General features: G+C 61.4%; 49 protein-coding genes (2 of these 49 only partly in view). 24 read left to right on the forward strand and 25 right to left on the reverse strand.

Going from position 1 to position 57,671, the window contains the following annotated elements; genetic code table 11:
* Together BUA38_RS08360 and BUA38_RS08365 are read right to left on the reverse strand one after the other, a co-directional pair.
* Window positions 1–424 carry the 5' portion of a DUF1465 family protein gene (locus tag BUA38_RS08360; RefSeq protein ID WP_072817515.1) on the reverse strand. It extends 89 nt beyond the left edge of the window, so the window shows 424 of its 513 coding nt (coding positions 1–424); it begins with the start codon at window positions 422–424; the stop codon falls past the left edge of the window.
* Window positions 425–884: 460 nt separating this feature from the next.
* Window positions 885–1,076: a DUF1192 domain-containing protein gene (locus tag BUA38_RS08365; protein ID WP_072817516.1), complete on the reverse strand. Its 192-nt coding sequence runs from the start codon at window positions 1,074–1,076 to the stop codon at window positions 885–887.
* Window positions 1,077–1,170: 94 nt separating this feature from the next.
* On the opposite strand from BUA38_RS08365, the gene BUA38_RS08370 reads away from it, so the two are divergent.
* Both BUA38_RS08370 and BUA38_RS08375 read left to right on the forward strand, forming a co-directional pair.
* A complete protein-coding gene (locus BUA38_RS08370) occupies window positions 1,171–2,169 on the forward strand; it encodes an NAD(P)H-quinone oxidoreductase (RefSeq protein ID WP_072817517.1) in 999 nt (332 codons plus the stop codon).
* 118 nt (window positions 2,170–2,287) lie between these two features.
* Window positions 2,288–5,161, forward strand: a complete 2,874-nt coding sequence (locus BUA38_RS08375; RefSeq protein WP_072817518.1) for an EAL domain-containing protein — start codon at window positions 2,288–2,290, stop codon at window positions 5,159–5,161.
* A gap of 19 nt (window positions 5,162–5,180) precedes the next feature.
* On the opposite strand, the gene BUA38_RS08380 is transcribed toward BUA38_RS08375, so the two are convergent.
* On the reverse strand, window positions 5,181–5,471 hold the full coding sequence (locus BUA38_RS08380) for a DUF7662 domain-containing protein (RefSeq protein WP_072817519.1): 291 nt from the start codon (window positions 5,469–5,471) through the stop codon (window positions 5,181–5,183).
* A 107-nt stretch (window positions 5,472–5,578) separates the two neighbouring features.
* Between BUA38_RS08380 and BUA38_RS08385 the strand changes: the two genes are divergently transcribed.
* Complete coding sequence (locus BUA38_RS08385) at window positions 5,579–7,075, forward strand: sensor domain-containing diguanylate cyclase (protein ID WP_072825943.1); 1,497 nt, start codon at window positions 5,579–5,581, stop codon at window positions 7,073–7,075.
* A gap of 12 nt (window positions 7,076–7,087) precedes the next feature.
* Here BUA38_RS08385 and galU read toward each other — a convergent pair whose 3' ends face one another.
* On the reverse strand, window positions 7,088–7,963 hold the full coding sequence (gene galU / locus BUA38_RS08390) for a UTP--glucose-1-phosphate uridylyltransferase GalU (protein WP_072817520.1): 876 nt from the start codon (window positions 7,961–7,963) through the stop codon (window positions 7,088–7,090).
* A 235-nt stretch (window positions 7,964–8,198) separates the two neighbouring features.
* Between galU and BUA38_RS08395 the strand changes: the two genes are divergently transcribed.
* The 3 genes from BUA38_RS08395 to BUA38_RS08405 all read left to right on the forward strand — a co-directional run bounded on the left by BUA38_RS08395 (window position 8,199) and on the right by BUA38_RS08405 (window position 12,472).
* Complete coding sequence (locus tag BUA38_RS08395; protein ID WP_156898441.1) at window positions 8,199–9,560, forward strand: lytic murein transglycosylase; 1,362 nt, start codon at window positions 8,199–8,201, stop codon at window positions 9,558–9,560.
* Window positions 9,561–9,755: 195 nt separating this feature from the next.
* Entirely contained in the window at window positions 9,756–11,468 is a 1,713-nt protein-coding gene (locus BUA38_RS08400) for an SGNH/GDSL hydrolase family protein (protein WP_072817522.1), read from the forward strand.
* A gap of 116 nt (window positions 11,469–11,584) precedes the next feature.
* Window positions 11,585–12,472, forward strand: a complete 888-nt coding sequence (locus tag BUA38_RS08405; RefSeq protein ID WP_072817523.1) for a TauD/TfdA dioxygenase family protein — start codon at window positions 11,585–11,587, stop codon at window positions 12,470–12,472.
* A gap of 45 nt (window positions 12,473–12,517) precedes the next feature.
* On the opposite strand, the gene BUA38_RS08410 is transcribed toward BUA38_RS08405, so the two are convergent.
* Entirely contained in the window at window positions 12,518–13,177 is a 660-nt protein-coding gene (locus tag BUA38_RS08410) for a YqgE/AlgH family protein (RefSeq protein WP_083587507.1), read from the reverse strand.
* Window positions 13,178–13,317: 140 nt separating this feature from the next.
* Here BUA38_RS08410 and BUA38_RS08415 point away from each other — a divergent pair, with 140 nt between their 5' ends.
* Together BUA38_RS08415 and BUA38_RS08420 are read left to right on the forward strand one after the other, a co-directional pair.
* The gene (locus tag BUA38_RS08415) at window positions 13,318–14,157 is read left to right on the forward strand and encodes a protein-disulfide reductase DsbD domain-containing protein (protein ID WP_156898935.1); all 840 of its coding nucleotides are present in this window, start codon (window positions 13,318–13,320) and stop codon (window positions 14,155–14,157) included.
* Window positions 14,158–14,251: 94 nt separating this feature from the next.
* On the forward strand, window positions 14,252–15,640 hold the full coding sequence (locus BUA38_RS08420) for a lipopolysaccharide biosynthesis protein (RefSeq protein ID WP_156898442.1): 1,389 nt from the start codon (window positions 14,252–14,254) through the stop codon (window positions 15,638–15,640).
* A gap of 57 nt (window positions 15,641–15,697) precedes the next feature.
* On the opposite strand, the gene BUA38_RS08425 is transcribed toward BUA38_RS08420, so the two are convergent.
* From BUA38_RS08425 to cysG, 8 genes are all read right to left on the reverse strand, one after another.
* Window positions 15,698–16,489, reverse strand: coding sequence for a 3-hydroxybutyrate dehydrogenase (locus BUA38_RS08425; RefSeq protein ID WP_072817525.1), 792 nt, complete (start codon window positions 16,487–16,489; stop codon window positions 15,698–15,700).
* A 1-nt stretch (window position 16,490) separates the two neighbouring features.
* Entirely contained in the window at window positions 16,491–17,651 is a 1,161-nt protein-coding gene (locus BUA38_RS08430) for a DUF3734 domain-containing protein (protein ID WP_072817526.1), read from the reverse strand.
* 91 nt (window positions 17,652–17,742) lie between these two features.
* A complete protein-coding gene (locus BUA38_RS08435) occupies window positions 17,743–18,282 on the reverse strand; it encodes a CAP domain-containing protein (protein ID WP_172806001.1) in 540 nt (179 codons plus the stop codon).
* A 106-nt stretch (window positions 18,283–18,388) separates the two neighbouring features.
* Entirely contained in the window at window positions 18,389–19,102 is a 714-nt protein-coding gene (locus tag BUA38_RS08440) for a phosphoadenylyl-sulfate reductase (protein WP_425304972.1), read from the reverse strand.
* A gap of 5 nt (window positions 19,103–19,107) precedes the next feature.
* Window positions 19,108–19,620: a DUF934 domain-containing protein gene (locus BUA38_RS08445; protein ID WP_072817529.1), complete on the reverse strand. Its 513-nt coding sequence runs from the start codon at window positions 19,618–19,620 to the stop codon at window positions 19,108–19,110.
* Window positions 19,607–21,262, reverse strand: coding sequence for a nitrite/sulfite reductase (locus BUA38_RS08450; protein WP_072817530.1), 1,656 nt, complete (start codon window positions 21,260–21,262; stop codon window positions 19,607–19,609). The genes BUA38_RS08445 and BUA38_RS08450 overlap by 14 nt, the downstream gene beginning before the upstream one ends.
* A gap of 9 nt (window positions 21,263–21,271) precedes the next feature.
* Window positions 21,272–21,589 (reverse strand): DUF2849 domain-containing protein, encoded by a 318-nt coding sequence (locus BUA38_RS08455; protein WP_072817531.1) that lies wholly within the window; start codon window positions 21,587–21,589, stop codon window positions 21,272–21,274.
* Complete coding sequence (cysG, locus tag BUA38_RS08460) at window positions 21,586–23,022, reverse strand: siroheme synthase CysG (protein WP_072817532.1); 1,437 nt, start codon at window positions 23,020–23,022, stop codon at window positions 21,586–21,588. The genes BUA38_RS08455 and cysG overlap by 4 nt, the downstream gene beginning before the upstream one ends.
* Before the next feature lie 255 nt (window positions 23,023–23,277).
* On the opposite strand from cysG, the gene cysD reads away from it, so the two are divergent.
* The 4 genes from cysD (at window position 23,278) to BUA38_RS08480 (ending at window position 28,590) form a co-directional block, all read left to right on the forward strand.
* Entirely contained in the window at window positions 23,278–24,072 is a 795-nt protein-coding gene (gene cysD / locus BUA38_RS08465; RefSeq protein WP_072825947.1) for a sulfate adenylyltransferase subunit CysD, read from the forward strand.
* A 5-nt stretch (window positions 24,073–24,077) separates the two neighbouring features.
* Window positions 24,078–25,994, forward strand: coding sequence for an adenylyl-sulfate kinase (gene cysC / locus BUA38_RS08470; protein WP_072825946.1), 1,917 nt, complete (start codon window positions 24,078–24,080; stop codon window positions 25,992–25,994).
* Window positions 25,995–26,156: 162 nt separating this feature from the next.
* A complete protein-coding gene (locus BUA38_RS08475) occupies window positions 26,157–28,319 on the forward strand; it encodes a malate synthase G (RefSeq protein ID WP_072817533.1) in 2,163 nt (720 codons plus the stop codon).
* A gap of 70 nt (window positions 28,320–28,389) precedes the next feature.
* Entirely contained in the window at window positions 28,390–28,590 is a 201-nt protein-coding gene (locus BUA38_RS08480) for a CsbD family protein (RefSeq protein ID WP_072817534.1), read from the forward strand.
* A 119-nt stretch (window positions 28,591–28,709) separates the two neighbouring features.
* Here the strand turns inward: BUA38_RS08480 and BUA38_RS08485 are convergent, their stop codons facing one another.
* Window positions 28,710–30,122 carry an IS1182 family transposase gene (locus BUA38_RS08485; RefSeq protein ID WP_072816060.1) on the reverse strand — a complete coding sequence of 471 codons (1,413 nt, stop codon included), beginning with the start codon at window positions 30,120–30,122 and terminating at the stop codon, window positions 28,710–28,712.
* Window positions 30,123–30,231: 109 nt separating this feature from the next.
* Window positions 30,232–30,387, reverse strand: coding sequence for a Thivi_2564 family membrane protein (locus BUA38_RS36575; RefSeq protein WP_156898443.1), 156 nt, complete (start codon window positions 30,385–30,387; stop codon window positions 30,232–30,234).
* A 193-nt stretch (window positions 30,388–30,580) separates the two neighbouring features.
* Between BUA38_RS36575 and BUA38_RS08490 the strand changes: the two genes are divergently transcribed.
* On the forward strand, window positions 30,581–32,674 hold the full coding sequence (locus BUA38_RS08490) for a methyl-accepting chemotaxis protein (protein WP_072817535.1): 2,094 nt from the start codon (window positions 30,581–30,583) through the stop codon (window positions 32,672–32,674).
* A gap of 12 nt (window positions 32,675–32,686) precedes the next feature.
* Here BUA38_RS08490 and BUA38_RS08495 read toward each other — a convergent pair whose 3' ends face one another.
* Both BUA38_RS08495 and BUA38_RS08500 read right to left on the reverse strand, forming a co-directional pair.
* Window positions 32,687–33,379: a DUF2865 domain-containing protein gene (locus tag BUA38_RS08495; protein ID WP_072817536.1), complete on the reverse strand. Its 693-nt coding sequence runs from the start codon at window positions 33,377–33,379 to the stop codon at window positions 32,687–32,689.
* A gap of 25 nt (window positions 33,380–33,404) precedes the next feature.
* The gene (locus BUA38_RS08500; RefSeq protein WP_072825948.1) at window positions 33,405–34,211 is read right to left on the reverse strand and encodes a L,D-transpeptidase; all 807 of its coding nucleotides are present in this window, start codon (window positions 34,209–34,211) and stop codon (window positions 33,405–33,407) included.
* 197 nt (window positions 34,212–34,408) lie between these two features.
* Between BUA38_RS08500 and BUA38_RS08505 the strand changes: the two genes are divergently transcribed.
* The 3 genes from BUA38_RS08505 to BUA38_RS08515 all read left to right on the forward strand — a co-directional run bounded on the left by BUA38_RS08505 (window position 34,409) and on the right by BUA38_RS08515 (window position 36,437).
* On the forward strand, window positions 34,409–35,524 hold the full coding sequence (locus tag BUA38_RS08505; protein WP_072817537.1) for an AI-2E family transporter: 1,116 nt from the start codon (window positions 34,409–34,411) through the stop codon (window positions 35,522–35,524).
* A gap of 77 nt (window positions 35,525–35,601) precedes the next feature.
* The gene (locus tag BUA38_RS08510; protein WP_072825949.1) at window positions 35,602–35,970 is read left to right on the forward strand and encodes a DUF883 family protein; all 369 of its coding nucleotides are present in this window, start codon (window positions 35,602–35,604) and stop codon (window positions 35,968–35,970) included.
* Window positions 35,971–36,014: 44 nt separating this feature from the next.
* Window positions 36,015–36,437, forward strand: a complete 423-nt coding sequence (locus tag BUA38_RS08515) for a hypothetical protein (protein WP_072825950.1) — start codon at window positions 36,015–36,017, stop codon at window positions 36,435–36,437.
* Window positions 36,438–36,462: 25 nt separating this feature from the next.
* Here the strand turns inward: BUA38_RS08515 and BUA38_RS08520 are convergent, their stop codons facing one another.
* On the reverse strand, window positions 36,463–36,903 hold the full coding sequence (locus tag BUA38_RS08520) for a hypothetical protein (RefSeq protein WP_072817538.1): 441 nt from the start codon (window positions 36,901–36,903) through the stop codon (window positions 36,463–36,465).
* Between the two features lie 710 nt (window positions 36,904–37,613).
* On the opposite strand from BUA38_RS08520, the gene BUA38_RS08525 reads away from it, so the two are divergent.
* The gene (locus tag BUA38_RS08525) at window positions 37,614–37,817 is read left to right on the forward strand and encodes a hypothetical protein (RefSeq protein ID WP_072817539.1); all 204 of its coding nucleotides are present in this window, start codon (window positions 37,614–37,616) and stop codon (window positions 37,815–37,817) included.
* 1,025 nt (window positions 37,818–38,842) lie between these two features.
* Window positions 38,843–40,195, forward strand: a complete 1,353-nt coding sequence (locus BUA38_RS08535; RefSeq protein ID WP_072817541.1) for an IS5/IS1182 family transposase — start codon at window positions 38,843–38,845, stop codon at window positions 40,193–40,195.
* A 196-nt stretch (window positions 40,196–40,391) separates the two neighbouring features.
* On the opposite strand, the gene BUA38_RS08540 is transcribed toward BUA38_RS08535, so the two are convergent.
* From BUA38_RS08540 to BUA38_RS08550, 4 genes are all read right to left on the reverse strand, one after another.
* Window positions 40,392–42,464 (reverse strand): 3-hydroxybutyrate oligomer hydrolase family protein, encoded by a 2,073-nt coding sequence (locus tag BUA38_RS08540; RefSeq protein ID WP_072825951.1) that lies wholly within the window; start codon window positions 42,462–42,464, stop codon window positions 40,392–40,394.
* 160 nt (window positions 42,465–42,624) lie between these two features.
* Window positions 42,625–43,650: a hypothetical protein gene (locus tag BUA38_RS08545; protein WP_072817542.1), complete on the reverse strand. Its 1,026-nt coding sequence runs from the start codon at window positions 43,648–43,650 to the stop codon at window positions 42,625–42,627.
* A gap of 506 nt (window positions 43,651–44,156) precedes the next feature.
* On the reverse strand, window positions 44,157–44,510 hold the full coding sequence (locus BUA38_RS36580) for a hypothetical protein (protein WP_156898444.1): 354 nt from the start codon (window positions 44,508–44,510) through the stop codon (window positions 44,157–44,159).
* A 21-nt stretch (window positions 44,511–44,531) separates the two neighbouring features.
* Window positions 44,532–45,935, reverse strand: coding sequence for a hypothetical protein (locus BUA38_RS08550; protein ID WP_156898445.1), 1,404 nt, complete (start codon window positions 45,933–45,935; stop codon window positions 44,532–44,534).
* A 135-nt stretch (window positions 45,936–46,070) separates the two neighbouring features.
* On the opposite strand from BUA38_RS08550, the gene BUA38_RS08555 reads away from it, so the two are divergent.
* Window positions 46,071–47,093 carry a LysR family transcriptional regulator gene (locus BUA38_RS08555; protein WP_083587951.1) on the forward strand — a complete coding sequence of 341 codons (1,023 nt, stop codon included), beginning with the start codon at window positions 46,071–46,073 and terminating at the stop codon, window positions 47,091–47,093.
* Window positions 47,094–47,109: 16 nt separating this feature from the next.
* On the opposite strand, the gene dcuC is transcribed toward BUA38_RS08555, so the two are convergent.
* Both dcuC and BUA38_RS08565 read right to left on the reverse strand, forming a co-directional pair.
* Window positions 47,110–48,486, reverse strand: a complete 1,377-nt coding sequence (gene dcuC / locus BUA38_RS08560) for a C4-dicarboxylate transporter DcuC (protein ID WP_156898446.1) — start codon at window positions 48,484–48,486, stop codon at window positions 47,110–47,112.
* 10 nt (window positions 48,487–48,496) lie between these two features.
* Entirely contained in the window at window positions 48,497–49,330 is an 834-nt protein-coding gene (locus BUA38_RS08565; RefSeq protein WP_072817546.1) for an alpha/beta fold hydrolase, read from the reverse strand.
* A gap of 671 nt (window positions 49,331–50,001) precedes the next feature.
* On the opposite strand from BUA38_RS08565, the gene BUA38_RS08570 reads away from it, so the two are divergent.
* From BUA38_RS08570 to BUA38_RS08580, 3 genes are all read left to right on the forward strand, one after another.
* Entirely contained in the window at window positions 50,002–50,436 is a 435-nt protein-coding gene (locus BUA38_RS08570; RefSeq protein ID WP_072817547.1) for a tetratricopeptide repeat protein, read from the forward strand.
* Between the two features lie 388 nt (window positions 50,437–50,824).
* A complete protein-coding gene (locus BUA38_RS37505) occupies window positions 50,825–51,268 on the forward strand; it encodes an ankyrin repeat domain-containing protein (RefSeq protein WP_072817548.1) in 444 nt (147 codons plus the stop codon).
* Window positions 51,269–51,879: 611 nt separating this feature from the next.
* The gene (locus BUA38_RS08580) at window positions 51,880–52,887 is read left to right on the forward strand and encodes a purine-nucleoside phosphorylase (protein ID WP_197685921.1); all 1,008 of its coding nucleotides are present in this window, start codon (window positions 51,880–51,882) and stop codon (window positions 52,885–52,887) included.
* Window positions 52,888–53,406: 519 nt separating this feature from the next.
* Here the strand turns inward: BUA38_RS08580 and BUA38_RS08585 are convergent.
* Window positions 53,407–55,164, reverse strand: a complete 1,758-nt coding sequence (locus BUA38_RS08585) for a tannase/feruloyl esterase family alpha/beta hydrolase (RefSeq protein WP_083587509.1) — start codon at window positions 55,162–55,164, stop codon at window positions 53,407–53,409.
* Window positions 55,165–55,822: 658 nt separating this feature from the next.
* Between BUA38_RS08585 and BUA38_RS08590 the strand changes: the two genes are divergently transcribed.
* Together BUA38_RS08590 and BUA38_RS08595 are read left to right on the forward strand one after the other, a co-directional pair.
* Complete coding sequence (locus BUA38_RS08590; RefSeq protein WP_072817551.1) at window positions 55,823–56,746, forward strand: helix-turn-helix transcriptional regulator; 924 nt, start codon at window positions 55,823–55,825, stop codon at window positions 56,744–56,746.
* A gap of 460 nt (window positions 56,747–57,206) precedes the next feature.
* Window positions 57,207–57,671, forward strand: the 5' portion of a protein-coding gene (locus BUA38_RS08595) for an IS110 family transposase (RefSeq protein ID WP_072817552.1). The gene runs 690 nt beyond the window's last position; only the first 465 of its 1,155 coding nucleotides appear in the window; it begins with the start codon at window positions 57,207–57,209; its stop codon lies off the right edge, out of view.

Below are 57,671 nucleotides of genomic sequence, written 5' to 3' on the forward strand. Positions count from 1 at the left end.
TCGAGTCGAGACGGCGCACCTTGCCTTGCAGCGCCATCGAGCGGACGATCAGGTCCTGCAAATGCTGCGGCAGCTTTTCGATCATCTCGTTCGGGCCGGGATCGGCGGCCGAAAGCTTGACCTTGGTCTTTTCGCGGTTGGCCTGGGTCAGGGTCATTTCGCCTTCCTTGACCGCGCGGTGCAGCAGCAGCCAGGACGCCAGTTGCATCAGGCGGGTGGTGAGCCGCATGCTTTCGGTGGCGTAGGTCAGGCTGACAGAACGTTCCAGCACCTTGGCCTCGGTACGGCCGGCGCCATCGAGATAGGCGGCGGTTTCCTCGACGAGGTCCATGCCTTCCCGGAACAAGGTGCCGAACGCCGCCGAATTGGTCAGCCGCTCGCTGAACTGGACAAGCGGGGTTTCGTTCTGCGACCGATCCGACATCTAAAACGCCTCACGCAACAGTTCACGGCCGGCACCAGCGCCAGTTTGGCACTTCGAAAGCCGGAAAATTATGATGAACAAATCATTGCGCACGCGGGTACGAGTGTCCAGCCGCAATCCAAATTATGGTTTCCGGCGCCCTCCGCAAAGCTGGTGTTCAGGGCTTTCCCGGTCTGCGGAAGAGCGCGCTGAGGTACAGCATGAAAAGGGGGCGCTAACGCACTACTGCAATTTCTCGGAAATCAGGCCTATGCGATGGAAAAGGCACAAAAAAAGAGCCGCCGTTGCCGGCGGCTTTGAAGTTGATAACAGGGAGGCGTCAAACAGAGTGGACAGGAGCCACTCGGTGTCCAAAGAGGACGCTGATAGTCATACCTGGGAAAGCTTAATCGACCGTAAACGAGCGATTTTTTTTAGGCTTTGTTTGCCATATCGGCCATTGGCCGAGTGGCCACTCCAGCTAGGACTTGAAGAAATTGTTCGCCGCCTCCTTCGAGGCGCGCTTCTTCGTCATTGCCGCCTGCAGCCGTTCGGCCTCGGATGTCAGCAACGCAATGCGCTCGGTGAGTTCTTCCACCGAGAGCAACGAGAGGTCCTGCCCGATCTCGTGGGTGACTTTCTTTCGCGGCCGGTCGTCATCTTCGATGGGCATGGATTGCTCCCTCGCTGGCTCGAGCCGGTTGCAAGGCCGGACGCCGCTGGCTAATCAGGTCCCGCAAATTCTAGCGTTTGGCCAAGGACAAATCATGGAAAAAATCCCCGCGCAGATGACCGTCGTCGCGATCAGCAAACCGGGCGGTCCGGAGGTGCTTGTGCCCGAGACCCGGCCGGTGCCGGCGCCCGGACCAAACGAAATCCTGGTCAAGGTGATGGCCGCCGGCGTCAACCGGCCCGACGTGGCGCAACGCGCAGGTGTCTATCCGCCACCGGCCGGCGCCAGTGATTTGCCGGGTCTGGAAATCGCGGGCGAAGTCGTCGCGCTCGGCGAAGGCGCCCATAAACACAAGCTCGGCGACAGGGTGATGTCGCTGGTCGCGGGCGGCGGTTACGCCCAATATTGCATCGCGCAAGACGCGCAGGCGATGGCGATCCCCGCGTCGCTGTCGATCCTCGAAGCCGGCGCCACGCCCGAGACGCTGATGACGGTGTGGCACAACGTGTTCGAGCGCGGCGGGCTCAAGGCCAGCGAAAGTCTCCTGATCCATGGCGGCTCGTCCGGCATCGGCACCATGGCGATCCAGCTCGCCAAGGCCTTCGGCGCCAAGGTGATCGTCACCGTCGGATCGAAGGACAAGGCCGACGCCTGCCTCAAGCTCGGCGCCGACCACGCCATTAACTACAAGACCGAAGACTTCGTCGTCGCCGCCAAATCGATGACGGCGGGCGCAGGTCCCAACGTCATTCTCGACATGGTCGGCGGCGACTATGTCGAACGCAACTACGATGCCGCTGCAACCGACGGTCGCATCGTGCAGATCGCGACCCTGGGCGGCGCCAAGATCACCACCAATGTCGCAAAACTCATGGTGAAGCGGCTACATCACACCGGCTCGACGCTGCGTCCCCGTAGTAATGCGGACAAGGCGGCGATGGTAGCCGCGATCGAGGCCAAGGTGATGCCGCTACTGCGAGAAGGCCGCATCAAGCCCCTGATGGACAGCACTTTCCCGCTGGAAAAGGCGGCCGATGCGCACCGTCGCATGGAGACCAGCGCACATATTGGCAAAATTGTGTTGGAGCTTTAACGCTCGCGAACGATCACAGGGTGGAAACCCTTTGATTCCCTTCGCATTCGTGTCATCTATCCGGGCGCGCTGGGCAGCGATTTGACGCCCCGAATACGATTGACCGCGGAGAACCGAATTGCGTCTGGTCAGGTGCCTGGCAGCCTTCGTGCTGGGCCTCATGATTGTTGCGGCCGCGCCGGCGTGGGCGATCGACGCAGTGAGCGTCCGCGGTGACGTGTCCGCGATCGACCTGACCGCGGTACTCGAGCATCAGCACAGCGACACCGACCGCATCCAGGTCTCCACCGCGCCCGGCACCGATGGCATCGTTCGCCGCATCGAAGTGCGCGCACGCGAGGGCGGCCAGAACTGGGTTGTGTTCGCGCTCGCCAACAATACCGACGATCAGCTCGATCGTCTGATCGTCGCGCCCCACTATCGCATCGTTTCGTCCGGTTTGCTGTGGCCCGATCTTGGGCTGTCGCGCATCGCGACTATCACGCCCTCGACCGGCGACCGGCCCGACCGGCAGGAGAGCGCGACCGCTGACATCTTCCGTATCACGCTCGATCCGGGTTCGGTCGTGACCTACGTTGCGGAATTGCGCACCGACAAGCTGCCGCAGCTCTATCTGTGGGAGCCCGACGCCTACAAGGACAAGGTCAACTCGTTCACGCTCTACCAGGGCATCGTGATCGGCATCTCGGGCCTCCTGGCGCTGGTGTTGACGATTCTGTTCGTCGTCAAGGGCAGCATCATGTTTCCGGCCGCCGCCGCGCTCGCCTGGGCCGTGCTGGTCTATATCGGCGTCGACTTCGGCTTCTGGGGCAAGGTGCTCGATATGTCGAACAACGCCGAGCGCGTCTGGCGCGCCGGCGGTGAAGCGATCCTTGCCGCCACGCTTCTGGTGTTCCTGTTCGCCTATCTCAACCTGTCGCGCTGGCATGTGCGCTACTCGCACATCACCGTCGGCTGGCTCGCGTTCCTGGGCTCGCTCGTTGCACTCGCTCTGTTCGATCCGGCGGTCGCTTCCGGAATCGCGCGCATGTCGCTGGTGTTGATTGCGATCGCGGGCTTTGCGCTGATCGTCTATCTCTCGACGCACGGCTTCGATCGCGCGGTGCTGCTGATCCCGACCTGGTTCCTGCTGGTGGTCTGGGTGATTGCGGCCGGCATGACCATTGGGGGCAGCGTCACCAACGACATTGTCGGCCCTGCGCTGCTCGGCGGCCTTGTCCTGATCGTGATGCTGATCGGCTTCACCGTGATGCAGCACGCTTTCGCTGGCGGCGGCGCCACCACCGGCATCGTTTCCGACGTCGAGCGGCGGGCGCTGGCGCTTGCAGGCTCCGGCGACCTGATCTGGGACTGGGACGTCTCCTCCGACAAGGTCTTCACCAGCCCCGAAACCGAAGCGCTGCTCGGCCTCAAGCGCGGCACGCTGGAAGGCCCGGCTGCCAAATGGCTAGAGGTGCTGCACCCGCTCGACCAGGATCGCTTCCGCGCCGCGCTCGACAGCGTGCTCGACCAGCGCCGCGGGCGGCTGGTGCAGGATTTCCGTCTGCGCACGCCGGACGGCCACTTCATGTGGTTCGCGCTCAAGGCCCGTCCCGTCGTCGGCTCCGACGGCGAGGTCTCGCGCGTGATCGGCACGCTGACCGACGTGACCGAAGCCAAGAACGCCGAAGAGCGCATGCTGCACGATTCGGTGCATGACAACCTCACCGGTCTGCCGAACCGCAAGCTCTTCATCGACCGCCTCAACGCCGTCGCCAATTTCGCCAAGTCGATGCCGACCTTGCGGCCGACGCTGATGGTGATCGACCTCGACCGCTTCAAGCAGGTCAACGATTCCGTCGGCATTGCGGTCGGCGATTCCATCCTGCTGACGCTGGCGCGACGGCTGACACGCATTCTCAAACCGCAGGACACGCTGGCGCGGCTCGCCGGCGACCAGTTCGGCCTGATCCTGATGTCGGAACAGGATCCGGCAAGAATCACGGCGTTCGCCGAAACCATCCGCAAGACCATCCGCGCGCCGATCGCCTTCAACGATCGGGAAATTTTCCTGACCGCCTCCATCGGGCTTGCGCTCTCCGATCCGCAAACGCAGCTCACCGACGAGATCATCAAGGACGCCGAGCTTGCGATGTATCACTCCAAGCGGATCGGCGGCGACCGCATCGACGTCTACAAGCCGGCGATGCGCGCGCGAAAGACCGACCGCCTGACGCTGGAGAGCGAGTTGCGCCGCGCCATCGAGCGCGAGGAGATCACAATCCTTTATCAACCGATCGTGCGGCTGGAAGACCGCTCGGTGGCCGGCTTCGAAGCGCTGGCGCGCTGGGATCATCCGAAGCTCGGGCGGATGTCGCCGATCGAATTCATCACCATCGCCGAGGAAATCGGCCTCATCGTCGACCTCGGCACCTTCGTGCTCGACCGCACGGCACGGCAATTGTCCATCTGGCAGCGCGCGATGCGCTCGCGCGAGCCGATCTTTGCCAGCGTCAACGTCTCCTCACGCCAGCTTCTGCGGCACGATCTCATTCACGACATCCGCACGGTGTTGTCGCGCTCGTCGGTTGCACGCGGCACGCTGAAGCTGGAACTGACGGAATCGCTGGTGATGGAAAATCCGGAGCACGCCGCCCAAATGCTGGCGCGGATCCGTGAACTCGGCACCGGTCTTTCGCTCGATGATTTCGGCACCGGCCATTCGTCGCTGTCCTACCTGCAACGCTTCCCGTTCGACACTATCAAGATCGACCAGTCTTTCGTGCGCACCACGAGCCGAGGCACCCGCCCGGTGATCCTGAAATCGATCATCGCGCTCGCCCACGACCTCGGCATGGACGTGGTGGCCGAAGGCGCCGAGACCGATTCCGACGCGGTCGAGCTCTATCAATTGGGCTGCGAATACGCGCAAGGGTTTGCGTTCGGGGAGCCGATGGACGCCGACGCCGCGATGCGGCTTCTGACCGAAGTCAGGCTGGAAGCCGCGAGCTGATCTTCGGATTTCCAAGTCCTCAGATTTCCAGGTCCTCGTCGTCACGCGGGCGACGACGGTCACGCGGCGCCTTCTTGAACTTCACGCTTTTGCCGTCCGGCTGCCGCGTGGCGATGAAGCCGGCCTCGATGCAGGCCTCGCGCTGCGGCATCTTTTCCTGCGGACTGCGCAGCGTCTCCCACCACGAAGCGCGGTGCGCCGCACGCGGCAAGGCCGCATCGATGATCTCCTCGATCTGGTCGAAGCTCAGCACGAATTCCGCCTGCTTGTGCGCTTTCAGGTAATCGCGTAGCGCGTCGTAGTTGGTCACAAGTTACCCTCAGCAACGAAACGTTAACGGTTTACAGTTCTATCCCACCCCACTTAAGCCGGCAGCAACCATTCACGGCGCATTCCCGTCATTCTGGGAGCGAAATGATGGGATTTGGACGGCGCAAGGATAAGGAGAGCCGGCCCTGGCGGCTATCGGCAAAGTTGCTGATAGCCTGTTCCTTTATCACCGTCATCGGCTTCTCGGCGATCTGCGTCAACGTGATGCTCGACATGCGGCGCAGCGAAGAAGAGCTGGCGCGCCAGACGCTTGAAAATCTCGCTTCCGGCATCGACTCCGACATCGGCCGCAACGTCGAACTGTACGACCTTTCGCTGCGTTCGGTCGCCAACAACATGATGGCGCCGGAGATCAACGAAGTCGGCAAGCCTTTGCGGCAATTGATCCTGTTCGATCGCGTGGCGACCGCGCGGCATTTCGGCGCGATCCAGGTCTTCGATTCCACGGGCAAGCTGATCGTCGATGCCTCGACCCTCGATCCACTGCCGGAAAACCGCAGCAGCGAGGAATATTTCACGGTTCATCGCGACCAGCCGAATGCCGGCCTGTTCATCAGCCGCCCGATGCTCCATCGCGGCGCCTACGCCATTGTGCTCAGCCGCCGCATCACGGGCGACGACGGCAGTTTTCTCGGCGTCGTCGCCGGATCGATCCGCTTTTCCTATTTCCACGACCTGTTCGGCCGGCTGCGGCTCGATCCCAACGACGTCATCACGGTGTTCCGGCGCGACGGCACCGTGATCATGCGCACGCCCTTCGACCTCGACATGATCGGCAAGAATCTCGGCGACCTGCCGGGGGTAAAGCGCGCGCTTTCAGAACCGAGCGGCTCTTACTCCGGCATCGCATCCGCCAACCATTCGCCGCGCCTCTATGTCTGGCGCGACGGTACGCGGCCGCTCGTCGTACTGGTCGGCAAGCCGTGGGCCGACATCTACAAGCTCTGGCGTATCGAAGCGACGCGGATCGGCTCGATCATGGGCGCGCTCGCGGTATTCGTGCTTGGCGCCACGCTGTTTCTGGCGCACGAAATCAGCCGCCGCGCGGCAGCCGAAGAAAAACTCGAGGAGCTTGCCACCACCGACGCCCTCACCGGCCTGCGCAATCGCCGCAAGTTCGATGCCGCGATCGAGATCGAATGGCGGCGCGCGGCGCGGCAGAAGCGGCCGCTGGCGCTTCTGATGATCGACGCCGACCATTTCAAGAATTTCAACGACACCTACGGCCATCAGGCCGGCGACGAGGTGCTGATCGGCATTGCGATCTGCATTTCGGATTCCGTGCACCGCGCCGGCGATTGCGCCGCGCGCTACGGCGGCGAGGAATTCGCGGTGCTGTTGCCGGACCTGTCGCCGGCGCAGGCGCTCGTGGTGGCCGAGACGATCCGCCTGAAGGTCGAGCAATGGTGCGGAGAGGCCGCGACCACGACCGTGAGCATCGGCCTTGCAAGCGTGGTGCCGGACGCGAAGAGCGAATGGACCACCATGGTCAGAGCGGCTGACGAGGCGCTCTACGCGGCCAAGGCGAGCGGCCGCAATCGCACCGTGCTCGCCAGCGGGCCGAAGCTGTCGCTGGTCGCGTAGACGGTCGCGCCGTCACTTACCCGAATATTTCTTCATTTCCGCAAGCAGGCCGTCGCGCAGTTCGGGCCGCGCCAAGCCGAAGGCGATATTGGCGCGCAGAAAGCCCTGCTTTGAACCGCAATCGTGCCGCTCGCCGGCAAACTCGACGCCGTAGAATTTCTGCGTCTTCGCCAGGCCGATCATGGCGTCGGTGAGCTGAATCTCGCCCCCGGCGCCGCGCTCCTGGGTTTCCAGGATTTTGAAGATCTCCGGCTGAAGGATGTAGCGCCCGGTGATCGACAGATTCGACGGCGCGGTACCCTTCGCCGGCTTCTCGACCATGCCGTCGACCTCGAACACCTTGCCGTTCCGCTTGCCGACGCCGCAAATGCCATATTGATGGGTGAGATGGTCCGGTACGGCTTCGACTGCGATCAGATTCGACTTCTCGCCGAGCTTGCCTGCGGCCTCGATCATCTGCGCCAGACAGCCGGGCGTATGCAGCACAAGTTCATCGGGCAGCACGACGGCGAAAGGCTCATCGCCGACGATGTCCCGTGCGCACCACACCGCATGGCCAAGTCCGAGCGGCGCCTGCTGGCGTGTAAAGCTCATCGCGCCTGCCGGCGGCTGGTCGCGCGCCAGGATATCCATCTCGGCCTTCTTGCCGCGCGCCGAAAGCGTCGCATCCAGCTCATACATGCGGTCGAAGTGGTCTTCGATCACGCCCTTGTTGCGGCCGGTGACGAAGACAAAATGTTCGATGCCGGCTTCCTTGGCCTCGTCGACCACGTACTGGATCAGCGGCTTGTCGACGATGGTCAGCATTTCCTTCGGCATCGCCTTGGTGGCGGGCAGCACGCGGGTGCCAAGACCGGCGACGGGGAAGACGGCTTTGCGGATTTTCATGGGAGGTACTGCCTTGCGGATCGTCTCGATAAATAATGCTTGGTAGCTGGTTTGCGGCCGAGAACAAAGGCCGATATCGGGACGCAGTTCCAACCGGACCGCTCTTTTTCGGCAAATCCCTAACGGCAAAAGGCCACTTTTGTTAAGCTATTGGAAACGACATCAAGGCCTCTTGAACGCCAGGCTTGGTGGCGGATTTCATGGGTGAACGATGGGACGGCAAATCGAACGGCCGATGCGACAAACAGGCGCGGTCATTCTCGCGGCCGCGCTGCTTTGGTCGGTGCCGGCGCTCGCCCAGTCGGCCAATGGCCCACTCGATTTTCTCGGCAATATCTTCAAGTCGAAATCCGATCAGACCGGCTCGACGGCGCCGACCCAGCCCGCATCGACCGGCGGCGCGGCGCAATGGAGCGGCGAAGACGGCGCCTCCGGCCATCCGCTGATGACGGCAAGCGCGATCCGTGAAGCAGCCTCGAATTTCGACAGCTGCGTTGCCTCGATGTGGCCCGACGCCGCCCGGCGCAACATCTCGCAGGAGAGCTTTCAGCGCTTCACGGCGGGGCTGACGCCCGACCTGCGCATCATGGACCTGCTCGACTCGCAGCCGGAATTCACCAAGTCGATCTGGGATTATCTCGACATCCTGGTCAACGATGTCAGACTCGCGAAGGGCAAGGAAATTCTCGCCAAGTACAAGCCGCAGTTCGATGCGACCGAAAAGGCCTATGGCGTCGACCGCTACGTCATTGCGGCGATCTGGGGCATTGAATCCAATTATTCGACGCAGATGGGCGACCGCAGCGTGCTGCAATCAACCGCAACGCTTGCCTGCATCGGTCGCCGCCAGAACTATTTCCGCGACGAGTTTCTCTCGGCGCTGGAAATCCTGCATCACGGCGACCTCAGCCCCGAGCAAATGCGTGGCTCATGGGCCGGCGCATTCGGGCCGACGCAATTCATGCCGACCGCCTTCAAGCGCTATGCGGTCGATGCCGATGGCGACGGCCGGAGCAACGTCGTCGATGACCCGGCCGACCTGATCGCCTCGACCGCCAACAATCTGAAAAAGGACGGCTGGCAGAGCGGCCAGACCTGGGGCTTCGAGGTCGTGGTGCCGAAGGGCTTCAATTACATGCTGGCCGATCGCGCCAAGGCGATGACGCTTCCGCAATGGGAGCATCTCGGGCTCAAGCGCGCCAACGGTCAGGCTTTCCCGGCGACGAGCGACAAGGCCTATCTGCTCGCGCCGGCCGGCGCCGAAGGACCCGGCTTCCTGATGCTGCAAAACTTCCGCGTCATCATGAAGTACAATCCGGCCGAGGCCTATGCGCTTGCGATCGGTCACTTCGCCGATCGTCTGCGCGGCGGCCAGCCCTTCGTGCAGGCCTGGCCGCGGCAGGAGCGCGAGTTGTCGCGGGCCGAGCGGCTGGAACTACAGCAATTGCTGGCGCAGCGCGGCTTCTATCGCGGCACGCCGGACGGCCAGTTCGGCGGCGAAACCCGCGAGGCGCTGCGCGGCTTCCAGGCCTCGATCGGCGCGCCGGCCGACGGCTTTGCCTCCTCGGCCATGCTGGACCGGCTCCGTGCGCAGTAACCCTGTTTGGCCTGATCGGCGGACGGCAGCAAAACCGGTTCCCATCGGAACCGGATCGTGCTCTACGAACTTGCCTTCGAATCAAGGCGGTAGCGCGGGGCGGAGCAGCCCACTTTCCCACCGGGAAATCTGCCCGCTTGCAGCCCGATTTTGCTAGTATGTTCGTCTGTCGAGTCCCCATTTGCGACCGAGCGAATGCCAGAGAAACGATTCTTTTTGCGGCTGTTTACGGAGCGTGGCCCGCTGGTCGCGTTTGCGGTCGCCTTCCTGATCGGGGTCGCGGCGCCGGCGTCTGCGCAATTCTTCAATTTCGGCGGGCCGCCGCCGCGCCCGCAACCCCAGCAGGGGGGACGCGGGCCCGGCGGCTGGTTCGGCGGCGACCTGTTCGCACCCTTCCAGCAGCAGGCGCCAAGGCCGGTCGAGAACTACTCCAAGGCGCCGCCGCCGCAAAAGCGCGACACCGTCGCCGAGCACAATGTGCTGGTACTGGGCGACGCGATGGCCGACTGGCTCGCTTCCGGCCTTGAGGACGCCTACACCGAGCAACCGGACATGGGCGTGATCCGACGGCACAAGACCGTCTCCGGCCTCATCCACTATCAACCCAAGGGCGACCCGGCCGACTGGGCCGCTGCCGCGAAAGGCCTGCTGGCGTCCGAGAAGCCGGATGTGATCGTCGTGATGCTCGGTCTCAACGACCGCGTTTCGATCCGCGAGCCGGCCGCCGAAAAATCCGAGGCCAAGGGCGGAGAAAAGACCGGCGACAAGAAGGGCGACAAGAAAGAAGCCCGCAAGCCCGGCGAAACCAAACCCGACGCCAAGAGTGACAAGAGCGACAACGCGGCGGATGCCGGCAAGGTGGAAGAGAAGGCGCAGGACGCCGAGTCCGACGACGCCGACAATGGCGACGCGCCGCAAGTCATCGCGCCGGAGAAGGGCGCGCGTGCGCCGAACGGCCTCGTCGAATTTCACGACGAGCGCTGGGTCGAACTCTACAACAAGAAAATCGACGAGATGATCGCCGTCCTGAAATCGAAGGGCGTGCCGGTCGTGTGGGTCGGCCTGCCCGCCGTGCGCGGCGCCAAGGCGACCGCCGACACGCTGTTTCTGGATTCGCTGTATCGCGAAGCCTCGAACAAAGCCGGCATCACCTATGTCGATATCTGGGACGGCTTCGTCGACGAAGCCGGACGCTTCCTGCAACAGGGGCCCGACTTCGAAGGCCAGATCCGGCGCCTTCGCTCCTATGACGGCGTCTATTTCACCAAGGCCGGCGCGCGCAAGATGGCGCATTATGTCGAACGCGAGATCACACGCCTGTTGGCGTCCCGCTCTGCGCCGATCATCTTGCCGAGCGAACCGGCGACGCCCGACGCCAATGCGCAGCCGGGTCAACCGGCGCCGCGGCCGCTCGCCGGACCGATCGTGCCGCTGGTCGCATCGTCTGTCGGCACCGATCAGCTGCTCGGCGGGCCCGGCTCGCGTCCCGCCGCGGTCGATGCACTGGTTGCCCGCACGCTGGTGAAGGGCGAACCGCTGACGGCGCCAGCCGGGCGCGCCGACGATTTCGCCTGGCCGCGCCGCGAAGTCGGACGCGAGCAGGCCAAGGGCGATACGCCGGTGGCATCGGCATCTCCGGACGCGGCAACGGCCGCGCCTCAGGCTCAGGGGCTGCCGAAATCCAAGAAGCCTGCGAACGCGCAGCCCGGCCCGGCACCTCTGGGTACCCCGCCCGCGCTCCGCAATTTCTTCGGCCTGGGCGGCGCGCCGCCTGCGCCGCAGACCGCGCCGCGGCAAGTCCAGCCACAACAGCCGCGCACCACGCCGCCGGGGCCAGGAGCACCGCCGCGGCCACCGGCCAGCGTCGGACGATCGGCGTCTGTGCCGCCGGGTAACGTCGCGCAATAGACCTGCGCTCGTTTCACAACTGACGCGCGGCTGCGCTCCGTTGACTTCACGGCGACCGGGAGTAGCCTCACCTGAAAAGACGGCGGAGAAGCCGCATCTCATCAGGGAGACACGCGATGACGGTGACGATCCGCCAGCTTCACCCGCATTTTTTCGGCGAAGTTTCGGGCGTCGACATCAGACGGCCTTTGACGGCGGATGAGGTCAGCGACATCGAAGCCGGCATGGATAAATACGCCGTGCTGCTGTTCCCCAACCAGGACATTACCGACGAACAGCAACTGGTCTTTGCCCGTAACTTCGGCGAGCGCGAAACCGCGCGCGGCGGCACCGTGACCAAGAAGGAAGACTATCGCCTCACATCCGGGCTTAACGACGTCTCCAATCTCGGCAAGGACGGCAAGCCGCTGCCACGCGATCACCGCACCCATCTGTTCAATCTCGGCAACTGCCTCTGGCATTCCGACAGTTCGTTTCGCCCGATCCCGGCCAAATTCTCGCTGCTCTCCGCGCGCGTGGTGAACCCCAAGGGCGGCAATACCGAATTCGCCGACATGCGCGCGGCCTATGACGCACTCGACGACGAAACCAAGGCCGAAATCGGGGACATGATCTGCGAGCATTCGCTGATGTATTCGCGCGGCTCGCTCGGTTTCCTCGACTATAGCGAGGAAGAGAAGCAGATGTTCAAGCCGGTGCGGCAACGGCTGGTACGCACGCATCCGGTTCATCGCCGCAAATCGCTTTATCTGTCATCGCATGCCGGCGCGATCCTCGGCATGAGCGTGCCGGAGGCGCGGCTTCTGCTGCGTGACCTTACCGAACATGCAACGCAGCGCGAATTCGTCTACGTCCACAAATGGACGCTGCATGATCTGATCATGTGGGATAACCGGCAGACCATGCATCGCGTGCGCCGCTATGATCAGTCGCAGCCGCGCGATATGCGGCGCGCCACCGTGGCAGGCACCGAGCCTACCGTGGCGCAACAGGCCGCGGAGTGATTTCGCGGCTCCTCACCTCGCCCCGCTTGCGGGGCGAGGGAGAAATCAGGCATGCCCGGCCTCGTTCGAGAGCATGCCGACATCGATGCCGATCTTGCGCAGCGCGCGCGAATATTTTTCCTCGATATCGTTGCCGAAGATCAGGTCGGGATCGGCGTCGCAATGCAGCCAGCCATTGTCCTGGATTTCGCTTTCGAGCTGACCCGCGGCCCAGCCGGCATAACCCAAGGCCAGGATCGCGTGTTTGGGGCCGGCCCCCTTGGCGATCGCCTTGAGAATGTCGACGGTTGCAGTCAGGCAAATCTCCTCGTCGATCCGCAAGGTCGCATCCTGGATGAAGAAGTCGCTCGAGTGCAGCACAAAGCCGCGGCCGGTCTCGACCGGTCCGCCCTTGAGCACCTTCAGGCTCTCGGCGTTTTCCGGCAGCTTGATCTGATCGTCCTTCTTGATGATCTCGAGCTGCACCAACAGTCCCGGAAAATCGATGCTGCCTGCCGGGCGATTGACGATGATCCCCATGGCGCCTTCCGCCGAATGCGCGCAGAGGTAAATCACCGAGCGTTCGAAACGAGGATCGCCCATGACCGGCATGGCGACCAACAGCTGGCCGTCGAGATAACTGCGGCCTCCGGCTGCCCCGGCGGTCGTAATGTCGCGGCGGACCGCTCTGCGCCGAAACTCAGCTTTCTTGTCTTCAGAACTCATCGCCAAAGACTCGCTATATGATCCATCCTGATATTGGGCTTAGCTTCTGTCAATCAAGCTTGGCCTCTGTTTGAGGGCGCATCACAAGCAATTCAATAGCTTGCAATCTCGCCCGGAGTTAAGGACGCATTATGATCATCATGGTTCCCCGAACGCCCTCGCGACCGGCGGCCCTGTTCGTCCTGGCTGCGATCACCACTCTCTTGCCGATCGACGTGCAGGCCCAGGACGCCTCAGCCTGGCAGAAGGCATCGCACGCCGCCGTTCGACTTTTGGCGGGATCGCGCAGTGGGCCGGTGCTGCTTGGCGGCATCGCGGTTCAGCTCGATCCGGGCTGGAAAACTTACTGGCGTACCTCCGGCGATTCCGGCGTTCCGCCACGTTTCGATTTTTCCAAGTCCGATAATGTCGAGGCCGTGACGGTTCTATGGCCCGCGCCTGCCAAATTTGACGACGGCGCCGGCGGCTTCTCGCTCGGCTATCACGATCAGGTGGTGCTGCCGCTGCGCATTGTGCCGAAGAGCAACGACAAGCCGGTGACGCTTCGCGCCAACATCAACTACGCGGTCTGCGAGAAGATCTGTATTCCGGTCGAAGCAAGCACCGAGCTGACTTTCGCCAGCGTCGCGAGCACCGAAGACAGTGTCCTGTTTGCGGCGCTCGACACTGTTCCGAAGCCGGCATCGGTCGGCGACCCCAATCCGCTCACCATTCGAGACGTCAAGCGCGACGGAAAATCCACGGTGCTGGTCGACGTGCTCTCGCCCGACGCCAGAACGGTCAATCTGTTTGTCGAAGGCCCAACTCCGGATTGGGGACTGCCGGTTCCGAAACTTGTCGAGCATGGACCGGCTGGCGTGAAACGCTTCACTTTCCAGCTCGACGGCATTCCGCCGGGAACCAACCCGGAAGGCGCCGCCCTGAAGTTGACGCTGGTCGGAGGCGATCGCTCCTACGAGTTCAACATCAATCTGGAATAGCCTCGTTCCAACTGGAACAGGCGCCTTCCAACCGATTCTTAACGAAGTGTTGATAGCTGAAGTCTTTCAGCCGCATTGCCCGCGGCATGAGGACATGACGCCCTTGGCCGCCATCGACGCCGAACCCGCCACCGCACAGCCGCAGGGCTCGATCGCCCGTCTGCGATCGATGCTGGGTGGCTTGCTGGGTGGTTCGGGCGAAGCCTCGCTGACCCGGCGTCTCGCTGGAACGATCTTCGTCATCCGCGTGCTCAGCGCGGCGCTGGCCTATTTCTCGCAAGTTCTGCTGGCGCGCTGGATGGGCGGTTCCGACTACGGCATCTATGTTTATGTCTGGACCTGGGTGCTGCTGCTCGGCAGCATGATGGATTTCGGTATTTCCTCCTCGGCGCAGAAGATCATCCCGGAATATCGCGCACGCGGCGAGCAGGCGCTGTTGCGCGGTTTTCTGTCCGGCAGCCGCTGGATGACATTTGCGGCATCGGCGGCCGTCTCGATGCTGCTGGCCGCTCTGGTGAGGTTGCTCTCACCCTGGATCGGCGCGGACGAAGTCGTTCCGCTCTATATCGGCTGCGCTACGCTACCCGCTTTCGTGCTCGCCAACACGCAGGACGGCATCGCGCGCTCGCACGACTGGATGCGGCTCGGCCTGATGCCGCAATTCGTGATCCGCCAGGCCCTGATCATCGGCATCACCGCCGGAATGTTCGTGGCTGGCTTTCATCTCGGCGCCACCGCCGCGATGCTGGCGAGTGCGGCAGCGGTATGGATCGCCATGACCGGCCAGATGATCGCGCTCAATCATCGGCTCGCCGGCCACATCCCGGCCGGCCCGAAATCCTACGACATCGGCTTCTGGCTCTCGATTTCGCTGCCGATCCTGATGGTCGAGGGCTTTTACCTGCTGTTGTCCTACACCGACGTGCTGGTATTGCAGCAATTCCGTTCGTCGGAGGAAGTCGGCGTCTACTTTGCGGTCGTCAAAACGCTGGCGCTGGTGTCCTTCATTCACTACGCGATGTCGGCCACGACCGCGCACCGGTTCGCCGAATATCACGCGCTCGGCGATCAAGAGCGCTTATCAGCCTACGTTGCGCATGCGATCAAATGGACGTTCTGGCCTTCGCTCGCCGCAACCATCCTGTTGCTCGCGCTGGGCAAGCCGCTATTGTGGCTGTTCGGGCCGCAATTCGTCGTCGGCTACGACATCATGTTCGTCGCCGCAATCGGGCTTGTGGTGCGCGCCGCCGTCGGCCCGGTCGAGCGGCTGCTCAACATGCTCGGTCATCAATATGTCTGCGCGCTCGCCTATGCTCTGTCGTTCGTGATGAACGTGGTGCTTTGCGTGGCGCTGGTGCCGCGCTTCGGCGGCCATGGCGCCGCGGCCGCGACCTCGATTTCGCTCGTGTTCGAAACCGTGCTGTTGTTTTACATCGTGCGCCGGCGGCTCGGGCTTCACGTGCTAGCATTCGGAAAGCGCTGAGCACAAAAAAGCCGCCACCGCCCGCAAACGGACGATGGCGGCGATTACGAAAATCAACTACTCCGCGGTCCAGCCGCCGTCGATCGAGAGATTGGCGCCGGTGATCTGCGCCGCGTCATCGCCGCACAGAAACAGCGCCAGTTGCGCGACCTGCTCGGACGTCACGAACTCCTTGGTCGGCTGCGCATCCAGAAGCACGTCCTTGATGACCTGCTCCTTGGTCATGTTGCGCGCCTTCATGGTCTCGGGGATCTGATGCTCGACCAGCGGCGTCCAGACATAGCCGGGGCTGATGCAGTTGCAGGTGATCTTGAAGGTCGCGACTTCCAGCGCCACCGTCTTGGTGAGGCCGGCGATGCCGTGCTTGGCGGAGACGTAGGCCGACTTGAAGGGTGAAGCCACCAGCGAATGCGCCGACGCCGTGTTGATGATGCGGCCCCAGCCGCGCTTCTTCATACCGGGGACGGCGGCGCGAATGCCGTGGAATGCAGACGACAGGTTGATCGCGATGATCGCGTCCCATTTCTCGATCGGAAACTCCTCGATCGGCGAAACGAACTGGATGCCGGCATTGTTGACCAGGACATCGACCGAACCGAAGGTCTTTTCGCCAAGCGCGATCATGTCGGCGATCTCGGTGGCCTTGGTCATGTCGGCCGGCGAATAGACCGCCTTGACCTTGTAGTCGGTCTCGATCGCGGAGCGTTCCTTCTCGATGTCGGCCGGCGCGCCAAAACCGTTGATCACGACGTTGGCGCCGGCGCTAGCGAACGCGCGGGCGTAAGCCAGCCCGATGCCCGAGGTCGAACCGGTCACAACGGCGGTCTTGCCCTTCAAATTAGTCGTCATTTCACTGCTCCTTTTTGGGGGGATCTTCTTCGCCCGAGAAATCGTAGGTCACCATGGTTTCGTCGGATTGCGGCCGTTCGAGCTGGTCCCGGCACGCTACCGCCCGGTGAACGTCGCGCACGCCCGCCTCCCAGTGCTCGACCATGGCGACGTGGGAAAAATCGTAATCCTTCGAAGACGACTCGTAGTTCTTGCTGCGATAGATCAGGTGCACCACGGTGACGGTGCTCTCCCGGGCTACCTCGCGCAAAAAGACCGCCGATGGATCGGCCTTGAGATGATCGGGCAACTTCTCGATCAGATCGAGCACCGCCTTGCGGGCGTTATGGATCTGCCGGTTCTTGTCGGTGGACATGCGGGTGCGGCTCGAGAAGCGGATATCCTTCTCGCGCTCGGTCGCCTCCAGGATCGATTCCGGCAGAGGTCCGCGCGCGCTGAACAGGTCGATCTGGAAGATCAACAGGTCGTGCTTGGTTTCGGCATCCAGCACGTAGTCGAGCGGCGTGTTGGAGGCGATGCCGCCGTCCCAGTAGTGCTCGCCATCGATGACGATCGAGGGAAAGCCCGGTGGCAGCGCGCCGGAAGCCATGATGTGCTCCGGGCCAATCCGTTTTCCCTGCCGTTTCATTTCGACATTGTCGAAATATTTGAGATTGCCCGAGGTTACGCTGACGGCCCCGACGCTGAGCCGGCATTTCAGGTCGTTGATGCGGTCGAAATCGACCAGCCGTTCCAGCGTCTTTCGCAACGGAGCGGTGTCGTAATAGCTCTGCGCCTGCGGGCTGCCTTTCGGCCAGAGTGGCGCTGGCGGCAGCCGCGGCGTGAAGAAGCCGGGCGTACCGAAGGTTGCGACCAAGGCAGCGTTGGTCTCGTTGTACAGCGAGCGCTCACGGTCGGCCTTGGTGATCGGCTTCGGGACCCACGGCGCGCCTGGAGATACCGTCTGCCAAAATTCCTTCAGGCGATCGACGCGCTTTTCGCGCTCATTGCCGGCGATGATGGCGGCGTTGATAGCGCCGATCGAAACACCTGCAATCCACGCCGGTTCGAAATCGAAGTGACAAAGCGCTTGATACGCCCCGGCCTGGTAGGAACCGAGCGCGCCACCGCCTTGCAGGACCAGGACGCGTTGTGCTTGTGCGGGGGTCGTTGCCGGATTCATCGCCTGAATGGTCCTTTCAGCTCTGACATTCGTAAACCAGCCGCCTTGCGGCATACGAGCACCAGAACTAGGACACCAGCCCGCGGTCGCGTCAATCGGTCTTACCGGTAGGTATCGGTATGCCAGATTGTTCGCGCGGTTCGGTCGATGCGAGGATGAGCGTCCAGAACACCTTGTATTTGGTGTTCGGAGCATAGCTCGCCGCAATGCCCATTTTTGTGACACCCATTTGCAGCATATTTGCCCGATGGGGTGGCGAGTCCCGCCAGCCGGAAAACGCCTCGGCCAGCGTATGGTAGCCCGCCGAGACATTCTCCACGGCAAGCGTCGTCGGGTATCCGGCAGTCTGTAGCCGTTTCGGCAACGGGGCCTTGACGTCAAGGTCAAGCTTGTTGCGGCTGGCCATGGCCTGGGATTGCCCTTCGGCGATCTTCATCAATTCTGGGTCGATGACCACGGCACCGACACCGTTGTTCTTCCGGTAGAGCGAGATCATGGTGGCCGCTGCCTGCGCATCGAGCCTCGCGCCCGGCTCGGTCATGTTGGCGTACATGGTCGGCTGCTCTGTCGGAACCTCCGAGGCGCAACCGGCAAGCACAAGTAGTCCAGTCATCGCGGCCAGTGAGCGCATCATTCCCCCAAACAGATTCGGGGGCGGTTGTTGCACGCCAACCGTGGCTGAAAGGTGAACGAAAGGGCTTTTTTCGGGCAGACAGGATCGAGCCAGGTTTGAATGCCTAGGCGGTATGAATCCCGCATTCGTTCTTGGACCGGCCCCGCCAGCGTCCGTCGCGGGCGTCCTCGCCCGGCTGGGCGCGGCTGCTGCATGGCATGCAGCCGACCGACAGAAAGCCCGAGGTCACGAGCGGATGCGGCGGCAACTGCGCCTGCGCATAGATCGCCTCAATGCCGGCACGACTGATATTCGCAAACGGGTTGAACTTGAGCCGGATGCCATCCCCTTCAACCACGGGAATTTCGGTGCGCGAGCCGCCCTGAAAACGTTTGCGTCCGTTGATCCAGGCGTCGAATGGTGCGAGTGCGCGTTTTAAAGGCTCCACTTTGCGAATCCGGCAGCACGCGTCGGGATCGGAGAACCACAATTCGCGGTCCGGATCCTCGCGCTTGAGTGCATCTTCCTGCGGCTTGATCGAGCGAACATCGCGCAAGCCCAGCCGGGCGATCAGCGTATCGCGATAGGCGAGCGTCTCCTCGAACAGCCAGCCGGTATCGAGGAAGATCACCGGGATCGCCGGATCGACGTCAGCCATGACCTTGAGCAGCGCCGCCGATTCCGTTCCGAACGACGAGACCAGCGCCAGATGCTCGCGGCCGACGATGCGCAAGGCGCTCTCGATCACCTCGGACGGCGAAGCATTGCGAAGGACATCATCGAGCGACTTGGCTTTTTCGCTCACCGCCGTCTCTTCGAATGCTCGCTCCGCTACGATGCTCACTAGCCGGCACTCTCCGAATCGCGTTGCTGCATCCGCCGGTGAAGCGCGGTGAGCCGGCCGTCGCCGGTCGGCTGATAGAACACCGAATAGCGCTCCGGGGTGAGCGCGAAGGCCTCGGCGTCGCTGGCCTTCTTCGCGTCGAGCGCGTCGAAGCCGGCGCGCAGCATGAACAGAAACTGATCGCGCAAGACCTGCCCGGTGGCGCGCAACTCGCCGTCGTAGCCATACCGCTCGCGCAACAGCCGCGCCTGGCTATAGGCGCGCCCGTCGCGGAAGGTCGGAAACACCAGCGCGACCACCGCAAGGCGGTCGAGAAACGGTACGAGATCATCGAGATCACGGTTATTCGGCCAAATGACGCCGAGCTTCGCCGCCCTCGACAACAGGCCTTCCGGGTTTTCGAGAAAGCGCGCGGCCGAAACCAGCGCGTTGCCGCTCTCGGGCAATTCGCCATCGTCGGCGACACGAACGAAAATGTCGGTGGCAATCTTGCCGTTCTTAACGAGTGGCATAAACCCGCTCCCTGAAAGGTTCGACGCCGAGCCGCTTCACCGCGTCGACAAACAGCTCGTCCGGGGGCTCGCGCAGCGCTAGGTAGGCTTCAACGATGTCCTCGATCACGTCGGCGACCTCGCCATAAGGCACCGCCGGCCCGATCAGCACGCCAAGTTCGGCGTTCTCGTCGGCGCGGCCGCCGATCGTGATCTGGTAAAACTCCTCGCCGTTCTTCTCGACGCCGAGAATGCCGATATGGCCGACATGGTGATGGCCGCAGGCGTTGATGCAGCCGGAGATGTTGATATGCAGCCGGCCGATCAACTCGGCCGTGTCGTGATTGGCGAACCGGCGCGTCAATTCCTGTGCGATCGGAATCGAGCGCGCATTCGCCAGCGAGCAGTAATCCAGCCCCGGGCAGGCAATGATGTCCGAGACCAGGTTGACGTTCGGCGTCGCGAGCCCGAGCTTGTCGAGCGCCTTCCAGAGCGTCGGCAGGTCGCGCTTGGCGACATGGGGCAGCGCGAGATTCTGCTCGTGGCCGACGCGGATCTCGCCGAACGAGTATTTGTCGGCGAGATCGGCGAGCGCATCCATCTGGTCGGCCGTGGCATCGCCGGGCGGTCCGCCGACCGGCTTCAGCGACAGCGTCACGATCGAATAGCCCTGCACCTTGTGGGTGAAGACCGAGTTGCGCCGCCAGCGCTCGAACAGCGGGTCGGCTGCCGCCTTCTTTAGCTCATCCGGCACATGCGGCAGCTTTTCGTATGTCGGATAGGTAAAGCGCGAGCGGATTTCTTCGATGACGGCATCATCAAGCGTCAGCGCGGTCTCGCCCATCGCGCGCCATTCTTCTTCGACCTCGGTGGCGAATTTCTCGATGCCGAGTTCGTGCACCAGGATCTTGATGCGGGCCTTGTAGATGTTGTCGCGGCGGCCATACTGGTTGTAGACGCGCAGGATCGCCTCGACATAGCTCAACAGATCGCGGCCGTGAACGAACGGCTTGATGGTCTTTCCGATAAAGGGCGTGCGGCCCAGCCCGCCGCCGACCAGGACCTCGAAGCCGATCTCGCCTTCCGAATTCCGGTGCAGGCGCAGCCCGATGTCGTGAATCTTGATCGCGGCGCGGTCGTGGTTGGAAGCCGTGATCGCGAACTTGAACTTGCGTGGCAGGAACGAGAATTCCGGGTGCAGCGTCGTATATTGCCGCAGCAATTCCGACCAGATGCGGGGATCCTCGACCTCGCTTGGCACCACGCCCGCCCACTGATCCGAGGTGACGTTGCGCGTGTTGTTGCCGGAGGTCTGCATGGCGTGAATGCCGACCTCGGCGAGATCGGCGAGTGCATCCGGCAATTCGGCGAGCTTGATCCAGTTGAACTGGATGTTCTGCCGCGTGGTGAAATGTCCGTAGCCGCGGTCGTATTTCCGCGCCACATGCGCCAGGCGTCGCAGCTGCTTCGACGACAGCGTGCCGTATGGGATCGCGACGCGGAACATATAGGCGTGCAATTGCAGATAGACGCCGTTCTGCAACCGCAGCATCTTGAATTCGTCCTCGGTGAGTTCGCCGGACAGGCGGCGCTTCACCTGATCGCGAAACTCCTCAACGCGTTCGTTGAGCAATGTTCGGTCGAGTTCGTCATACGCGTACATGGCAGCGCCTTATGCCGGAACCGGGAGAAGATCGATAGTGACGCCCTTGAGGCGAATATGTTCGCGCAGGTTACCGGGCTTGATCGCACCGCTTTCGCTGATTTGCACCGGCGCGATATAGGGACCAACGGCGCCGACATCGTCGGCGACCGCGTCCGTGAGCAACGCACGCGCATCATCGGCGTTGCGGACGACAGCTGCTTCCGCAAGCTCCGTCGACCAGCCCTTGGTGTTGTTGCGATAGATGACCGCGCCGTCGAAGGTGCGGTTGGCGGTCACGATCGAGGGTCCGGTGATCCGGATTTTTTGTTCAAGCGGAGATGTCATTCGGCGGCAACCTGAAAATAAGAGGCAAGTTGGGTGAGTCCTGGATGGCGCGACGGCGCGGCATGCGAAACGACGTCGCCAATGATGAGGATGGCGGGACCACCGTCGATCTTTTCGACGAGGCCGGGCAATTCATCAAGAGTGCCGATGGCAGACGCGGCATCTTTCCGCGTCACCCGCGCGAAGACGCCGACCGGCGTCCGCGCCGAGCGCCCGGCGGCGAGCAGGCCCGCGCGCACCGACGGCGCGGCCGTCATTCCCATATAGACCACGATCGTCATCTTCACGTCGGTCAGGGTCGACCAGTCGACGGCTTCGGCATCTTTCGCCTTGTGCGCGGTGAGGAAAGTGATGCGCCGCGCCTCATGGCGGAAAGTCAGCGGCACTTCGAATTGGGCGGCGGCGCCAAGGCCGGCGGTGATTCCGGGAATGACCGAGTAAGCGACGCCGGCCTGACGCAGCGCTTCGATTTCCTCGCCGCCACGGCCGAAGATGAAAGGATCGCCGCCCTTCAGCCGTACCACGCGACGGCCGGCCTGGGCTGCTTCGATCAAAAGTTGATTGATCGCGTTCTGGCCGATGCCGGGCTTGCCGACACGACGGCCGACCGGCACACGGGCCGCATCGCGGCGCGCGCGATCGAGAATTTCGGGAGATACCAGCTCGTCGTAGAAAATCACGTCGGCATCCTGCAACGCACGCAGCGCCTTGACGGTCAAAAGATCCGGATCACCGGGGCCGGCGCCGACCAGCGTAACGCTGCCCTCTGCCTTGCCCGACGGCAGACGAGCGGCAAACGCGGAAGCATCATCGATATCATTCAAAGCCGCTTCCGCTTCGTCGTTGCGGCCGGCCAGTACGAGCGCGCCGATCTCGCCATCGACCACGCGCTCCCAGAAACGGCGTCGCAGCGGAAACTCCGGGATCCGGCCGTGGATAATCTTGCGCCAGCGGCCGATGAAACCGGCGAGGTCGCCGATACGCGCAGGCAGCACGGTCTCGATGAGTTCGCGCACACGCCGCGCCACGACAGGCGAAGCACCGCCGGTGCCGACCGCGACCACGACATCGCCGCGATCGACAACCGCCGGAAAGATGAAGGTGGAATGCTCGAGATCGTCCATCACGTTGACGGGCAAACCGATTGCTTTGGCGCGCGCCGACAATAGAGGTCCGACCTCACCAGCGCCTGCGCACAGCACCGAGATCACGCCATCCAGATCGGCGTTCAACACATCGCCGGCAGTCAGTTCAACCTTTGAGGTTTCTTCCGCGCTGAGGCCGCCGAGATCATGGTCGCCGCCGGTCGCATACCAGCGCACGCGCGCGCCGGCGGAAGCGAGCAAACGCAGCTTGGCGCGCGCGAGATCGCCGGAGCCTGCGAGCAGCACCACGCCGCGCTTTAGATCGAGGAATATCGGCAGATACCGCATTGCGATCTTCGATTCCGTAACTTCCGAGTTGACTGGAATTATTTTCTATATATGTGTCATCAAATGCTCGCAAAGAGAAAATTATTTCTTCTCCTGAGCGCCGCAAATATAGAATTTTCGCTTCGCAAGGCCAAGGGTCCGTAGATGCATCTTCTTGAACAGAGTTACGCGCAAAACGGGGTGCATCACGACGTTTCAGCCAGAACGCTGTTGAGCACGCAAAATTCAAGCCAGCCGGCGCTGCCGGCCGTCTCGATGGACCATCTCGACGCGCTCGAAGCGCAGAGCATCTACATCTTCCGCGAGGCCTTCGCACGGCTGAAGAAGCTCGCGCTTCTGTGGTCGTTGGGCAAGGACTCCAACGTCATGATCTGGCTGGCGCGCAAGGCCTTCTTCGGCCGCGTGCCATTTCCGGCCCTGCATGTCGACACCGGCAAGAAGTTCCCGGAGATGTACGCCTTCCGCGACACCTTCGCGAAGCAATGGGAACTCGATCTGAAGGTCGAGCCCTGCCCGCCGATCGACGCGATCGATCCGACTTTGCCGCCCGCGGCGCGCTCGGCTGCGCGCAAGACCGAAGGACTTAAACTTGCATTGGCCAAATACGGCTTCGACGGATTGATCGCCGGAATTCGCCGTGACGAGGAAGCGACCCGCGCCAAGGAGCGTGTGTTCTCGCCGCGCGGCGCCGAGGGCGAATGGGACGTCCGCGACCAGCCGCCGGAATTCTGGGACCAGTTCAACGCTTCGCCGCCGCCTGGCGCCCATTTGCGCGTTCACCCGATCCTGCATTGGACCGAGGCGGACATCTGGGCCTACACGATGCGCGAGAACATCCCGATCATTCCGCTCTACCTCGCCAAGGGCGGCAAGCGCTATCGCTCGCTCGGCGATTCCGACATCACCTTCCCGGTGGATTCGACCGCCACAAATATCGAGGAAATCCTGATCGAACTCGGGCAGACCAAGGTGCCGGAACGCGCCGGCCGCGCGCTCGACCACGAGACCGAAGACGCTTTCGAGCGGTTGCGCGTCGCAGGTTATCTGTGATCACCATGAACATGACCGTCCCCGCCGCAATTCCGGCTACGCCAAACAACCCTACCCGCCCGCAAGTGCGCATCGTCATCGTCGGTCACGTCGATCACGGCAAATCGACGCTGGTCGGCCGGCTTCTGCATGAGACCGGCAGCCTGCCCGACGGCAAGCTCGAGATGCTCAAGGCCGTGAGCGCGCGGCGTGGCATGCCGTTCGAATGGTCGTTCCTGCTCGACGCGCTGCAAACCGAGCGCGACCAGGGCATCACTATCGACACCACGCAAATTCGCTTTCGCACGCGTTCCCGTGAAGTCGTGCTGATCGATGCGCCCGGCCACGCCGAATTCCTGCGCAACATGATCACGGGCGCCTCGCAAGCCGACGGCGCGCTGTTGATCGTCGATGCGCTGGAGGGCGTACGCGACCAGACCCGGCGTCACGGCTATCTGCTGCATCTGTTGGGCGTCAAACAGGTCGCCGTCGTCGTCAACAAGATGGACCGGGTCGATTTCAGCGCCGCGCGGTTTGACGAAATTCGCGACGAGATTTCGGCGCACCTGACCGGCCTCGGCGTCGCCCCGCTTGCCGTGATCCCGATCTCGGCGCGCGACGGCGATGGCGTTGCGACATCGTCGCTGCGCATTCGCTGGTACGATGGCCCCACCGTGGTCGAGGCGCTCGATCTGCTCGAACCCGCACGGCCGCCGGAGCAGCTCGCGCTGCGGCTGCCGGTTCAGGCGATCTACAAATTCGACGATCGCCGTATCGTCGCCGGCCGGATCGAATCCGGGCGGCTTTCGAGCGGCGACGAGATCGTCATCATGCCGGCGGGCAAAATTGCAAAGATCAAAAGCGTCGAGAGCTGGCCGGTGACGCCGCTTAAAGGCGAGCAGACCGCGGGCCGTTCGGTCGGCATCACGCTCGACCGCGAATTGTTCATCGAGCGCGGCGACATCATCGCGCATGTGGGATCGGCGCCGCGCGACACCAGGCGTATCCATGCCCGCATCTTCTGGCTTCACGACAAGCCGCTCGGCAAGGGTGACCAGATCCTGGTGCGGCTTGGTCCCCGCGAAAGCCGCGCCAGCGTGGTGGCGATCGAGAAGGCGGTCGACCCCGGCGAGCTTTCGAGTGTCGAAACCGCCTCGATCGCCCGCAACCATGTCGGTGAGATCGACATCGCGCTGGCGCAACCAATCGCTGCCGATGCCTATGCCGCCAATCCGCGTATTGGACGGCTCGTCATCGAGGTCAACGGCCGCATTGCCGGTGGCGGGCTGGTGCTGTCGGTCGACGCCGGTCAACGCGCGGTTCCGGTCGATATCGTGCCGGTGGAATCCGCGCTTCGCCCGGACGAGCGCTCGGCTCGCTACCACCATCACGGCGCGGTGGTGTGGTTGACGGGATTGCCGGCGTCCGGAAAGTCGACGCTGGCGCGTGCGCTGGAGCGAAGCCTGTTCAGCCGGGGCGGCTCGCCCATCCTGCTCGATGGCGATACCTTGCGCGCCGGTCTCAATCGCGACCTCGGCTTTTCGCCCAGAGACCGTAGCGAGAATATTCGCCGGCTTGCCGAAGTGGCCACCCATCTGGCGAAGAACGGCCACATCGCCATCGTGGCGGCGGTCTCGCCGTCGCGCGGCGACCGCGCAGTGGCGCGCCAGATCGCCGATACGGCGTTTCGTGAAATCCATGTCGCCACCCCCGCCGACATCTGCGAAAGCCGCGATCCGAAGGGGCACTACGCCAAGGCGCGCGCAGGCGGCCTGCCGGCATTCACGGGTATCGGCAACGACTATGAGCCGCCACTCGATTGCGAGCTTGTGATCGACACCTCGACAAGTTCGATCGCCGAGGCCGCCGCAGCAATCGAGCACTTGCTGGTGACCTCGGGCGTTCTTTTCGACGAAGTCATTGATCTCGCTGCCAATATTTAAGCCGGCCTAAAACCTCTCGATCGGCCAATCGAGGGCTTTCTTGCAGTGCACTTTAGCGCTAAAAGGCCCTCAAAATTAGCGCCGCAATGGCGCGCTTTTTGCCTCGAAATCACCGAATGACAGCGCCTTGCGGGCGCTGCTTCCTTGCGAGAAAAATCCATCATGAACCGTACCGACGCCCACGGATTGAAAATTGCGCCCGTCCTGTTTGATTTCATCGCCAAAGTGGCCACACCGAAAACCGGCATCGCGCCCGACGCGTTCTGGGCCGGCCTTGCCGCTATCGTGCGCGATCTCGCGCCGAAAAACCGCGAGTTGCTGGCGTTCCGCGACACCTTGCAGGGCAAGATCGACGGCTGGCATCGCGCCAACAAGGGCAAGCCGTTCGACCTCGATGCCTATACGACCTTCCTGAAAGAGATCGGCTATCTGCTGCCGGAACCGGCGACCCACAAGGTCGAGACCGTCAATGTCGACGAAGAAATCGGCAAGATTTGCGGACCGCAGCTCGTGGTGCCCCTGACCAATGCCCGCTACGCGCTGAATGCGGCAAACGCGCGCTGGGGCAGCCTGTACGATGCGTTCTATGGCACCGATGCGATCCCGCACGACGCAAGCGAGGCGGCCAAGGGTTTCAACAAGGCGCGCGGCGACAAGGTGGTGGCGAAGGCCAAGAGTTTCCTTGATTCCGCCGTGCCGCTCGCGACCGGCAGCCATACCGACGTCGTCTCGTACGCCGTCATCAGCGGCAAGCTCGCCGTGAAGCTCAAGAGCGGCAACGCCACGGCGCTCAAATCCAACGACCAGTTCGCAGGCTTCGCCGGCGACGCCGCTTCGCCTTCGGCGATTCTTCTGGCCAACAATGGCCTGCACATCGAAATCAGGATCGACCGCAGCCACGTGATTGGCAAGGACGATCCCGCCGGCGTCGCCGACGTGATCATGGAAGCCGCCGTCAGCACCATCCTGGACATGGAAGACAGCGTCGCGACCGTCGATGCCGAAGACAAGGTCGACGTCTATCGCAACACGCTCGGCCTCATGAACGGCACGCTCACAGCCAATTTCGAGAAAGGCGGCAAGACGCTGAAGCGCGCGCTCAATGCCGATCGCGTCTACACCGCGCCCGACGGCAAGGAACTCAAGCTCCATGGCCGCAGCCTGTTGCTGATCCGAAACGTCGGCCACCACATGTTCACCGATGCGGTGCTCGACGCATCGGGCGAAGAAATTCCGGAAGGCATGCTGGATGCCGCCGTCTCTGGCCTGCTCGCGATCCACGACGTCAAAGGCCTGACCAAGCTGCCCAACAGCCGCACCGGCTCAGTCTATATCGTCAAGCCGAAGATGCATGGCCCGGACGAGGTCGCCTTCACCTGCGAATTGTTCGCGCGCGTCGAGAAGATGCTGTCGCTGCCGGAGAATACGCTCAAGGTCGGCATCATGGACGAAGAGCGTCGCACCACGGTCAACCTCAAAGCCTGCATCCAGCAGGCGCTCAAGCGCATCTGCTTCATCAACACCGGCTTCCTCGACCGCACCGGCGACGAGATCCACACCTCGATGGAAGCGGGTCCCATCATCCGCAAGAATGAGATGAAGGCGCAGCCGTGGATCAAGGCCTATGAAGACTGGAACGTCGACACCGGCTTGATCGACGGCCTGCCCGGACATGCCCAGATCGGCAAGGGCATGTGGGCGGCGCCCGACATGATGGCGGACATGCTGACGCAGAAGATCGCGCATGTGCAGGCCGGCGCCACCACGGCGTGGGTGCCGTCACCGACGGCGGCGACGCTCCACGCGCTGCACTATCATCAAGTCAACGTGCTGGCGCGTCAGCAGGAACTGGCAAAGGGCGGCCGGCGCGGCAAGCTGTCAGACATCCTCACGATTCCCGTTTCAAAATCAAATTGGGCGCCGGACGATGTCCGCCAGGAGATCGACAACAACTGCCAGGGCATTCTCGGCTACGTCGTGCGCTGGATCGATCAGGGCGTCGGCTGCTCGAAGGTGCCGGACATCCACGATATCGGCCTGATGGAAGACCGCGCGACCTTGCGCATTTCGAGCCAGCACCTGGCGAACTGGCTGCATCAGGGCGTCATCACGGAGAGCCAGGTGATGGATTCGCTCAAGCGCATGGCCGCGGTGGTGGATGGCCAGAACAAGGGCGATGCGCTGTACAAGCCCATGGCGCCGAAGTTCGACGGTGTCGCCTTCAAGGCCGCCTGCGATCTCGTCTTCAAGGGACGCGAGCAGCCGAATGGCTACACGGAATACATCCTCACCGCGCGACGTCGGGAAGCCAAAGCCGCGACCTAATCGCGCGGCCCCTTTCAGGAACGATCGGCCATCGCAGCCGTTTAGTCGTCTTTCAACCCGGGAGACGACGATGGACTGGAACCAGGTCGAAGGTAACTGGAAGCAGATCAAGGGCAAGGCGAAAGAGAAGTGGGGCAAGCTCACCGATGACGATCTCAACGTCATCGAAGGCCGCCGCGAACAGCTCGAAGGCAAGTTGCAGCAGCGTTACGGTTTCGCCAAGGACCAGATTCACAAGGACGTGGATGACTGGTTCAGGACGCTGAAGTAAGGCCCGACGAGAAGCCTGAAATTTCGGATCGAAAGGTGCGAGCAAAAAGCCCCGGCCGTCCAGGCTGTGTGGAAACGAGAGGCTGCGGTGATCCGGGGCCTCTTTTTTAATTTTTAGGGTCAGGCGAGCCTAATCTTGAGGCTTTGCGAGCCGATGAGATTGATGACCCGCATGATGTTGTAGACAAGAACGCTGAGGGCGGCTTCAGTCTTGACGTTGGTAAGGCCTCGGGTGAGGAACCTGCCGCCAGCCGTCATCCGCTTGATGGTTCCGAACGGGTGTTCAGCCGCGCATCGCCGCTGCCGCATGAGGTGTGGATCGGCTTCGACGCGGGCATTCATGCGTTGAAGCGCGTCCTCGTAAAGGTGTCTTTGAACGAAGCGGCGCTCGACGCGGGTGCATCTCGGCTTGAGCGCGCAACCCGAACAATCGTCGGCGATATACAAGACGCTCTGCTTTCTGGTGAGGATTTGCTTGCGCACCAGTGTTCGGCCCGCCGGACAACGAAAACTGTCGGTTTGCGGCTCATAGATGAAGGCCGTGCGGTCGAAGAAGTCGCCTTGATTGTTGACGGCCCGGTTCGCTGGCACACAAGGCGTGATGCCATCGTTCTCGCAGGCTGCCGCGTCTGCTCCGTTCGAATAGCCAGCGTCCGCCACCACCGTGAGCGTATCGGCCGCCACCGCATCCTTCGTCGCCTTGGCCATCGGATGGAGCAGCCGGTTGTCGGTGGGTTCGGTTGTAACCTCATGGTGGACGATCAGCCCCGTCGCAGCATCGACCGCCGTCTGGACATTGTAGGAAGGAGGCTTGGAGCCTGCCCCTTTACCCATCGGCCGCGCATCGAGCTCACCTTCTACAAGACTAGTCCGATCTTCCGCCTTAAGTCGCGCCGCCAGAGCATCAAGGTCGGTGCGGCGTGCCCTGAGAGCCTGGAGAGCCGCAGCCGTTTGTTCCGCATCGCTATCGGCCCGCTCGCCCGCATCGATGCTGTCGAGGTTGGCAAGATAAGCCGCGATCTGTTGATCGATCCGGCCGGCCTCTTCGGCGACCTTGCGTTCGCCCATAATCCGCTTGGCGCTCGCCACCGCCCGGAACTTCGAACCGTCGAGGGCCACCAGACGGGCCGCAAATAGTCCCTGCTCGCGGCAGAACAGCACGAAGGCCCGGCATGCCCCTACGATCCCGGCTGCATTGTCCCGCCGAAAGTCCGCAATTGTTTTGAAGTCGGGGGCAAGCCGCCCCAACAGCCACATCAGTTCGACATTGCGCCGGCACTCGCGTTCCAGCTTGCGGCTCGAACGAACCTCGTTGAGGTACCCGTAGATATAGAGCTTCAGAAGATCGCGCGGGTCATAGCCGGGCCGCCCGGTCGCCGCCGGTGTCGCTCGAACCAAGCCGAGCCCGAACATATCGAGACCTTCAACAAAGGCATCGATTACCCGCACCGCCGCATCAGCGGCAACGTAATCATCGATCCGTGCCGGCAAAAAACTCGCCTGGTTACGGTCCCCACCTCGAATGTAGCGCATGAAAAAGGCCGCATCATTAATGATGCGGCCTCTCTATCTGATTTGCCCCAGTTCTCACACAGCCTGCGTCGCCGGGGCTTTTGTCGTAAGGGTCCGAAAGACAACGGCGCTAAAATACCGCGATGTATTTGAGCAGCGACAGGACGCCAAGGATGATCACGATGACACGCACGATCTGCTTGGCACGGCCATCGATCGGCAACAGATTGATGAGATACAAAATCAGGATGACGACCAGAAAAGTCACAAGTGCACTGATGAGCATGAATTTCCCCCTGACATGCGAGAGACGGACGCTGGCGCGGTCTCAACGCGCAAACCCCGACACGGTTCCGAGAACGGAACCGCCCTACGAAAATACCCGCAACATCAGCACTTTCGATACCTCTACGACAGGCTTGCTGGCTAAATATTTACCCTTTTTTGGCTAAGTCGGCGGGCTTGCCTTGGGGGTAGCCATGCTCGACCGCTTCACGGTGTCTTCGCTCATCAAGTCGGTCATCGTCCTGATGGCCCTCTGCATGACGGCGCTGCTGAGCGTCAGCGCCTGGAATTCGCTGGGACGGCTCGCGATGACCAGCCGGATTCTGGTGGTCACGGACGCTTCCTCGAATCTTTTCAAGGCGTTGCACAATCTGCGCAGCGACCGCTCGACCACGAGCCGCAACCTGACCGACGAGGCCCCGCTTTCACCGGACATGCAGGTCTACCTGCGCACCACCCGCGACGCCGAACTGCCGGCCATGCGCACGGCCGCAACTGCGCTCGAGGGGGTGGAATTTCCCGACCACGAGACGCTGTTGCCGCAACTCAATCGGTTGATCCAGGCCTTCGCGGCGCTCGACGCCGAATCCTGGGAAGCCCTGAACAAACCGAAATCGGCACGCCGGCCGGCACTCGGCAAGGAATTCATGGACAACACGGCCGCCCTGGTCGAAACGCTCGACAAGATTTCGACGCGTAGCGCCGCTTCTGTCAGCCACAACGACCCCATCATCGATCAGATGCTGACGATCAAGCAGTTGGCTTGGCTAATGCGCAATACGGCCGGCGAAGCATCGCTTCTGATCTCGAACGGACTGACCTTCGGCAACGTCGGCCCCGACTTCCGCCAGAACTACGCCAAGCTTGTCGGCGCCATCGAGACCGCATGGGCCGCGGTGAAGACGGCTGCGTCCGGCGCCGACCTGCCGGGCGAACTCGCCACCGCGATGTCGGCGGCGCAGACGGCCTATTTCGACAAGGACTTTACCGGCCCACGCGACGCGCTCGCCAACGGGCTCGCAGCCGGCGAAAAGCAGAAGATGAAAGCCAATGAATGGAGCCCGTTTTCGGTAGCTCATATGACCAGCGCGGTCGTCGTCGCCGAACGCGCGCTGGACGCGGCCCATGCCTATGCGACGGCTCAGCACGACTCCGCCCAGCGCTCGCTGATCCTGCAACTGGTGCTGTTGGTGGCGGCGCTGGCACTGACCTGCGCCGCCATGATCGCGGTGACGCGCCGCATCATCCGCCCGCTGCAAACCATGCGCGACGCCATGCTGAAAGTGGCGTCCGGCGATCTCGGCGTCGATACCGGCTACGCCCAGCGCCGCGACGAGATCGGAGCGCTCGCCGGTGCGCTTGAAACCTTCAAACAGCAGGCGATGGACAAGCTCAAGATCGAAGAGCAAGAGCGCGAGCGTAACGCCAATGCGGCCACGCGCCAGCAATCGATCGAAGTCTATGTCGGCGAATTCGAAAGCCGGGTCCAGGCCACGCTTGGCCGGTTGAACGAGGCCTCCAACGGGATGCGGACAACTTCCGCGGACCTGTCGAAAGTGTCCGAGCAGACCAATTCACGGGTCATGGTCGCCGAGAAAGCCTCGGGCGAGGCTTCGATGAACGTCGAAAGCGTTGCCTCGGCGTCGCATGAATTAAGCGTTTCGATTGGCGATATCAGCCGCCAGGTCTCGCATGCGGCCGGCATTGCCAGCCGCGCCGTCAGCCGGGCGCGCGAAACCGACGACACCGTGCAGGGACTGGCCAAGACGGCAGCCGGGATCGGCGAAGTCGTCGGCCTGATCAACTCCATCGCCTCCCAGACCAACCTGCTGGCGCTGAACGCAACCATCGAGGCGGCGCGCGCAGGAGAGGCCGGCCGTGGCTTTGCGGTGGTGGCTTCGGAAGTGAAGTCGCTGGCCAGCCAGACCGCGAAGGCGACCGACGAGATCTCCGAGCAGGTCGCCGATATCCAGAAGGTGGCGAGCGAGGCCATCGAGGCCATCAAGGCGATCGGCGGCATCATCGGCGAGGTCAACGAGGTCGCAACCGCGATTGCAGCCGCAGTTGAAGAACAGGGCGCGGCCACCCAGGAAATTTCGCGCAACACCCAATATGCCGCGCAAGGCACCAGGAACGTCTCCGAGAATATCGCGGGCGTCAAGATCGATGCGGATGCGGGCGCCACGGCCGCGCAGAATGTCAGGCAAGCCTCGGAGACGCTGGAGGCGCAGAGCCTTCAGCTCAGCAATCAGGTCACCGAGTTCCTAACTAAAATTCGCGCGGCTTGACCAAGCGAACGCTTACTGCCGCGCGAGGACCGGCACGCGCTGGTAGCGCGACCTGATCGAATCCGGTGCAGGCGAGAACGCAAGCGACGCGCCGCGCCGGTCGGCGCCACGAACAGCGACCATCAAGCCCTCGGGACTGGCGACAATGTCGCCCTTGCGCAGCGTCGGATCGTCTTCGACTTTCACTTCCGCGAGGCCGACCGGATCCTTGCCGTTGCAGGTACAGCCGCTGACGAGTTCGTCACGATAGCGAAACGCGTTGGGCAATTCGGAATACGGTTTGCCTTCTTCGGTCACCGCGCCGTCGATATTGCTGCCATAGAGCACCCGGGTCTCGCTGGCTGGGCAAAAGCTGTTGCACGATGCCGCGCGGCTTTGATTGCCGGTGCTTGAAATCGGGAAATAGCGGCCGTCGCAGGTGCGCACGCAATAGGCCTGCGAGCCGCCGCCGTAGACCCGCGGGCGCGAGACCTGGCCGTCGGGCGGGAACACGACGTTCTGCTCGCCGCCGAACGACAGCGGCGTCATCGGCGGTTGCGATCGGTGAACGCCGAACGCACCGAACAGAGCGGAAAGGAAATCCTCGGCCTGCGCCGCAGCCGGCAGCGTCACCACAACCAGGGCGGCAAGGCCGCCCAAGATCCATTTGCCCTTGGTTGATTTGCCCTTGGCTGATTTACCCTCGGTCGATTTACGGTCGCCCATGCGGTTGGCCTCCGGGTCCAGATCTTCAGTACAGCGAAGCTGTTGAAAGGTTCACGGCCTGACGGCCCGACGGAAGCGTCGTCACCTCGGCGCGGCGCGGCGGCGCAGCCAGCGCCACCTCGCCGCCGACGACCGGGCGTGCGGCCAGATGGGCGGCGTTTTTCGACATCACCACCACCCTGGTGCCGATGCCGACCCGGCTGAACAGGTCGGTGACGTCTTCGTTGGTCAGGCGAATACAGCCGCTGGACACGAATTTACCGATGGTCGTGGGATCGTTGGTGCCGTGGATGCGGTATTCGCTGGAGCCGAGATACATGGCGCGCGCGCCGAGCGGATTGCCGGGGCCGCCGGCCATGAAGCGCGGCAGATAGGGCTGGCGTGCGATCATCTGCGCCGGCGGATGCCAGTCCGGCCATTCCGCCTTGTTGGTGATGGTTTGCACGCCCGACCAGGTGAACCCCTCGCGGCCGACACCGACGCCGTAGCGGATCGCGCGGCCCGGGGCGACGACGTAATAGAGCACGGTATTGCCGGTATCGATGATGATCGTGCCCGGCGCCTCCCTGGTATCGAGCGCCACAATCGTCCGCCGCAGCCGTTCCGGAAGCGCAGCAGAACGGCGATCCGACGGATCGTTCGGCGCAACGGTATCCTCGTCGGACGGAAACGCAGATGATGCGACCGGCACATAACTCAGCGTCTGGGCCTTGGCTTGGCCGGTAAGTGCGAATGGCGTTAGCGAAAGGACGCCCGCGACGACGATCGCGTTGAATGCGCCGGGCCGCAGCTTGCGCACCGGCCAGCCGGTCTGCTCGGATATCTGTGTCATGATCTGCCCCGCTGTCGTGCGCATCTCGTAGATGCATTCACTCCAACAAACGCGAACCGAGGCCGCCAGTTCCCGCCCAGGGCGTGGCCAGATTGTCGCTGTCAAGAATCGTGAGGCTCACGACTGCGCGATGGAACCTCTGAGCGCGTCGCGGTTTATCTGCCAATAGCCTGCGACCTTCGGAATCGGAGCTTGAGTTGCGTGCGCTGCCCAACGAACGTGCGCCGGCCAAAGATGTCGCTCGCCCGAATGAGCCCGATGCAGACGTCGAACCATCGCCGACCATGCTCGGTCTTTCCGATGTCGTCGCCTTTTCCCTGCTCGCGCTTCTGATCATCACCGTCGTCGCCGTTCTCTATGTCGCCAAGGCTTTCTTCCTGCCGATTGTGGCGGCGTTCGTGGTCGGCACCATGTTGTCGCCGGCGGCGGGATTCCTGGAGCGCAATCACATTCCCCGCGCGGTTTCGGCGATCCTGATCGTCTGCGTGGTTCTCGGCCTGGTCACCTTTGTCGTTGGGCTCATCTCCGTTCCGGTCATGGAATGGACCGGCCGATTGCCCGAACTCGCCGAACTGTTGAAAGAAAAGCTGCATATCTTCGATCGCCCGCTTGCACTCTGGCACGAGTTTCAGAGCATGCTTGGCGCTTCCGATGCGTTCTCAACAGCGCCATTTCAGATGCCGAAACTGGAATGGATTCAGCCGGCGATCGAATTCCTGCCGCCCACCTTCACCGAATTCCTGTTGTTTTTCGCCACACTCATTCTCTTCATTGCGAGCTGGCGCGACCTGCGACGCGGGCTGATCATGACGTTCACGAGTCGCGATTCGCGGCTACGCGCGCTTCGCGTCCTCAACGCCATCGAAGATCATCTCGGCTCCTATTTGATCACGGTGACACTGATCAACATGGGCGTCGGGGTGGCGACCGGCTTGGTCTGCTGGGCGACCGGCATGCCCAATCCCGCCGGGCTCGGCGCGTTGGCTGCGACGTTGAACTACCTGCCCATCATCGGGCCGGTCGCCGTCTTTGCGATCCTGACTGTGGTCGGTGTGGTCGGCTTCCCTTCAATCGGCGAAGGCTTGATCGCGCCGGTCGTATTCGTCGGACTCACCTTTCTCGAAGGGCATTTCATCACGCCGACCATCATCGGACGCCGGCTCGAATTGAATGCGCTCGCCGTCTTCATCTCGCTGGCGTTCTGGACCTGGCTCTGGGGGCCGACGGGCGCTTTTCTGTCGTCGCCGCTTTTGATCATGTCGCTGATCCTGCGCGAGCACTTTGCCCCGTCGAGCACGCCGCAACTGCCGTAAGCCGCCGCGAATGCACGCAAGTTTCGCTTCGGGAACTTCCCAAAGCCGCGAGCGTTGCTCCTGCAAAGCCGATGCGAATGCCAGGAGTTAGAGAGATGGGAATTCAAGACATGGCAGACAAAGCAACTTACGAACGTCTGGAAAACGATGTGGCGAGAGTGAAAGACGATATCGGCGCCCTCGCCGATCAAATCACCGACGCACTCAACGCCATTGCCGGCAACGCCCGCAAGCAGGCGCGCCGCGGCTACAAGCAGGCCCGCGCCAATGTCGACTCCGTCGTCGACGATGTTTCCGAGCGTGGCGCCGCAGCGATGAGTGCCGCGCAAGACGCCGCCGCGTCGTTCGAGGAAACTCTGGAAGACGTCATCGCCGAGCGGCCGCTGGCAACCGTTGGCCTTGCGCTTGGAATTGGTTTTCTGATCGGCGCGATCTGGCGTCGTTGAGAGGAACCGCGTGTAACGGACGGAACGGAGTGACGCTGGTGCGGATGATCGACGACCTCAAGGAATCGACAGGAGTGGCCGTCAGAATGACGTCGCTCGCCGCGGCGATTGCGATCGCGTCCTTTGTTACGATTTCGTTCCTGTGCGCGGCCGCTTTCGTCTACGTGCTGCAAAACTACGGGCTGATCGAGGCCTGCCTGACCGGTGCGGCGATTTTCTTTGGGATCACGTTGATCGGGATCGTCGTCTACGCGGTGCGGAGAAGCCAGATCAGCCAGGACGCCAGGGAGGCGCCAAAGTCTGCGTTGCATACGGCGCTTACCGATCCCATGGTTGTTGCTGCCGGCATTCAGGCCGCCCGCGCCATCGGCGTCAAACGGCTGGTGCCGCTGCTGGCCGTCGGCGGACTTGCCTTGGGTCTGTTTGCCAGCCGGTCGTCCTCGCAGCATGAAGCGCCGGCCGAGTAATCGGTCTTCCGAAAACAAACTTTGATCAGGTGACGCAGCGGCCGGGCTGAAGCCGTCTGGCGACTTCGGTCAAGGCGCTGACCACCGGCTCGCACGCCGCCATCGGCTTGCGCGTAGCGGGCTTGGCGGGAGACGACGCCGTCGACGGCGAAGGCGTGGCGCCAGCCGCGGGCATTCGTACCAATACCGACGTATCTTCAACGCCGTCCAGCTTCAGCGAGATGGTTTGCAACCGCGCGGGCGACCCTGACGGTCCCATGGCCCGGTCTGCCTTGGCGCCACGGTTGACCGCAACCATGTCCGGCGCGGTAGAACCCGACGGCGCATAGGAACTCGACGATGACTGTTGGAGTGGCGCAAGCCGGCCAGGGATACCGGACAGGTCGCGGCCCATCGCAAATTGCGCTGCGCCGGAAATCAGCACGAGGGCAATTGCGCCCGAAATCCCCGTTGTGAGCCGTGACATTTCTTGTCCCGCGGTCCGTGACCTGTTGGCGGGTCGTTAACGCGGTCGAAACCACAAAGGTTTCTCGGCTTTTCGTCCACGGTGCGAAAAAAGTGTGGCGGCGAAAAAATCTGAAAAAAAGCAGGCCCGGTTGGAACGATCTTTTTGACTGTGCGTCATCCTCGCAGCCGGTTATCCCCCCTGCCCCATTGACCGGCGATTGCGGGGCGCGGCTGTGGTGATGCCAGCCGCGCCCCCACTTTTTCTGCGGAAATCGAGCAAAACTTCGCCTTCCGCCCCACCATCCGCCCCACCTTCGGAGATGGGACCGGCCCGATGGACCTCACTTGAGGTACCTGAAATTTTCGTGATGCGAGGCGCCTGTGATGCTTCCGCAAGTCGGGTTCCGGGATCTTCGGCACCAAAAGCCGCGCGAGACGGCCCCATGCGTTTTTTGAGTTGCTCGTCAACTCTCGGCAGAGAAGGTGCGATTGGCCTATTGGACGCCACACAGCAGCCATCCCGCGCTCTGGTGTTTTTCACACGAGAGGTCCAAGGTTCGATCCCTCGTGCGCCCACCACCGAGCCTTCAAGTTCAACGACTTAGCAGCTAGATTCCCTTAAGGTGTGCCCAAAAAAACAGTGGCACAATAGGGGGCTGTTGTGGCGCGTTTGCCAAAAATTGTTCCGCCGCGCCCACCGCCAGCACATTTGAGCGAGAGATCGAGACAATGAAATTCGTCGAGCCGATCGCCTTCACTGATCCCGTAGCAGCTCGCAGGTTGGTTGAGATTGCCAGTACAATGGAGGCGGTGCAGGACGGCCGCATCTTCATCGAGCTGGTGAACCAGCCATTCCTCGATGCGGGCGCCGCGCCAGGTCAATTCCGCTCCGCGCTAGCGCGCGATCGAACTGGGCTGACGCTGGCGCCATGAGAGCGGCACCTATCTGAAGTTCACACCGGTCGGCGCGGACCTGTTCGCATGATTGTTGGAAAGCCACTCGATCATCCGAGCGTCGACCGGCTGGGGATTGTTGCTTTGCAACGGCGGTTTTGTGTTGCCCGCAGCCCTTGGTTCCGATTGGATCACTCGATTGTTTATTAGTGCGTTGTTGCGTCCAGGGGTGGGTGTAATGGATGGTGAATTTCTGAAACAGCGCGCCGAGCATTGCCGTTTCTCGCCGAGAAGGCTGACCCGTTCATCAAGCGACGATTGCTGGATCTGGCTGTGAAATACGATGCCAGATTAAAGCATCTCACCTCGCGATCGCGACGTACTCTCGGGATACCCGGCAGTCTTTTGGAAGCAACATTGCCGCCCCCACCCAACAGTGCCGCCGACTGACCGGCGGGCTGAAGGTGAAAGTGAAATGAGCGCTTTTCTCCGCATGGTTCTTCACCGGTGCGGAATGGCGAATTCCGTGCACCGCTACGGGATCGGGATCGCGCAAGAGTGCCTCAAGGGGGAGGCAGCTTCTTTCACATCATGAGCAAGCTTGAATGGCCAGATTGGCGGCTTGCCGGTGCTGACACCGCCAAGGGTGCAACTGCATTGCTTGCGACGGCTGCAATCCCGGGAGTCCAGTAGGCTCACGCGCGCTTTCGCTAAACAAGCCTGACCTGATTATCCATGGAACAAATTCGCCGAAGACAATTGGGCATCTCGTTGCTTGCGGATGCATTCGGCTTGTGAACGACGACGTCGAGGACTTGTACCGTCGCGTTTAATTGGAAACCCGAGTCGTATTTGTCAGTTACGCGGTGAGACTTCGGCGATTGCAACGCAACAATTTCTTTTCTATTTCTCGACCTAACAAGGTCAAAGTCTGAATCCGCCGTGATGTACCTGACGAGCGAATTCAACGCGACCAACATCCGAGTCTGGCAGATTGTGTTGAAAAAGTCTTTGGTTGCGCGGGGAGTGGTTCGCTGATTCAGTCGTTATGAGAGGACTGAATCATGATGGGGCATCAGCAGGTTGAACAGGCTGCTTTGTTCTATGAGTTCTCGCTTGAGCGACACGTTCCGGCCAATCATTTTTTACGGTCGATCGATCGGTTCGTAGAGCTGGGCGAACTGAGACGGGAGCTATCTGCGTTTTACAGCACCATCGGACGTCCCTCGATCGCCCCGGAATTGATGATCCGAATGCTGCTGGTCGGGTACTGCTTCGGGATCCGATCTGAGCGGCGCCTGTGCGAAGAAGTCCACCTGAACCTGGCGTATCGCTGGTTTTGCCGCCTCGGGCTTGATGGCGATGTCCCCGACCACTCGACGTTCTCGAAGAACCGCCATGGTCGTTTCCGCGAGAGCGATCTGCTGCGACGGCTGTTTGAGACCATCTTGCGCCGCTGCATCAATGAGGGGCTGGTTGGCGGAGAAGGTTTTGCGGTCGATGCCAGCCTGATCAGGGCCGATGCCAATCGGCAGAATGGCGTTGAAGGTGAGAAGGGACTACCTCCGGAAGCTGCGAGCCGCGCCATTAATGAGTATCTGGGCGTATTGGACGATGCGGCATTTGGGGCCGCGACCGAGATCGTTCCCAAGTTCATCTCTCCGGCCGATCCAGCAGCACGCTGGACGGGTGCCCATGGCGGACAGGCATTCTTCGCGTACTCCACAAACTATCTGATCGATGTTGAGCATGCGATCATTGTCGATGTCGAACCAACCACCGCTATCCGGCAGGCGGAAGTTCTCGCGGCTAAGCGCATGATCGAGCGAACCGCAAAGAGCTTTGCGCTTCACCCGTCTAAATTACTTGGTGACAGTGCCTATGGTTCGGCCGAGATGCTGAGCTGGCTGGTCGATGAACAAGGGATCGAGCCGCATGTGACCGTGTTCGACAAATCGGCGCGCAAGGACGGCACCTTCTCACGCGAGGACTTCAACTACGATCAAACCAAGGACGTTTATATCTGCCCTGGTGGAAAGACCCTGACCACCACAGGCACACGTGTCAATGACGGCGATACCTTGCTCTATCGGGCAAGCAAGGCAGATTGCAGCGCTTGTGCTCTCAGAGCGCGGTGTTGCCCGAGCACACCTGCTCGGAAGGTGCCACGCTCGATCCACGAGCACGCCCGTGATATGGCGCGCCAGATTGCCAGGTCTTGGCAAGGTCGAACATCACGACGGCTGCGCAAGAAGGTCGAAATGCTGTTCGCTCACCTCAAGCGCATTCTCAAGCTGGACCGACTGCGACTACGGGGACCAAACGGCGCCCATGACGAGTTCCTACTCGCAGCAACCGCCCAGAACCTTCGGAAACTAGCCAAGCTGATCCCAATGCCGCAACCAAAGCCGGCCTGAGAAACGGCCAGCTTGCCGCCAATTTTAGTTACTTCGATCTTGAGCCGACTTCTTCAACGGAATCGGCACTTAGCCGACATGACTAGATACCCCACGACTTCCGCTCGTCGAGGTAAAGCGGGACATTCCGTGATCCCGCCGCCAAGTCAGCTAGTGACCGGGAGCGGGCCACGCACCGTTTCGTGCGTGGGTTCCGTCAATCCGGAATCCTCACTTGGCCGCCTGCGAAGGTGATCTGCACATTGGCCGCCGGGGCGTCCGCGATCGGCGGCACGTTGGTGAGCGTGATCGGCGGCGCGCCCGCACCGCGCGGCGTCGTGTGCACGACCTGGCTCGGCGGCAGCGCCCGTCCGTTCCGCAAGTGGTCGTACATCAGGTCCATTGCCTGGATGAAGTAGCGATGCAGCGGAATCAACAGCGCGTTGTAGCCGGGGAACTGATTGAAGCTGTCGAGGTGCTGGGCGTTGGTCACTTCGTAATAATGCAGCGGGCTTAGCGAGCCCTCGACGACGTTGTTCAGCCCGAAATAGGCGCGCGCCGCGAAATTCAGCGGCAGGATCGCATCGTTCCGCCCCGCGACGACCAGAGTGGGAATCCGGTGCAGGTTGCCGTTGGCGATGATCTCGTCGACGCCTTGTTCGATGCCGCGCGCCTGGTTCGCAGCCGCGCGGGAAAGGGCCGCGCCGGTCGCAGCATCGCGCCCGAGCGCCAGCGAGCGCAGGCACAGCGCGCCATCGAGATCCTGATCTGCGGTCGAGACGCGTTCTTCCTTCGGCCCGCCAGGCGCGGCATTGTTGATCAGGTTGACGCCGGAGGTCGGCGGAATGCCGTTGCTGGTGCCGAAAATCTGCGCCTCGGGCGTCGCCGCCAGGGCAATCGGGGTTCCCAATGCATCGGTTGAGCCGAAACTCAACGCACAGAGATTGTCGAGCACGCTGGAGCGGCCATAGGCGTTGGCATAGGTCGCCGAGATCGCCTGGTGGACATAGGCGAACCAGTAGCCCGGCTGAATCACATTCTGTTCGGGCAGAAGCCCGAAATTGTTCATGATCGCCTGCGCCTCGGTGGCCTGCGCGCCCGGTGTGGTCGAGGACAATAGCCCCTTGGCATGCAGGCTCGCGCAGCGCGCAGCACTTGGCGCCAGGTTGAGCGGTGCGGTGGCGTTGGCGGCAGCCGCGCTGGCGCAACCCTGAAACACGTTGATGAAGGTGGTGTAGTCGATCAGCGGCTTAGAGTGCGCGGCGAATGGCTGGCCGCTGCCCTGTCGAATCGTGAACTGCGGGGTGAATTTCGGATTGACGTTCGGCTCGCCGACCGCAACGCCGTCGATCAGGTGCTCGTCATCCTGCTCCGCCGCGCGCACCGACGCGCCGCCGCCGTTCGAGACGCTCGAGGCGATCACGATGGTGTTGTGCTTGTCGAAGTGGAGACCGCGGCGGCCAAGCTTGTCGTTCAACACGCTGAAAGCGAACTTGATCGAGCGCAGCACGTTCTGGCCCCAGTCCTTCTCGGGATTCTGCTGCGAGTGGGCGTGCTTGAAGGCAAATCGATTGGGCGTAGCCGTGTTGAATGCCGCGCGATCCTTGCTGGAAATCGGCGCCGTGAAGTTGGAGTCATCGCCGGCCTGCACCGCATCCGCACGCTGGCCCTGGATCAGGTCGACGGTATTGTTCTGCAAATCGTCCGCGCCGGTGCCGGTGCCCTTGTCGGTGTAGGCGACCGCACAGCCGTGCTTGAGACCCCATTCGCCGGCGGTCGCGATCGCGCCGTAAACGCCGCGCGAGCCGGATGAGGGTGCTGCGATAATGCAGGCTGCGGTGGGTGAGAAGCTGTCAGGCACCTGCACCATCATGGTGACGCGGGTGCGGCCGCCTGCGTGCTTTTCGAAGGCGATATATTCGTCGCCCGCGATCAGGCCCTCGCTCGCCGTCACCGTGCCGTCGGCTTTCACGTTCGGCCCGTAAAGCAAGCCGTATCCGCCGCCCGCCGTCGGATCGATCAGCGCGCGGTAGTTGTTGTAGATCGCCGCCCGGCGCAGTTCCTCAGCGGTGGGAATGAGCGGATTTGCGAAAGTGGGCGCCGTCGCGGAGCCCAGCCCCGATTTGCCAAGCCCCGCCGTCAAGAGATCGTTGGTCACGCCGTCATAATGGGTATGCAGCACGCCTTCGTCCGGATCGGCCAGAGCGCGCGTGTTCGCGATGACAATGGCGAACGCCAGAACCGAGGCGGATGCGAAATATGCGGCTGAAAGCCGGGCAACCCTGCGCATGAACTTCTCTCCCTTGTGGTGCTGGCTCTTGCCAAGCATTTTCTCGCGTAATCCATCAATGCACGACAGCGACACTAGCAGCACCTGCGAATTGTTCGCCTTGTGAAAGCCTGGTGCCAAGTCAATCGAGGGTACTTCACCGGCAAGCGGTCAACTTGACCTAATCTTCGCCCTCATTGGCCCGTCCTCGTAACGAGCCCAGGAACTGCAGCGCGGCGCTGCGCGTTTCAGGAGAGTTCAGGATCCCGAGATGGCTGGTGGAGAGGATTGTGTCGAATTGCGCCTGGCCGACAAGGTCAATTGTCTTGGCGCCGACGAGACCTCCGCTGGCGGTGAAATCGTGCGGCTTGCCGTCGCGATCCTCGGCGGGAAGGCCGGCGAAGACGCCGTCCGGCAGGCCGTTGTAGACGAAGTCGGGTGTTCCCGGCTTGTTGCGGATGACTAGGTAGCGCGTGGGACCGGGCGTTTCGCCTGCTGCGTTCAGGACCGTGAGCAACTGAGTGTGGTCGGAACCGTACTCGTCGCATAGCGCGCTATTCGGCGTGAAGCCGCCGAAGGCCGCCTGCTGGAAGAAGTTGGCCGGGTTGGGCGACCAGTCAATGATACCGTGATTAGGTCCTTCGATGGCGACGAGCCCCCGCACCTTGCTATAGGCATTGTCCTGCAGCATCCATTCGCGCGCCACGGTCACGCCGAGACTGTGGGCGACAATATCGACGCGCTTGGCGCCGGTGAAGTCGAGAACCGCCTGTACGAATTGGCGCAGGATCGGCACAGCCGCAGCAGTCGTGTGTGAGATGCCTGAGCGAAGGGTATTGTTCTGGATCAGGTCGCACTGATCGCCTTGATAACCCAGCCCCCAGAGCTCACTCGGGCGATAGCCGTGATCGAGGAAGAATTGCGCGAAGGCCTGCATGCGCCCAAAGGGGTTGCAGGCGGTCGCGAACGGAGTGTCGTTGTTGCCGTGGAGGAAGATCACCGGGACGCGGTCGACGCGGCCGACATCGGAGCCAAAGCCAATTACCGGCTTGCCGAGATAGAAGTTTTGGATCACCAGAAAGTGGTCGGGAAACTTCGCACCGATCTCGACGCTCTTGCCTGACGACGCGGCGCTCGCCAATCCTCCGGCGCTGACCTGCAGCAGAACCACGATGATGGCCGCAACGTGAAAATGTTTGGTGGTCATGGTCCCCTTCCACCTGGCATTCGCTTCAATGGATGGACTTGCGACCGCCGCTTGAATCTTAGGCGATCAGGCCTAGAAATTCCATTCCATAAAGGCAACTACCGGTTTTAAAACACGATGAAACACGATTAGCTGCGAATACGGCAGGTCTGCTGACCTTCCTAAGGACCCTCCTAAGGCGGATGCAAAGAAGTGCAAAGACTGGACATATTGCTGCGCTCGCATGAGTCCGGAATGACCATTATTGTGAGCCAGTTCACACGCGTGCCACGCGATATCTACTTTACTCCACCGCGCTGAAGAGGGCTCGGTAGTAGACCGGCCGGGACACGTCTTTCAGCCGATGAGGTAATTCTTAGGCCAAAGTGCAGGTCGACCTCCAGGTTCTCGGCCGGGAGCCGGCGAAGAGCAACTGCGTCACCATTCGTGTGATTGGCGAGGAAGTCCACATTGTCCCGTGAGCCCGACAGCTTGCACGCGGGCTTCAGAAATTATTCGCACAGCACTCAACGTAATGGTGATTCTAAGATTGTATGACGGGAGTGGCGTTTATGTACGAAAGAACTACTCGTTTGCGTGCCCACCAACGCAACATTGACCGTTATCAAGGCCTCCTCAGATCCGGTTTGAGCGACATTGAGTTGCGGTTCGTCGAACAGCGCTTGTCTGAGGAGCGACTTGCTTTGGCAATACTGCAATTCATGAGTCCAAACAATTCGTCGAAAGAAAATGGTCATCCATGTGCGCTGGAATAGCGCACGAAAAACCCAACCTGCAAGCAGCACCGGAAAACTAGGGCGTGTCCTCATAAATTCCGCTACGTCCGTTTTCGTCCCGAAAGCGGAAATCAGATCGGACATGGTCGATGTCCGCCGGCGACGTCAATCGTGGTTGTCATCATCGTCTTGGGGAGGCCGCCGAAGCATGGCGCAAGGCCAGACGGGAGCCGCATGAGGACGGCAGATGGGCATCCCGGCATCAACAGTCTCGCGTGCAGCAATGGCCAACAACCTGGCGTCTCTTGCCGAAATGCCCAGCGCATGCGCCGCGGACGATTCGAAAAGCGGGCTATGCTCGTCTCTCTCGGCACGCAACGTGTGAGGGTCGACGCCCGTGATTTTGTAGAAGATCACGAGTGCATCGAGATAGACGCCATAACTGCTGGGATGATAGCCGATCGGTGTGGTGCAGCACCCCGTCAATGGGTTGCTGTCCCAAAGATCGACCTGCTGGCGGGGATGGCGCGGCAAGTAAGGGTTCTCGACCGCTATGCCGAGATTGATGCCACTCACCCAAGCATCACCGGCGAGTGCAACGTCGACGTGGGAGCCAGTCGGATTGGCGGCGTCATACGCGCTTGCTTCGCCTGTATAGGCGTTGTGCAGATCCGACGCCATCTGGGCGATTGGGTCGATGGCGCCCACGTAGGGGGCAAAAGCCGGATTGCCGCCATTCTGCGCGGCCGTACTGCTGCCGAAGATCGGAGCGTCCGGATTGCTGCTGGTATAGCCATAGGAGGCCAGCGGCTGGGTCTCATAGAGAGTTATGGCGGCATTCTTCTTGCTCGCCGCAGCATCGGCAGCCTGAATGGCGTTGATCAGGCCACTCACGCCCGACTGAAACCCCGTGGGAACGCCACGCGTCGGCACACTCAGGCCATTGACCGTGACCGTCGTCGGCAGCGGCCGGAAGCTCTGGTCGTGCATGACGACGTGATCCCATTTGGCGCTGGCGATCAGCGGCAGCATTCCGGCCTCGCTGCCCTTGTTGTTGAGATAGCCGGTGAGCGTCGCACTGCTGACGGCGATCAATGAGACGTCGTAATGCAGCCCGGCTTCCTTGGTGAATTGCAGAAAGACACCGGCGACACCGCCGAACGGCCCAACCTCCGTGAACTGAGCCGACGGATTGCTTTGCAGATAATTCAATTGCCCCAGCAGGGTGCCCCCTGGGGTATTGGCTGTCGTGGGCGTCACCGGCGCTACCGCCTCGGCGCCCAAAGTGCACGGTCCGGTCGCGGTGGTTGCCGGGCACAGCAAGTCGTGAACGAGGTTCGGATTTGCGACGGAAGCCGCGGTGCCAGCATTGTAGTTGAGCGCAGGCGGGTATTTCCCGTGCGTGAAGCTGTTGCCGACGAACAGGATTTCGATGGGATTGGAGGCGGTCTGTGCCTTTGCAGAGCTTCCGCCCACCATCAATGTTGTGGCGACGGCGGCCGGGAGAACCAAACAAGCGCGTGCCGCGCGGCTGGCCTTAACTGACTCGATTCGGCTCGCGCCGCTCAAATGCAACATGATTCCCCCCATGTACTCGCTGCTCTGTTGGCGGCAGCTCCCAAGTCAGACTTGCAGACGTCAGATCCGTTGTAAAATATATTGTAACCGTATAGTTCATATCTGTTACGTATGGACCACTTGCGCATGGATTTGCGTCATCTCCGGTATTTCCTGGCTGTCGCTGAAGAGCGGCACATCACCCGTGCTGCGGCCCGGCTCGGGTTGCAGCAGCCTCCGCTGAGCCAGCAGATCCATGCCCTCGAGAAAGAACTGGGCACGAAGCTCTTCACCCGGCTGCCACGGGGCGTGGAGCTCACGCCGGCCGGCGAGGGTTTTCTGGAGGAAGCGCGCGCGGTGCTGAGCGGGGTCGAGCGCGCCCGCGTGCGAGCTCGCACCGCTGCCATGGGCCAGCGCGGCCGGATCTCGATCGGCCTGACAACTTCGGCTTCACTGCATCCCGGAGTGACGCGTGTGTTGCGCGCCTACGCCGATAGCCACGTCGCGATAGCGCTCGATCTGCACGCGAGCAGCGCGGCTGGCCTGACCGAAGCGCTTCTACGCGAGGATGTGCAGGTGGCCATCATTCGCGCAGCCGTGGCGCGACCGGCGGGGCTGATTTTCGAGGAGCTGACCCGGGAAAACATGCTCGTTGCGCTGCCGCGCGACCATCACCTCGTCAAACGCACGGCTTCCGGCGAGAACGCGCCGGTGCCGTTACGAGCGCTGGCGGCCGAGCGGCTGATCCTGGTACGCCGCCATGCCGCTCCGGGCATGTACGCCAACGTCATTGAGGCCTGCTACAAGGCCGGCTTCGAACCTCTCGTCGTTGCCGAGGTGGAGCAGATGCTGATCAGCATCAATCTGGTCGCCGCCGGCATCGGCATCTCGCTGGTCCCTGCGTCGATTCGGGAAGTTCGGCAGGAAGGCATCGCGTATTGTCCGATATTGGATGCGCCGTCCTTGATTGCGCCACTGACTCTCGTCTATCGGCGTGGCGAGGCCCGGTCGATCGTAACCGATTTTATTGAAATCAGTGAGCAAGGGCTCAAACCACCCCGCGCCACGACGGCAAGGCCGCCTTCGAGCGAAGCGGGTAACGGCTCGCGCGCGAAGAACGAGTCAAAAAAGGCCAAAGTGTCCGCGGCATCGAAGGGGAAAAGAATTTAGTTTGGTGTATCTCAGGTCATCCATTCCTGAGATAGTTGATGACGATCATCGTGATCATCCCGCCGATGGATGGGATCAGCGTCCGCCTGACGATTTCGAATGGGGGGCATTCTCCGGCTTTGCTGACCGCAACGATCACGCCGGACACGGGAGAAATTGCGCGTCCCATTCCTGCTACGAGTTGCATCGGGAGAAGCAACGTGACCGCACCGACCCCGAACTTCGTCGCGATGGCGGGTGCGAGGCTCGAGAATGAAAAAAACGCCGCGACTCCGGAACCCGTGATCACGGCGGTCATAGCGACAATCAACGTCATGACCACGGACATGGCGTCAACGCCGAATCCCGCGTCGCGCACGGAGTCGATTAGGTAGTCTACCGTTCCTAGGGCCTCCAGCCCGCGTGCAAAGACATCGGCACAGACCAGCAACGACACGACGCTGGCGAAGCTTGATCCGATGCCGTTAAAAAAAATTTGGAAGCCTTTCAGGACGTCCCTGACGTCCTTCCGCACGCAGAGCTCGCAGGCGAGGCCCGCCGCCGAGCCGAGTACCATGGCGGTGACAACGTCGATGGTTACCTCACCCACGAGAAGCGGGCTGAACACCAGGATCAGAGTGATCGGAAAGAGCGGCAGCAAAGCATAGAAGCCGCGCGAATCCTCACGGATCTGCTCGCCCGTTGCGGTATCGGAGTCCACCACCCTGATGGCGACGTTGTTTTTCCTGTCAAAATACCGCGAAGAAACAAGGACGAGGATTGCGACCACTGCCATGACCCACACGGCTACCGGTATCTGATGCTGAACAAAGTAAACTGCCGGCGGGATTCCCGCCGTCTTGGCGGCTAGATTTGCCGTCCCCACTGCCGGCCCGAGATCCATGAACGAACATAGTGCAATCATTGCTGCTGCTGCTGGCTTGCTTACACCGAGTGAAACCATCATCGGAAAGAAGCTCATCAGCAGAAGCATGGCGAGCCCGGCGGCGCTCGGAATGGCGACGTGAAGACTTTGGCCGAGAATGTAGCCCAACGTCAGAACGAGATAGGGCGCCTTGATCATCCTGAGTGGTCTGATGCAAAGCCGAACCATGGCGGCCGTTGCACCGATGTGGTCCATGTAATCGGCGAACGCGGCAGACGCCATAATGATCAACCCGATCCCGCTCATCTGCGTGACCAGCGAATCCTTCACGACGGCAAAAACGTCAAAACCCATCCATCCTGTCGATTTGGCCTTCTGATGCAGGATGAACTGGTCGGGAAACAGCGTCGCGGCCGACACCAGCAGGACCAATCCGGCCACCAACAAAACGGGTTGCGGTTGGTAATTCCGTATGATCATCGCCGCAGCAACGACAACGACAGCAACACCTATAACGAGACCCAACAAGAGCGGCTCCTCATTCTTGCTGTTCTTCCGACAGGAAGCCCTCAATGAGCTCGCTGTAGGAATCAGGCATCTCGAAATAAGGAGCGTGGCCAACGCCCGGCATTTCGACATGTCTCGTCATGGGTGTCAGTCTGAGTAGGTCGGCTTTCAAGTCCGGCCGAACATCCGTGTCCATTTCGCCGGTCAGAACCAGGATCGGCATCCTGAGTGTGGGCAGCAGCGAACGATTGTCTGCACGCTGCAACATCCGTGTCGCGCGACGCAGGCCTTCCGGATTGACCTCGGAGGCGATCTCTGCGGCATGGTCGAACACACAGGTGGGGACGGACGCGGGCAGGAGATCGCGCGCGCGGTTTGCTCCATATGCAATCGGACCGATCCCGTAAAACTCGCGCATCCGGCTCTCGAACTTTGAGGGCATCGGTGCGGCTTGAGGATCGCCATAACCGGCATGCGAGCACGACAATACGAGGCGCGAAACCAGCTCTGGAAACCTTGCGGCGAAACATGCGGCAACCGCTCCACCCATGGAATGTCCGACAAGAGAAATTCTTGGCCGGCCGATACTGGCGACGAGCCCACACAAAGCTTGGATATACGCATCAATCGAGGCTGATACGAGCGCGGACTGTCCATAACCCGGAGCGTCCCAAGCGATTACGCGATAATTCCGGGATAGATGAGCAAACTGAAAGGCCCAGCTTTTCGAACTGCCGAGCAAACCGTGCAGAAAGACGACTGCTTCTCCGTCCCCGCGAGATCGAAACGCTAACTGACCATTAGGCAGTGCTGCGAATTGCAACGGCGGGCACACCGGCACTGATACTGGAGCGTCGCAAATCATGAAGCCGATCTAACGACCGAGGCGAATCGGTATGAATTCATTTCGTGCATTCCGTCTCGCAAAGGCTCTTTCTATCGCTGCAGCCTGCAAAATGCAGACATGCGGACATCAATGACGTCTCGCTCGCGTTGATCGACAAAAGTACATTTTGCTGCCGATAGGTCAAATACCCCGGGGACGCATGATGCGATACGATCCAAGTATGAGATGCAGGCTAACCTCGCTGTGCACGCTCAGGCTGCAAGAGGCATTGATGGCCAGGGTCTGAACGCCGCGCCTATCCCTGGGGCTTGCATTTTGTTGGATTTTGTTCGGCTAGTCCGACCTTCAGGGCGGCGGTCGCTCCGCGGCCTGTTTCCCGATTCAACTTGATCTTTCGAATTTTTGGAAAACTGTGTCATCGTCGGGATCGATATCGATGTGGTTAAAAGCGATCGAGCCGGTGATGCCGGTCACAATCAAGACCACTGGGACCCGGGGGAAGCGATGCGATTGATCAAACTTGTCCAAGTCACGTTGGTTTTAGGGATACTTGGATTTTCGTTCGCGCCGCTTATCGTCGTTGAAGCGGTTGCAGGTCCGTACGAAGACGCCGAGGCGGCATATGACGCTCAGAACTACGCTAAGACGTTGAAGGATTTGAATCCCCTTGTAATGCCGTCAATGATAAAGTGCAGTATCTGCTGGGCAGGATGTACGCGCTCGGTCGCGGCGTTACTCAGAACTACCAGGAAGCGCTGAAATTGTACCGACTGGCAGGGGCACAAGGCAACCGTGACGCGCTGAGCAGTATCGGCAACTTGTACGCTATGGGTAAGGGCGTCACCCGGGACGACAACGAAGCACTGAAGTGGTTCCGGCTGTCTGCGGCACAGGGAAATGCCCATGGGGAACACGGGCTTGGCAACAAGTACGCAAGTGGGACAGGCGTCGGCAAGGATATTGTGCGTGCTTACATGTGGTACAGTCTGGCGGTGGCACAGGGCAACAGCACTTCCGTTACGAGCCGGGATTACAGCGCTGCCGAAATGACAGTTGCGCAAATCGCCCAGGCGAAGGCGATGGCGGCGAAATGCAAGGCGTCCAACTACAAGGACTGCGGTTGATGTGCGCTATGCGACTCCTCAACGGCGGGGTTTGGCTCGTGTCTTGAGCGTGGGAGCAGCAGGACTTTCGAAGATGGCCGAGGGTCCCCTTCCTACGCTCTTGTTCTCCTCTACCGTCAAGCGGCTTCCAGAAGGTTCGCAGCTACTCTCATCCCTGATTTACGTTACGCTTGCTGGTCGACCCGTTGACGGATGGGACATCATGGGACACCCAACCGCAAGGCAAATTAAACCGCCCTCCAAGACAGCGCTTTTCAACGCGGCGAGTCGCTGGGATACCGCGGCGGTCAAGATGATATTAGCTGCGGCTCCCGAGCTCGCAGAGACCATAGATCCCGGAGGTCGCAGAGCTCTCCATGTCGCCTGCGCCGTGAGGCCTGGCACCAGCATGCTTGGTGAACCCAACGGCATCAAGACCGTCACCGCACTCCTAAATGCGGGCGCGGGCTTGGAGGTTGAGGTGCCCATGGACGAGGACGAAGGCGACTTCCGAGCGACCCCGCTTTGGTATGCCGTCGCGCGCGGCGAGAACCTGCCTTTGGTGCGGTTTCTCCTGAAGCGCGGTGCGGATGCGAGCTATTCGCTGTGGGCAGCGGTATGGCGCGATGACGATGTGCTGTGTCGCGAACTCCTGAAGGTCAAGCCACGCCTAAATCTCAGGGCTCATGGCGAGACCCCGATCTTCTATGCTGCTCGGCTCAAACGGCTGAAGACTTTGGATCCGCTGATCAAGGCGGGCGCAGATCCGTCGATCATTGACAGTCATGGCCGGAGTGCCGTCGACATCGCGCGCGGGCACGCCATCTGCCGAAAGATTTCCTCGACCGTCTGACGCATTTGAAGCCGCGCGCTTAGTTTCGCAAAGGCGGATTCACTTCCTTACGTGCCGTTCTCCGGCGCTCGGCCAACCCTCGTAGAGTTCGCGGCTACTCAGGCGAGCATTCATCGGTATCGGCGGGCGCAGAGCGCCCCATCATAGCGCCACGGCGAATGAGTAGTGCCCATCTTCATCGGCCGCGGCGCGCCATTTACCCCAGGACACGCTGTCGCAGCCTGCCCCCCGCTTCTCCGATCGAGCCCGCCAAGACGCTCGGCTGCCGGCCTTTGATTTCGGCTGCGGATAATTTCTTCCACCGCCCACGCCGGCCAAAGTGGGATCACAGCCGCACGATCGCAATACTACGATGCATAGCTGGATAGCGCGTAGGGCGGTCGCTTGATGGTTTCGGCACGGAAAATGCTTTGCAAGCGGTCGATTCATGTCTCAACGACCCTGCTACGTAAGTATCTGCACCAGAGGGAGGACCTTCCATGCATGGCCAAAGAATCATCGAAATTGCCCTGTCCACGACCAGATGCTTGCTAGCCGGCGCAAGCGTCCTCGTTGCCACACTCTGCACTGGTCCCGCATTCGCCGACGATGACGGGCGCCCCGTGAAAGTCATGATTATCAATATGTTCGGCGGCACCCCCTTCCCATTCTCCGAGGCATCGGCGTTCACGGCCAATCTCGGGTTGACTGAATCGATACCCGTTCGAGGCCTTTCGCCCGACTACCCCAACATTCTGTGCAACTCCGACGATGTGTGCCAGATGGTCGCCGGCGAGGGTCATGCGAACGTGGCAGCATCGACCATGGCATTGATTCTCAGTAACAAGTTCGACCTGCGCCGCACATACTTCCTGATCGCCGGCATTGCGGGAATCGATCCTCACCAGGGGACAACGGGCTCGGCCGCTTGGGCGCGCTATCTCATCGACTACGGCATTTCATGGGAGATCGACGCGCGCGAGATTCCGGGAACCGTGGCCGATCCGACCACCCCGGCATGGCCCTATGGATACCTCGCGATCTTTCCGACCGACACGACCACGCAGCCCTGGAACTCGTTGCCCACCATCCCGACCCCATATCACAGCGAGATGTATCAGTTGAACGAAGCGTTGCTGCAGAAAATCCTCGCTTTGACCGGCAAGGTGGATCTCACGGTCAACGACAATGCGACGGCGTCAGCCTATCGAGGCCACTATGCCGAGGCGAAGGCCAAGGCCCCGCCAAGCGTCATTCAGTGCGACACGATGGCGGGCGATACCTGGTTTCACGGCATCCAGCTGGGTGAACGGGCCGCGGCATGGACCGCGCTGTGGACCGGCGGCAAGGGCACCTATTGCACCACGCAACAGGAGGACAACGCCACGTACATGGCGCTGACCCGCGGGGCCATCTCGGGACTGGTGGATCTCAACCGCGTTGCGGTGCTGCGGACCGCCTCGAACTTTGACCGTCCCTATCCCGGCGAGTCGGCCTGGCACTCGCTGTGCGGTTGCGGTCCCGAGGGTGGCTCGGGCGGTTTCGTGCCCGCCATCAGCAATCTGTGGATCGCGTCCGCGCCATTCATCAAGGATGTCGTCGCCCACTGGGACAAGTGGAAGCACGCTGTCCCGAAGTAGCGCTTGCAGATTGGTATTGCAGCGATCGATCTCGCCGAAGGGTCGATCGCCAACGGGTGCGACCACGACAGCGTACGTAGACTCCAAACATCATAGCGCCACGGCGAAGAAATAATGCCCATCTTTATCGGCCGTGGCGCGCCATTTCGACGCCGTTTCTCGATCGCGTCGCATCGACGCGCACGACCCAAAACAGGCGTTCCCATGTCAGGCAGCCAATTTCTGGCCCCATTTAAAGCGGGACTGCGCCGACGCGTCGCGGCCGCGGTTAGGAGCTTGGCCCAATTCCTCGAACTATCGAAATCCTTTAGCGACGTTGCTTTCGCAACTCGCGAACGCGAGCTCCTCCGAGATCAAAAATTGGCAGAACGGCCACTCGGCCGGAAAGCTTCACCGGTGAGTGGATTTTTATCGGCGTGCATGGATCATTTTCCGACGACCGTCGCAGAAGAGCGCGCGTGACCAAGTCGCGCGCGCTCTTCGATCAAAACGACCCGAACGGGTAACCACCCAATGAGGTCAATGATCGTGATCGTCGTGACGGTCCTCGATCAGGTCGGCGTCCGGAAGCGTTTTTTCCTCCGCCATTAGTTCGTCGTGCGACTCGTGTTGGCACACGAAGCTGGAGGCAACGTTCGTGCTGCCCGCGCCCTTGTGGACGAGTTTGTCCGGGTATTTGCAGATAGGACGGCTGACCGTCGCCAATGTCGGATTCGCGTTGTTGTAGGCGATGATCGAGTCAGGCGCTGCGTCGTGCTCAACCCAATTGACGAGAGCCTGGAACAAGCCACCTGAGCTCGAGGAGTCGATCAACGGGGCATTCGGCTGGTCGAAATTGCCGCCGCAGTGGCTGTTGCCGGGATACGGGAAGAAGCGATAGAATTTTTGAACTTGCGAAAGTCCGCCGGCGTGTTTGGTGGCACGATTGTAGTAGTTGTACGAACCTCGTGGCATGATCAGCAGATCAGCCAATCCATGATAGATGATCATCTTGCCCCCGTGTTCACGGAATTCAGACAGATTCGGATCGTCTGTTCCGATGACGTCATGGAACTTGAGTTCTGACTGTTTGAACTCCTGGGCGAAGTTCGCCTCCGTGATGGTGTGCCAATCGAAACCGGGATTTTGATTGACCCAATACTGTAACCATTGAGTGGAGATCGAAAATGGCGATGGGCCGTCCAGCCCAAGGAAGGTCGTGCCGCGTTCAAGCCCGAACCATAGCCGTTCGCCGGCTTTCGGGCCCGGAGGACCGTCCCAGATTTTGTTGACCGCGCTCGCTTCGGCGGATGTCAGGCAAGTGGCGGGATTCCCGGTGCAGGTAAGCGCACTCGCCTTGAAATGGCAGGCGCGAGGGTCCTGAATGACGCCATCGGTGATCCCGTCAAGCGCGTCGCAGGCAGCGATGGACGCCTGGGTCGTAGCCTGGAGCTTCGCAACGGAAATCGGCGCCCCGACTTCCTGATTCATGACGATCTCACCCCATTGCTCTGCAGGAATGAAGCGGTCCCAATTGAAAGCGGGAGCACCAGCAAGGATCCCGTCAAAGTCGTTGGGATATTTCTGTGCCTGTTGGTGACCTTGACGACCGCCCGTCGAGCAGCCGTTCCAATAGGTGAATTTCGGCCCCTCGCCGTAATACATCGCGGTTAGTTTTTTTGTCCAAACGGCTTGTTGGTGAATCCCGTTGAACGCGAAATCCCTGATCAGGCCCAAATTCAAGGTATTGTCCGGGTTCAAGGCAAACGTGCCGCCGGCCGAGGCTGGGTGCCCCGTATCCGTCGACGAGCCGACATACCTCGCGTCCGTCGCCGGCGTAACCGGCCCCACCGATCCGGCGTATCCGCCGCCACCGAGATCCTGGATGCGTTGATTCCAGGCGCCGACGGAGCCTCCAGTCCCGCCGTCGGCGGGGCTCAGCGGCAGACCGATTCCAATATTGATCATCTGCTTCTGACCCGGCAGATATCCGTCTTTCTGACCAGCCAACTCGGAAACCGTGATGTTGACGAGGCAGTAGGACAGGTGCCCACCAGCCGCTGGCTGGACAGCCGAGGTCGCAGCGCTCACGCCTTCGCCCGTCAGGAGTTGTGCGGCGAGGCCACTGCAGCTCGGAAGCGGCGCAGCCGCGGCACCTGATATGAAGGCACTCGAACACATCAAGGCGGCCATTAAACCAAACAGTGACTTGTGCTTCTCCAATTGCAAGCGATTCGGTCTCATCTGTTTCCTCCCGTTTTTTGATGAAGTCATCGCGCGACGACGCTCTCGCGGCATGCACGATTTTTCCGAAAATGCGCTGATCTTTTGGTGGGCAAATAAGCCCGTCAGAGAACGAAATCTCTACGGCTGTCGTCTCAAAGAACCCCTCCCCGTTCTTTTTCCGCCTGAAAGGCGAAGTGCATGATAATGCACATTTGATCGTTGGCAAGCAATAAAATGCACAATGCTCTGGTCGCGCCGCAGCTCTCAACTGTCCCCAAGCAGAATTCAGACAGTCTTTGATGGACTTGCCGTAAGGGCGTTGAAAGAATTTCTTTGGGAGTGCCTACCTCAGTGCGTCGGACCATCCGAGGCTTCGCCGCACTCTCTGTTTTAAGGTCGCCAACAGGAGGTCAGTCGGGCCCGCACGGTTACCGTCACGAAGGACGCCAGTGCTGGATCTTCCCCGCGAAAGGACGCCTGCTCATTTCCGGCCTAACCTGGGATTGCCGGCCGGACGATAAAAATGACTATGCTGACAACGGGGTTTATGGCTTGAGTCTGCCGAGTCAGGTAGGGTTACCAGCAGTCGTCCGGGGCGACTGTCGTGCTTGGGGCAAGGCTTTCCCACTACGTGAGTATGCCAAAGGTCGTTTATTCGGTCAGGCTTTCTGGGAAGCGGAGACAACCGACCTGGTTTTTCGGGGCATCGCGTCGAACGAGCTTCCGTCGCATGGTTTTGGATCGTGGCAAAGAGCGGCATTCACAGAGCAGCCGGCTGAAGGAACGAAGGCTTCAAGTACAAGAAAGCGCCGATAAGTTCGTCGCGCTTGTCGGGGAACGCGTCCGCAAGGCTCGCGAACGAAGAGGCATTTCCCGTCGTGTTCTGGCCGAATTGTCCCAAGTCTCTTTGCGTTATCTGGCACAGCTCGAGGGTGGAAAGGGAAATATCTCGATTGCGCTGCTTGGGCGAGTGTCGCTTGCGCTCGATCATCGCATCGAATGGCTCGTCGGAGCCGATGATCCCTGGTCCTCCGAAGTTGTCCGGTTTTCCGAGTTCTTCCGAACAGCCACCCTGGAACAGCGCCGAAATGTCATGCGACTTCTCGACCCCGGCGATCCAGCGCGCTTGCGGGAGAAACGGCTATGCCTGATCGGTCTCCGGGGAGCCGGCAAGTCGACGCTCGGGAAAATCATGAGCAAAGAGCTGTCTTTGCCATTTTTGGAATTGAATCGCGAAATCGAAGAGGTTAGCGGAATTTCTGCCAACGAGGTGATGGCGTTGTATGGTCAAGACGGTTACCGGCGTCTCGAAAGACAGGCGCTCGAAAGAATCGTGGCGACCACTTCCGAAACCGTGCTTGCCGTTGCAGGCGGGATCGTCGCAGAGCCTGAAACCTTTTCCTATCTTCTGCGCCATTTCCACACGGTTTGGCTGAAAGCGCGCCCGGAAGAACATATGCAGCGCGTACGCAAACAGGGCGACCTTCGCCCGATGAAAGGCAACCCGAAAGCCATGGAGGAGTTACGCTCTATCCTGACTAGCAGGGAGAGCCTCTATGCTCAGGCAGAAGCCGTTCTCGACACGAGCGGCCGCACCCTGAAACAAAGCACAAAGGATCTGGTGGATGTCGTCCGCAAGCTTGAGGTGATTTGAAAACCAACGCACGAAATTCAGTTCTGCGTTACAGCATCAATTTGCAAGCTTCTTGTGCTTCTCCCATCCGGCAGCGTCCAGGCGTATGGAGGAAGGACCGGCCCGGCACCATAACTCGAGATGGTTGAGGCGAGGAAGCAAGTATCTAAGGATCCTGTCATCCAGGCGGCAAGAGTCATCCTGATGCGCCCGAAAATGGCCGCAGAACGCAGCTGCCCCACGGCTGCACAGCAACAAGCTGGCAGCAGCTTTGGCAAACGAACTGGCGCAGATCGCGTGAAATATCCTGCGCAACGAGAAGATCCTCGACGCGTCCCCTAACGAAGTGATGGCAATCTGAATAAGACCAACGATGCGTGCGTATTCCCATCAAGGCTACGGCCCGCGAGCCGATCAAACAGATCCCATGATTGAGGCGCAGAGGAGCTAAGCTGCGTCCTCCTAAACCGGAGGTCTGATCATGAATCATTCGACCAACATTCTGCCTGTCGATTACGATCAAACGCTCGTTCTAGCGATTGAGTTGAGCAACAAGAGCTGGGTGTTAGCGGCGCAGGTGCCTGGCCTTTCGCAGACCAAGGCAAAGCGGACTATCGAGCCGAATAAAAATGATCTGTTGGTGGCGATTAATGGCTATCGAACCCGAGCTGCTGCCGCTGGTCGCCCGGTCAAGCGCGTGATCGCCAGCTATGAGGCCGGATGGTGCGGGTTTTGGCTGGCGAGATGGCTCATAGCGCATGACATAGAGGTGCACGTCGTCCAGCCTTCGAGTGTACCGGTGGACCGGCGCATGCGTCGCGCCAAATCGGACGGCATCGATGCGGAGCTGCTGTTGCGCACTTTGCTTGCCTGGCTTCGCGGTGAGCCCCGCGTCTGTTCGATGGTGCCAATCCCAGACGAAGCCGATGAGGATGCGCGGCGGTGT

Origin of the sequence: Bradyrhizobium erythrophlei (assembly GCF_900142985.1) — a bacterium.
Lineage (GTDB): Bacteria > Pseudomonadota > Alphaproteobacteria > Rhizobiales > Xanthobacteraceae > Bradyrhizobium > Bradyrhizobium erythrophlei_B.

Coding starts and splice junctions, on each gene's coding strand:
- BUA38_RS08520 (WP_072817538.1), bottom strand. CDS start 36,903: ATGTCACGGCTCACAACGGGGATTTCGGGCGCAATTGCCCTCGTGCTG.
- BUA38_RS08480 (WP_072817534.1), top strand. CDS start 28,390: ATGGACTGGAACCAGGTCGAAGGTAACTGGAAGCAGATCAAGGGCAAG.
- BUA38_RS08425 (WP_072817525.1), bottom strand. CDS start 16,489: ATGACGACTAATTTGAAGGGCAAGACCGCCGTTGTGACCGGTTCGACC.
- BUA38_RS08415 (WP_156898935.1), top strand. CDS start 13,318: ATGGTTCCCCGAACGCCCTCGCGACCGGCGGCCCTGTTCGTCCTGGCT.
- BUA38_RS08495 (WP_072817536.1), bottom strand. CDS start 33,379: ATGGGCGACCGTAAATCGACCGAGGGTAAATCAGCCAAGGGCAAATCA.
- BUA38_RS08565 (WP_072817546.1), bottom strand. CDS start 49,330: ATGATTTGCGACGCTCCAGTATCAGTGCCGGTGTGCCCGCCGTTGCAA.
- BUA38_RS08445 (WP_072817529.1), bottom strand. CDS start 19,620: ATGCCACTCGTTAAGAACGGCAAGATTGCCACCGACATTTTCGTTCGT.
- BUA38_RS08510 (WP_072825949.1), top strand. CDS start 35,602: ATGCCAGGAGTTAGAGAGATGGGAATTCAAGACATGGCAGACAAAGCA.
- cysC (WP_072825946.1), top strand. CDS start 24,078: ATGAACATGACCGTCCCCGCCGCAATTCCGGCTACGCCAAACAACCCT.
- cysD (WP_072825947.1), top strand. CDS start 23,278: ATGGACCATCTCGACGCGCTCGAAGCGCAGAGCATCTACATCTTCCGC.
- BUA38_RS08400 (WP_072817522.1), top strand. CDS start 9,756: ATGCCAGAGAAACGATTCTTTTTGCGGCTGTTTACGGAGCGTGGCCCG.
- BUA38_RS08485 (WP_072816060.1), bottom strand. CDS start 30,122: ATGCGCTACATTCGAGGTGGGGACCGTAACCAGGCGAGTTTTTTGCCG.
- BUA38_RS08580 (WP_197685921.1), top strand. CDS start 51,880: ATGATTATCAATATGTTCGGCGGCACCCCCTTCCCATTCTCCGAGGCA.
- BUA38_RS08405 (WP_072817523.1), top strand. CDS start 11,585: ATGACGGTGACGATCCGCCAGCTTCACCCGCATTTTTTCGGCGAAGTT.
- BUA38_RS08450 (WP_072817530.1), bottom strand. CDS start 21,262: ATGTACGCGTATGACGAACTCGACCGAACATTGCTCAACGAACGCGTT.
- BUA38_RS08515 (WP_072825950.1), top strand. CDS start 36,015: ATGATCGACGACCTCAAGGAATCGACAGGAGTGGCCGTCAGAATGACG.
- BUA38_RS08435 (WP_172806001.1), bottom strand. CDS start 18,282: ATGCGCTCACTGGCCGCGATGACTGGACTACTTGTGCTTGCCGGTTGC.
- BUA38_RS08420 (WP_156898442.1), top strand. CDS start 14,252: ATGACGCCCTTGGCCGCCATCGACGCCGAACCCGCCACCGCACAGCCG.
- BUA38_RS08370 (WP_072817517.1), top strand. CDS start 1,171: ATGGAAAAAATCCCCGCGCAGATGACCGTCGTCGCGATCAGCAAACCG.
- galU (WP_072817520.1), bottom strand. CDS start 7,963: ATGAAAATCCGCAAAGCCGTCTTCCCCGTCGCCGGTCTTGGCACCCGC.
- BUA38_RS08430 (WP_072817526.1), bottom strand. CDS start 17,651: ATGAATCCGGCAACGACCCCCGCACAAGCACAACGCGTCCTGGTCCTG.
- BUA38_RS08545 (WP_072817542.1), bottom strand. CDS start 43,650: ATGACCACCAAACATTTTCACGTTGCGGCCATCATCGTGGTTCTGCTG.
- BUA38_RS08590 (WP_072817551.1), top strand. CDS start 55,823: ATGGTTTTGGATCGTGGCAAAGAGCGGCATTCACAGAGCAGCCGGCTG.
- BUA38_RS36575 (WP_156898443.1), bottom strand. CDS start 30,387: ATGCTCATCAGTGCACTTGTGACTTTTCTGGTCGTCATCCTGATTTTG.
- BUA38_RS08385 (WP_072825943.1), top strand. CDS start 5,579: ATGGGATTTGGACGGCGCAAGGATAAGGAGAGCCGGCCCTGGCGGCTA.
- BUA38_RS08535 (WP_072817541.1), top strand. CDS start 38,843: ATGATGGGGCATCAGCAGGTTGAACAGGCTGCTTTGTTCTATGAGTTC.
- BUA38_RS08490 (WP_072817535.1), top strand. CDS start 30,581: ATGCTCGACCGCTTCACGGTGTCTTCGCTCATCAAGTCGGTCATCGTC.
- BUA38_RS08475 (WP_072817533.1), top strand. CDS start 26,157: ATGAACCGTACCGACGCCCACGGATTGAAAATTGCGCCCGTCCTGTTT.
- BUA38_RS08410 (WP_083587507.1), bottom strand. CDS start 13,177: ATGAGTTCTGAAGACAAGAAAGCTGAGTTTCGGCGCAGAGCGGTCCGC.
- BUA38_RS08500 (WP_072825948.1), bottom strand. CDS start 34,211: ATGACACAGATATCCGAGCAGACCGGCTGGCCGGTGCGCAAGCTGCGG.
- BUA38_RS08455 (WP_072817531.1), bottom strand. CDS start 21,589: ATGACATCTCCGCTTGAACAAAAAATCCGGATCACCGGACCCTCGATC.
- BUA38_RS08555 (WP_083587951.1), top strand. CDS start 46,071: ATGGATTTGCGTCATCTCCGGTATTTCCTGGCTGTCGCTGAAGAGCGG.
- BUA38_RS08540 (WP_072825951.1), bottom strand. CDS start 42,464: ATGCGCAGGGTTGCCCGGCTTTCAGCCGCATATTTCGCATCCGCCTCG.
- BUA38_RS08525 (WP_072817539.1), top strand. CDS start 37,614: ATGAAATTCGTCGAGCCGATCGCCTTCACTGATCCCGTAGCAGCTCGC.
- BUA38_RS36580 (WP_156898444.1), bottom strand. CDS start 44,510: ATGTCCGATCTGATTTCCGCTTTCGGGACGAAAACGGACGTAGCGGAA.
- BUA38_RS08365 (WP_072817516.1), bottom strand. CDS start 1,076: ATGCCCATCGAAGATGACGACCGGCCGCGAAAGAAAGTCACCCACGAG.
- BUA38_RS08585 (WP_083587509.1), bottom strand. CDS start 55,164: ATGCCGCGAGAGCGTCGTCGCGCGATGACTTCATCAAAAAACGGGAGG.
- BUA38_RS37505 (WP_072817548.1), top strand. CDS start 50,825: ATGCTTGGTGAACCCAACGGCATCAAGACCGTCACCGCACTCCTAAAT.
- cysG (WP_072817532.1), bottom strand. CDS start 23,022: ATGCGGTATCTGCCGATATTCCTCGATCTAAAGCGCGGCGTGGTGCTG.
- BUA38_RS08395 (WP_156898441.1), top strand. CDS start 8,199: ATGCGACAAACAGGCGCGGTCATTCTCGCGGCCGCGCTGCTTTGGTCG.